Source organism: Spirosoma daeguense, assembly GCF_054776875.1.
On record NZ_BAAHBF010000004.1, the window covers coordinates 1 to 57,671 of the forward strand.

Genomic DNA, 57,671 nt, shown 5'->3' on the forward strand with positions numbered 1-57,671 from the left:
CTTGCATGTATTAGGCCTGCCGCTAGCGTTCATCCTGAGCCAGGATCAAACTCTCCATCGTAAATATTTGCGTGAAAGAAATCTTCCACTATGTTGTTCAACCGGTGAGCGAACTCAGCTGGTTGTGTGTTTTCTTGTGCTTCCCGTTTGTCAAAGAACTTATTGCCGGGCCCGTTGGCCGTTGGCAAGGTGAGTGATCAAGAAGTGAAGTGGTTAACTTCGTATTCTGTTTCTCTCAAAGCGGATGCAAAACTACATCTTCTTTTTTTATTTGTCAAGTAAAATCAAAAATATTTTTTTCATTTCACTTGCCCCTCTCATTACTCTAATCTACTCACAATCAGCGGTTTAGTGCTTGTTTGTGGGTTGTTGTTAGTGATTTGGGACTGCAAAGGTAGGGGCATCTTTTGGGTTTGTCAAGGGGTGGCTGAAAAATAATTGGGGAGCCACCAAAGAATATTTGGTAAGCCCCCCGATCTCAGCGACTTAGCACCAAAAAAAAGTTTACACTTTTTTCAATAAGTGATTTTTCTTGCCTTTCGAAACCAAAATATATCGATCCTGAAGCCACTCCAATGCCAATGGAGCTGCCGGATCAGACACCTTAATTTTATTAATGCTAACCGCATTTTGAGTAATAGCCCGACGTGCTTCGCCTTTGGAAGCATATACTTCTCCCCGACTGGCTACCGAAAGTAAATCTGTTACGTCTTTACTATTGTCCAGCTCCTCGGCCGAAATTTCGGTTTGGGGCACTCCATCGAAAATGGTATCGAACTCGTCAATCTGTATTGAACGTAACGTATCAAGCGTTGCTTTTCCGAACAATACTTCCGACGCCTTAACAGCCAAATCGTATCCCGCTTGGGAATGAACACGTATCGTTACGTCTTTGGCAATTGCTTTTTGCAGAATTCGTAAATGAGGTGCTTCCTGATGCTGGCGTTCCAGTTCTTCGATTTCTTCGCGGCTTAATAATGTAAACACACGAATAAAACGTCCACAATCTTCATCAGCCGCATTCAGCCAAAATTGGTAGAACTGGTATGGCGACGTCATGCCAGGATCTAGCCAGACGTTTCCTCCAGCCGATTTACCGAACTTTGTTCCATCCGCCTTTGTGATGAGTGGCGTTGTTAAGGCATAAGCGTGGTACTCTTCCCTTCCTTCTTTACGCCGAATAAGCTCTGTGCCTGTTGTGATGTTTCCCCACTGGTCGGAGCCGCCCATCTGCAACCTGACACTTTTGTTTTTGTAGAGCCAGTAAAAATCGTATCCCTGAAGAAGCTGGTACGAAAATTCCATGAATGACAATCCCGTTTCCAGTCGTTTCTTTACCGAATCTTTTGCTACCATATAATTAACGGTAAGATGCTGGCCGGCTTCACGGAGAAAATCAAGAAAAGTCATTTCCTTGAACCAGTCGTAGTTATTGACCATCTCAGCCGCATTAGCTCCTGAATCAAAATTTAGGAAGCGCGTTAGCTGGGCACGGATTCCTTCCTGATTCCGACGTAGTATTTCTTCCGACAAATAATCACGTTCGGTAGAGCGTCCTGATGGGTCGCCAATCATGCCCGTTGCCCCACCAACCAGCGCAAACGGTTTGTGACCCGCCCTTTGCAAATGCACCAGAAGCATGATGGTTGCCAGATTACCAATATGAAGCGACGGAGCCGTAGGATCGAACCCAATATAGCCCGCCGTCATTTCTTTCTGAAGCTGTTCTTCAGTGCCGGGGGTCATGTCGTTCAACATACCGCGCCAGCGGAGTTCTTCGATAAAATTCATAAAAAGCAAAAGAGTGCAAGAACGAAAGCGCGGTTTGAGAAGGCGCTATTTTTCGCTCTTGCGCTCTTTCGCTCTTTAAATATTTGGTAAAAGTAGGGATGAATCGCCGTAACTCAGAAAACGATAGTCATTTTCTAATGCCTCATCATAAACCTGCTTCCAGTCATTGCCAATCAGCGCGGCAATAAGCAGGATAAGGGTTGAGCCCGGTTGATGAAAATTGGTAACCAGCCCCCGGCAAAGCTTGAACTGATAGCCCGGCGTTACGTAGATGCCTGTATGCGCGACAAGCGTTTCCTGTTCGGAAGTAGTTACGTAGTGGAGCACAGCCTGTAGGGCATCCTTAGTAGTGGGATGTTCTTCAACCGGAATCTGGTATGCGTAATATTGATCGAGTCGAAACGGCGTTGATTCACTACGTAGCAATCGGACACCCATCCAATACAAACTTTCCAGCGCCCGCATCGACGTAGTACCAACGGCAATAATTGAATCGAGGTGATCAAGCAGGTTCTGAATATTTTCTTTGGTATACACAACCTGCTCCGTGTGCATATGGTGTTGCCGAACATCGTCGGTTTTAATAGGCTGAAACGTTCCGGCACCAACATGCAACGTCAGATAATCGAACGTAATACCTTTTATACGTAATGCATCAAATACATCTGACGTAAAATGTAGCCCAGCAGTTGGGGCCGCTACTGCTCCTTCTTCCTTTGAATAAACGGTTTGATACGTAGCACGGTCGGCATCCGTAACGTCACGTTTCAGATAAGGCGGCAGCGGAATTTCTCCTGCCCATTGTACAATCTGTGCAAACGTCAGTTTAGCTGGTTCCCAACTCAACCGAATGACCGACTGGTCGTAATCATACCAGGTAGCCGTAAGTACTACGTCTTCTCCCGAATGTAAATTACCACGTAGCGTTAACGTTTCATTTTGTTTCCAGCGTTTCCGATTTCCAATCATTCCCTGCCAGACTGCTGAACCGGTAGCTTCCATAGCCTGACTTATGGGTAAATCAGCGGGGAAAGGGTTTAGTAAAAACAATTCGATGAGGGCACCAGTTGGTTTTGTAAAATGTAGCCGTGCCGGAATGACCTTCGTGTTGTTAAATACCAGAAAACTATCAGTCGGAAGCAGTTCAGCTAATTCGGTAAACCGATGATGGCTAATCTGACCGCCCCGATAAACAAGCAGTTTCGACGCATCGCGTTGGGCCAGCGGGAATCGGGCAATGCGTTCGTCGGGAAGTTGGTATTGAAACTGACTAAGCAGCAGCTCATTTGAATCAGTCATCTTGGCTAGGCTTCATCAATAACTGAACCGGTAGCACCACAATTACCGCTACCAGAATAAGCGTACTTAATGGTAGCAACCAGGCATAATCGTATGACTGCATACTTCGATCCGAGCGGTTAAGCAGCGATAAAACCAGCAATCCGAGGGCAAGCACGGTATTAATGGCTGCCATCAGGTAAGAAAACCAGTTCCGGAATATATCATTCAATTGAGAACGATGTTGAGCCCATAATTCCTGATTCGGAATTGGCAGTTGAGCCGTAGGAACACGCAGGAAAAGTTTAGCCACTACGCTTATAAGCGTGTTGTTCAGCAAAAAAATAGCGATAGACAGGTAGAATATTACCTCGCGATCGATATACTGAATGGGCTGTTTGAGGTCGTCGAAGCGAACCGCTACCTCATCTGGATACGAAATGTAACTGGAAAATAAGGCTATTAGTAAACCGAGAATGGACAGAAAACGCCATGTTCGGGCAAAAAAAGTACTTGTTTTCATTGACAAGGAGAAAATGAGCGCGAGATCCAGCGAGCGAATCGTTTTTGAATCCTGAAGTCATTCGTTAAAAATCAGGGCGCAAAGGTACGGCCCGAATGGCGAAAATCGGTTAATCCGGTTCATTAACTATGCTGAATGAATACTTATTTATACGAGGTCTACAGACAAAAACCCGGATCAAACCTTTCAGAAATTTGCTTTTTCATTATTTAACTACCTTATGAAAATTTACACAAAAACAGGCGATAAAGGCCAGACTGCTTTAATTGGAGGACGACGTGTTAGTAAATCCGATGCACGTATTGATGCCTATGGCACGGTCGATGAATTAAACGCCTGGATTGGTTTGTTACGTGATCAACCTGTTAACATAGGCCGAAAAGAGGTATTAGTCGATATTCAGGACCGCCTGTTTACGATTGGTGCCGAGCTGGCTACTGATCCCGAAAAAACTACTACGTCCACTGGTTCTCGTCGGCCAACCCCCATGTTGGAGTCTGCTGATATTACAGCATTAGAAGTTGCTATCGATACGATGGAAGCTCAACTACAGCCATTACGTGCTTTTATCCTGCCCGGCGGACACGAATCCGTTTCTTACTGCCACGTGGCGCGTACTGTTTGCCGACGTACTGAACGATTGGTTACGTCATTACATGAACACACTCCTATTGATGAGCAAATTCTTCAATACCTCAATCGTCTTTCCGATTATCTGTTCGTATTAGGTCGACTTATGGCACAGGAATTGAACGCCGATGAGATTGTTTGGCGTCCGAGAATGTAGGATTTTCCTCCATTGTTAGCGGACAAAAAGTTAATCATCAAAAAAAAGTTGTCTTGACAACTAAATTTGCTCAATCTAATTTTTTAGCTTTGCCGTAGCCTACGTGTTCGCGGGCTAACTTATTAACCACAAGCTGTTATGACGACGGACGTATTGCAAATTGAATTGCGGAAAGCGGAACGCTCCCGCCTTCAGGAGGTGGATTTTAATCACCTTCCATTCGGAAAACATTTCTCGGATCACATGTTCGTGGCCGATTTTGTAGATGGTCAGTGGGTCAATCAAATGATTGTGCCATTCGACAACTTCACGCTAAGTCCTGCTCTGTCGTCACTACACTATGGTCAGTCGATTTTTGAGGGTATGAAAGCGTTCAAAAATGAAGAAGGCCAGGTACTGTTGTTTCGTCCGGAAGCCAATTTCGAACGGATGAACGAGTCGGCTCGCCGGATGTGTATGGCTACGTTGACCGAAGAAGTTTTTATGGGCGGTCTGGAAGCACTGCTACGTATCGATGCGGATTGGGTACCGAATACTCCCGACAGCTCACTGTATATCCGTCCGTACATGTTTGCTACCGATACGTATCTGGGCGTAGCACCATCGAAGACCTATCGTTTCTGCATTTTCACTTGCCCTGTAGGTGCTTACTATACGAATCCGCCCAAGCTGAAAGTCGAAACCGAATACATTCGTTCGGCTCCGGGCGGTGTTGGCTATGCGAAATGTGCTGGTAACTACGCGGGTTCGATGTATCCGACACTGATGGCGCAACAACAGGGTTACGATCAGCTTATCTGGACCGACGCGCGCGAACATAAATACATTGAAGAATCGGGTACGATGAACATTATGTTCTTCATGGACGGAAAACTGGTTACGCCCGCTACGTCTGATTCGATTCTGAAAGGCGTTACGCGCGATACGATCATCCAGATTGCCCGTAGTTGGGACGTACCTGTTGAAGAACGGCTGGTATCTATCGAAGAGATTATCAACGGCATCGAAACGGGTCGTTTGACCGAAGCTTTCGGAGCCGGAACGGCGGTAGTCGTATCGCCATACTCGCTAATCGGCTACAACGGTAAGGATTATATGTTGCCCGAATTTGCGCCTGAAGATTCGTTTGCCGTTCGGGTAAAAGAGTACCTGACAGACCTTCGCACAGGTAAAATCGCTGACGAATTTGGCTGGATAAAAACGGTTTAGCCTGACTAAAACCAGTTGCAAAAACGCTCCAGTCAATTGGCTGGGGCGTTTTTGTTTTATATCACTTCTCTCTTTCCAAGCCGTTTCGACAATCTTACTGCCATGAACTTGTCCCGTAATCTTTTCCGAATTCTCTATCTGACCATCGGCATAGGTTCCATTCTGTTTTTTATCTGGACAGGTCGTTATCTACGTAGTACTTATCCCGACAAACAAACAATGGATATGGGACTGCGGGTTATGCTACGTAGTCGGCACATTTTTATTTTGCTCGTCAGCCTGATCGAAGTGGGCATTGGCGTTTATATCGAGAAAGCGACAACGTCAATTTCCCTGTTCATTCAGTGGTTGGCTACCATTGGGCTATTTATGGCACACGGGCTGTTTATTTACGCTTTTTTCTACGAAGTCGACCCGGTTTATATTCCGCAAACGCCCATTATGCACGTAGCAACCTATCTGATTCTGGGCAGTCTTTCCCTGCATTTTCTATCCCGACTGAATGTATACGTAGCGAAAAGGTAACGTAGCACGAACTGTTTTTAGACCAGAAAAAAAAGCTGGCTATAGGTAGTCAAACCACATTGTTCCTTTTAGAGAATAGGAACCGAACACGGCTGAAGCCTTGACACAAAAAAAATCTGATACGGAACTCTGGGCAGCTTTTCAACAGGGCGATGAAGACGCGTATACCGCTCTTTACCGGGCCCATGTGAGAGCGATGTACCGCTATGGTATGAGTCTGGTGTCGGTATCAGAATCGTTCATCTTCGATTGTATCCATGACGTATTCACCGAAATCTGGGCCAAACGCGAACGCCTGACAACACCCGATAACGTTCGATATTATCTGCTCAAAGCGCTCAAAGTACGTATCCTGCATCTGTTGCAGCGCCAGCAACGCCCGAGCCAGTCCATGTCGCAACTTGATTTCGACGACCTCTGGGCGGAGCCTTCTTCGGAAGAATTATTTACGGAACAGGAAGACAAAGGCAACCGGGAAGCGCTCGTTCAAAAACTTATCAGCCAATTGCCACCTCGTCAGCAGGAAGCTATCCGATTACGTTTTGTCGAAGAACTGGATTATGGCGAAATTGCAGAAGTGCTGGATATTAATCGCCAATCGGCGCAGAATCTGGTGTTTCGGGGTATCGAGAAACTCCGGCAATGGCTGTTGCTCCAACTTTTATTTTCATTTTTTTTCAACTAAGGTGAGTATGGTTTTGCGATGAATGTCATCTACTGACAATTAAATCTCAAAATCGTGCAAGACTCCTACGAATCCTTTACGGCGGCTCAGTTTGTATGCGATGATATGTTTCTACAACATCAACTCACGCCAACGGCTCAGTCTGTCCAATTCTGGAATCAGTGGCTTAACCAACATCCACACCGACAAGCGGAATGGGAATTGGCCGTTAAGTTGCTGAAAGCCGTTCAGACAGGGTTGAGTGAGTATGCCCGAACCTATCTCTCTGAAGAAGCAGAAGCTCGACTTCTGGCCCGAATTCTGGCCACAAACCATGCCGAAGAAGAAACCGTTACGCTACGTCCGCTTTGGCAAAATGCCCGGTTATACTGGTCTGCGGCTGCTTGCATACTCTTACTTTTCGGACTAGGCTACTGGTATTTACAACCAGCGCATAGCCCATCGTCCTTGTATCAGCAACAAAGCGCACATCTGGAACAAGCCAGTACGGAACGTATCAATACGAGCCCAAAACCAGAACTGGTTCGCTTGCCCGATGGCTCATCGGTGGTATTGGCTCCGCAAAGTCGGCTACGTTACCCTGCCGATTATAACCAACAGGAACGTAGCGTTTTCCTGCTGGGCGAAGCTACGTTCGATGTCGCTAAAAATCCGCAGAAACCGTTCTACGTCTATGCCGGTCAGGTCGTTACTAAAGTACTTGGTACCCGATTCGTTGTTCGCTCATTTGACCATGATACACAGATAGTTGTAAAAGTGCAACAAGGGCAAGTCAGCGTTTACAAAGGCCAGCCTATTGACGACATATCCACTTCAGAGAAAACAAGAGAGGGAGTTTTACTGCTTCCGAACCAGCAGGCCATTTTCTCGCGCGAAACCGAAACATTCGCTAAAACTTTAGTGGAAACTCCGCAACGTATCGATACAGAACAGGCAGCTCCAATCAGTTTCGTTTTTGACGAAACACCCGTAATAGATGTATTTGCGACGCTGGAAAAAGCCTACGGAATTGATATTGTCTACGATGCCGACATGCTGGCCCGTTGTCAACTAACGGCTTCACTCACTGAAGAATCACTTTTTCAAAAACTCGACGTGATTGTCCAATCGATTAATGCTTCCTACACCTTGGTCGATGGTCAAGTGGTCATCAATGCGAAAGGCTGTACCCTCTAACCTATTTCACGTTTCCATAAACCTGCATGACAAAACCCTAATCTGAATTCTGCACAAAAAAGCCAGTAGTTGTGCAAGAACTACTGGCTCGTAACTCCCTTATTTCATGCCTGTTAACACAGCCTTTTTGGGCTGAACGGGAGGCATTTGTCCAAATTTTTCCAAACCCGAACAAACGGAGTAAAAGTATGAAAAAAACTCATTTTTACCTGATTCATTACATGAAGCTATCGCTGGTACAAGTACTCATGGCTGTTGTTTTTGCCAGCGTTTCCTGGGCTACCGATGCCGCGGCTCAGGAATTACTTGACCGTCGATTAACCTTACAAGTACGTAACGAAAAAATAAAAAGCGTGCTAACGATGATTGAGCAATCAGTCAACGTCAAGTTCTCGTATAGTCCGCAATTGATTCAATCTGGCCGTCGTATTACGTTTCAGGCACAAGGGGAACCCTTGGGCGACGTACTGAACAAGCTTTTACCTAGCCTTCAGTTGACCTACAACGTAACGGGCACACAGATTATCCTGAAACAACTGCCCAGAAGTTTGTCGACTGAGCCAACATCTCAATTACAAATCCTCGAAACCCCATCGCTAAAACCAGTCGATCAAGCGGTAACGGGGACAGTCACCGACGAGAGGGGGTCGGGTTTGCCGGGAGTTAGTATTGTAGTAAAAAACACAACCAAAGGTACAACTACTGACCCCGACGGAAAGTACCGAATCGACGTAGCAAATGGTCAAGCAACGCTCGTTTTTAGCTTTCTTGGCTACGTATCACAGGAAGCTATTGTTGGTTCCCGCTCGGTCATCGACGTATCGCTGTTAACCGACTCCAAAGCGCTCGACGAAGTAGTTGTTACGGCTTTCGGTATCAAACGCGATCAGAAAGCACTGGGCTACGCGGCTCAGAAAGTAGCGGGTGAACAACTCTCGGCAGTCGGAAACACCAACTTGCAAAATGCATTACAAGGAAAAGCCGCTGGTGTGCAGGTTCGGTTAAACAGCGGTATGCCGGGCCGTCCGGCGCTGGTCAATATTCGCGGCTCGCGTTCCATTACGGGGTCGAATGAGCCGCTCTACGTAATTGACGGATTGCCAGTGGCAGCGGGCAACCGAAGCATTGATTTTAACCCGTCCGATGTAGAGTCGATGGATATTTTGAAAGGCCCGGCTGCGGCTGCGCTTTATGGCGTTCGGGCGTCGAACGGTGTTATTGTGATTACGACCAAGAGCGGAAAAAACGCCAGCCGGAAACCGACCATTACGTTCGATTCACAATTTTCGGTAGATAAAGTAAGTTTTTTACCCAAACTCCAGTACGAATACGCTCAGGGCAACAACGACCTGTTCGACCAGAACGCGCTGTTCGCCTATGGCCCAAAAATCAGCTCTCTTGGCTCCTATACCAACCTACTAGGACAGACCGAACAAGCTGCATCGTACCGAAACATGGACGATTTTTATAAGTCGGGGCTTACGTTCAACAACAATCTGGAAATAGCGCAGGGCGGAAGCTTCGGCAATTATGCCATTGGTATCGGACGTACCGACCAGACCGGTGTGATTAATAATACCGGTCTGCGCCGTACCAATATCAAATTCAACGGCATGATGACACCGTTTACCAAGTTTAAAATTGGGCTTTCGGTCAACTATGCCGACATCAACGTAGATGATTACTCCGATGAAGCGGGAAACGTTGCTTTTTTTCGCACGGTATACGAAACCCCTCCCTCCTACAACCTGAAAGGCAAACCGTATGCAACCGCAACTGATCCTTATCAGCAAATTCTGTTTCGGGCTGCCCAGAACAATCCGTACTGGATTCTCGCAAATAATTCCCGCAACAGCCGCACCAATCGAACCTATGGAAACCTCTTTCTGGAGTATCAATTGGCTAAAGGTTTAAAGGCAACGTATCGGGCTGGTCTCGACAACTTTACCACAAAACTGGAACGTTATGACGAATTAGGCACGGGCCCAACAGGACGTACTACGCCACCCAGCGGAGGGCAGTTTATTGTTCAGAATATGGGCGAAACCCAGTTGAACTCAAACGTTTTTCTGAGTTACGATACCAACATTACACCCAATCTGGTACTGAACGCTATCGTGGGGAATGAGTTATTCGACATTCGCCGGAGTAATCTCTTCACCACCAGTTCAAATTTTGTAACGGGCAATTGGGCCAACATTGCCAACGGCACCACCATCGTCTCAACCAACAGCAGCAATGCGCAGCGAGTCGTCGGATTTTATGCCAATGCGAATCTTGGCTTCCGTGAAATGCTATATCTCAATCTGTCGGCCCGGCAGGATTATGCGTCCAATCTTCCATCCGGGAAACGCTCGTTTCTATATCCATCGGCCGGATTGAGTTTTGTATTAACAGAAGCCGTTCCAGAGCTTCAGAAAACGTTTACGTTTGCCAAACTCCGCGCCAATTATGCCGAAGTGGGACAGCTAGGCCAGTTATTTGTGAATGGCGTAGGCTATTCGGCGGCCAATCCAGGGTTTCAGTTTCCGATCAACGGGGTCAGTGGTTTTTTGCCAAGCAGCACCAGCATCAGCTCTACGCTACGTCCCGAAAACACACGTAGCGTGGAAGTTGGAACGGAGCTTCGCTTCCTCAGGAATCGTATTAGCATAGATTATACGTATTTCCGCAGCTTATCGGATGGGCAGATTTTTGGCATTCCGCTGGCACCATCCACAGGGTTCGGAAGTCAGGTAACCAACGCCGGGAAAATGCTGTCGCGGGGCCATGAAGTGATGCTACGTATCACCGCGCTCAAAACCGCAAATTTCAACTGGGATTTCAACGCGAATTTCTCCAGATACAAAACTACGGTTGAAGAATTGCCCGGAGGTCTGGCGCGTATTACGTTGTCGGATGCCAGTGGGCAGGTTCAGTTAGTTGCCGAAAAAGGGCAGCAGTACACCTCATTCTATGGTCGCTCGTACCAGCGCGATCCAGCGTCTGGGCAGATTGTCGTTAATTCTACGACGGGTATTCCGCTACAAAGCTCAACGCTACAAATTCTGGGAACGCCGAACCCTGACTTCGAAATCAATTTCATTAACTCGCTACGTTACAAGGCGTTTAATATGAGTTTTCAGGTCGACTGGCGGAAAGGTGGTTTGTTTTACTCGATGTTACAGGCCGAATCGTTAACCCGTGGGCTTTCCGTCGAAACGCTTGATCGGGACGTTCAACAGGTTATTCCCGGCAAGAAAGGACGGCTGGTAAACGGCCAACTGGTTGTAGAAGGCGACAACGATATTGCCATCCGCAAAACGAATCCGTATTGGGCCGCTTTGTTCAACATCCCCGAATCGCAACTGGAAGATGCGTCTTTTGTGCGGCTCCGGGAGGTAAATCTGACGTATGATTTCCCGGCTGCAATCACAAAGAAAATAGGAATGTCTGGAGCTAGCTTATTTCTGACAGGCCGGAATCTGTTTCTGATTACCAAAACATTCGTAGATCCCGAACTCAACACGAACAGTACGTTATCTGGCTCTAGCACAGGTAATTCGGTCGGTATCGAATGGTATCAGCAACCCCAAACCCGCAGCATCGGCGGAGGCATACGTATCAAGTTCTAGGCACAACCCTCTCACCTTATTGACTCATGAAAAAGACCTTATTCATACTCATGCTGGCGTCACTGGCTACGGCCTGTTCGGATGCTACGTTAAATGAAATCGATACCAATCCGAACATAATCGGCAATGCTCCGCTCAATACGTTGCTTCCGGCCACTCAAATGACCGTATTTCAGCAGGTTGTACCCGCCGTCTCGATCTTAAGTGGCTATATTTCAGAACAAACCAATTTCACGGGCGTCAACACCGCTACCAAATTTCAACTTGGCGCGGGCGGCAGTTGGAGCGCGGGTTTTCGGACGATGCGTTATATCAGCGACATTCGGACCAAAGCTGAAGCACAGCAACGGGTGGGCTATGCGGCTATTGCCGATATTCTGTCGGCTTACACGTTGTCTTTATTAGTTGACAGTTTTGGCGATATTCCGTACACAGAAGCCAGTAACGAAACAGTTATTCAGCCCAAGTTCGATAAGGCGCAGGATTTGTATACCGAGATACAGAAATTGCTGGACGCGGGCATTCAGAAATGCGATCAGGCAACGAGCGCTGCCAGTCGGCCGGGTAACGATGATCTGGTTTTTAAAGGTAACATGACGCTCTGGAAAAAAACGGCCTGGGGCTTGAAAGCGCGTTTACTAAACCGGCTCAGTAATACAAACGCATCCGAATCAGCGCAGCAAGCCATCACCGCCATCGGAAATTCGTTTGCATCGGGCGAAGGATTCACAATTACAGGCTATCAAAGCAATCCAGAAAACGCGAACCCGATAGCAAACAACTTCATGAATGCATCCACCATTGTGATTGCCGACGGGATCGTTACGGCCATGAAGTCGTTTCTGGAAGCTGGCGAAGACGTATTGGCCGATCCACGCGCTACGATCTGGTTCACCAAAATTGGTGGTAAAGTGATTACGCCCCCAACCAGCCGCGCCACCACCGACGTAACGCTCAATGGTACGTTGTATTCGAAGCCGCTCTATTTGCAGAATCGTACGTCGCCGTTGCCGCTGTTAACATTTACCGAACTAAAGTTCATTGAGGCCGAAGCCTATTTACGGCTAGGCGACCGTATAAAAGCGTATGCGGCTTATGATGCGGCTGTTCGGTCAGTGCTAATTCAGGCAGCTATTTTCAACGCATCGGCAGCACTGACAACGGCACAGATCAATACGTATCTGGCGCGACCAAAGGTATTGCCGGGGGCCGATAAGCTAACGCTGAAAGATATTATCACACAGAAATACATCTATCTGTTTGTTTTTCAGAGTCAGGAAGCCTTCAACGACGTGCGCCGTACCGGGCTGATTACGCTGAATGACCCCGATGGTACGGCCAAACGTGTGCCTTATCCCGTCGACGAAATTTCCCGGAACATTAACGCCCCACAGGCGTCGGATCAGAACACTGTATACACTGAAGCCGCCCGACTCTTCTGGGCCAAACTATAAACATCTTATGCAGCTACGTATCATTCTGGCTACCTGCCTGTTAGCAGTAGCCACGCTCACGCACGGGCAACAGATAAACTACGACATTGTAATTTACGGCGCTACGCCCTCCGGTATTTTTGCCGCGATAAATGCCGCCCGCCAAGGTAGTTCGGTGGCGCTGGTCGAAGAATACAAACACATTGGTGGCCTGATGACGGGTGGACTTTCGTTCACCGATTTCCGTTCGCTCGAAGCCCTCGGCGGTACGTTCAACGAATATCGACTGCGAGCACTGGACTATTACAAAACCAAATACGGTCCAAACTCGAAACAGGTAGCGGATAGTTATTCGGGCGTGAATATCGAACCTCAGATTACGTTATTGCTTTTTCAGCAAATGCTAGCTGAGTATCCGAAGATTCAGGTGCTTACCCAACATCGGCTCAGTCGGGCATTAACGCAGAAAAGTTCGTCGGGAAACACCACCATTACATCTGCTACGTTCCAGAATCTGGCAACAGCCAAACCTGTTACGTTAAACGGCGAAGTTTATATCGATGCTACGTATGAAGGCGATTTAGCCGCTGCTGCTGGTGCCGAATACCGAATTGGGCGGGAGAGTCGGAGCGAGTATTGTGAACAATTTGCCGGACACATCTTTACGAAAAGCGGGCAAATTCTACCCGGCAGCACAGGCCAGGGCGATAAACGCTTGCAAGCCTATAACTTCCGCATTATCATGACCGATTCGGCTGCGAACCGACGGATGATCGAAAAACCGGCCAACTACAACCGAAATGAATTTCTGCCGATTGCCAGCGTATTTAAAAGCGGCAAAGTGAAGCAGGTTTTTACGGTAAGCCCGGAAGGAATTTTACGGGTTCAGCCTCTCGTCAATCGCAAGGCCGATATCAATGACATCAAAAATGCCCCCGTTCGGATGTCGTCCCTTGGAAAGAATTATGCCTATCCTGATGGAAGTCCCGAAGTTCGCGCCCGAATTATTCAGGAGCATCGCGAGCACATTCTGGGCATGATTTATTTTCTGCAAAACGACGAAAGTATTCCGCTTTCCGTCCGGCAGGAAGCCCAGCAGTGGGGTTTGGCGAAAGACGAATTTACCGATAACGATAACTTTCCAACGCGCCTGTATATCCGCGAAGCCCGACGCATTATGGGCAACGTAGTATTTACCGAACGTGATACGTATCAGGCACCTAATTCGATACGTAGTGTGCTCGCTCCCAACACGGTAGCCATCTGCGATTACTCGCTTAATTGTCACGGTGTTTCGCCACCGGGGCCCATTTACGCCGAAATGACCGAAGGCGATTTTAACGGTTTACCCCAGCCTTTCCAGATTCCTTACGGCGTACTATTGCCGAAAAAAATACAGAATCTGCTGGTATCGGTAGCTATTTCATCAAGTCATGTCGGCTTTTGCGGTATTCGGCTGGAGCCAACGTGGGCGTCGCTGGGGCAGGCGGCTGGTATTGCCGCTCATTTGAGCCTGAAATCGGGTGCCGATGTAACGAAAGTTAACGTAGCAACGCTGCAATCGCTGCTGATACGTAGTAAAGCCAAGCTCATTTACGTCAGCGATATCGAAGCCGATTCGCCTTATTTTGAAGCCGTTCAGCATTTCGGGATCAAAGGTTTTTTCCACGATCTATATCCACTCGATCAGGTAAATCTGGTGCCGATTCCAGTCGTAAAACTCCAGTATCGGGCAGCCGCACATTATCATAATCTGGAGCCAGAAAAACCGTTGGATAACGACTTAGCTAATCGCTGGATAAGCAAGCTCCCAAACGGATCACAGGCCAAAGCACGAACGCTCTACCAATCGAAATCGTGGCAACGGGGCGAATTTCTGCAATCCTTATTCGCATCGGTCAAGCCGTAAACGTATCAATCTCATGCTCAAACGTAGGGACTTTCTCAAAGCCAGTGCAGTGTCGGCGCTTCCCTCGTTGCCACTATTGCCTGATGAAACCACAGTTAAGCCTAAAGCCGGAACGGTTACGGAGCCGGAACGTAGCATTCTGTTGGTAAAAGAAACCGATGTGATTGTCTGTGGAGGTGGGCCAGCCGGATTTGCAGCCGCGTTAAGCGCAGCCCGAACTGGGGCAAAAACTACGCTTATCGAAGTTCACGGCTGTTTGGGTGGCGTCTGGACAGCCAGTCTGCTTAGTAATATTATCGATTCCGACGGTAAACCGGGCATCATGAAAGAACTCATCGACCGACTTAATGCAACGGACGCGCAATACACTGCCACCAAATACGATGCCGAATTGATGAAGTGGACGTTGGAAGAAATGTGTCGCGAAGCCGGTGTTGAGGTACGATTGCACACACGGGTAACAGCGGCTTATAAAGACAAAACCAACCGTATCGACCATATTATGACCGAAAGTTTTTCGGGCCGCGAAGCCTGGAAAGCGAAAACGTTTATCGACACAACGGGTAATGGCGAATTAGCCGCCCGTGCTGGTTGTCAGTTCGATGTGGGTGAACCCGGCACGGGCAAAACTCAACCCATGTCGCTCATGGTGATTCTCAGCGGCCTTAACGAAGATGATCTGGTATCGGCGGGATATATAAAAGGGCCCGGTAAACTGGGATCTCCTTCGGAAAGTGGCAAGAGAAAATTACACGCCGACATTCTAAAAGCGGGTATCGACGCCAGTTACAGCATGCCTAGTTTCTTTTCCATTCGTCGCGACATGGTTGCTCTCATGGTCAATCACCAGTACAGCGTGTCGGCTACCGATGCAAACGACGTAACCCGCGCTACGTTAGATGCTCGTCACGAAGTCAATCGAATTGTGGATGCCCTCCGAAAAACAGGTGGTATGTGGGCCAATCTACGTATCGTGACAACAGCCGCTCAGATTGGCATACGTGAAGGTCGGCGCATTCACGGCTTATACACCCTGACGAAAGAAGATCTGATTCGAGGTGCCCAATTTGAAGATGGCGTATGTCTGGTAAAATTCACCGTCGATGTGCATTCGCTGGTTAAAAGTGATGGTGGTGGCTACGGCACAAGCGGTGTAAAAATGAAGCCCTATCAGATTCCGCTACGTTCGCTGATCGCCAAAGATGTCAACAATCTGATGATGGCGGGTCGGTGCATCAGTGGCGATTTTTACGCCCATGCCAGCTATCGGGTTACGGGTAATGCCGTACCAATGGGCGAAGCTGCCGGAAAAATTGCGGCCAAAGCGGCTCTTTCAAATCGGCTGCCCAAAGATGTAAAATGGAGTGAAGCCTAAAAACTTAGAAACCAGTCCGAGCTATACGGAAAGTTAGTTTCGGGCTGGTTTCAGCTTTAGCCGTTGAACCTACGTCTTCGCCATGTATCAAAAAATGCTTTACGGGCTTATACTCGTAGCTGCAATCTGTTTTCAATCTTTAGGACAACGCGCCGACTCTCTTCAGATTAAATCCCCTGATGGAAAGTTGTCCTTTATCTTTTCGCTACGTAACGAAGGGGTCGACAATGCCTGTCCGTTTTACGAGGTTTCGTATCAACAGAAACCCGTTGTAAGCGTATCCCGATTAGGTCTGAAAACCAATCCGATAAGCTATGGCGGTTCCGACTGGTATAAAAATCTGCGGGTGCTACGTACCGAAAAACGGAGTCAGAAAACAAGCTGGACACCCGTAGCTGGCGAACGTAGCAGTATTCCCGATGTATTTAATGAGTTAGTCGTTACATTACAGTCGACCAATCCGAATCGAAAAGGTACGTTTCAGATTGTAGCGCGCGCTTATGATGAAGGAGTGGCTTTTCGGTATCAGTTTCCCGAAGATATCAGCACCCAGATTCTGGAATTTGCCGATGAGTTGACCTCATTCAACTTACCACCCGATGCCCAAGCCTGGCACACGCCTTTTGCCCAGCAGGAATATCAGAAAATTGCCCTAGCCGACTGGAAATCAGATCGTCGCTCGGCCGAATTACCCCTCACGGTTGAGCTTCCATCGGGATTATTTATCAGCATTGCCGAAGCGAACGTAGTGAATTATCCGCGCAGTAGACTCGTAACTACCGACGTAGCAGGTCGGTTGAAAAGTCAGCTTTTTGGCGAGGTTGTTGAAACATCTCCTTATCAGCTTCCGTGGCGCGTTATTCTGGTAGCCGAACAACCGGGGCAATTGCTGGAACATAACTACCTGATTCCGAATCTCAATCCGCCATCGGTTTTCGCCGAAACAAGCTGGATAAAATCCGGTCAGGTCATGCGCGAAATAACTTTATCGACCAGTGGAGCCAAGGCGTTAGTCGATTTCGCGGTGGAGCAGCAGATTCCTTATATTCATTTCGATGCGGGTTGGTATGGTTATGAATATTCGGTCAGCGAAGACGCCACTACCGTTACCGTCGATCCCCGCCGAAACCCCAAAGGCGATCTGGATTTGCCCGAAGCCATTCATTACGCGAAATCGAAGGGGAAAGGCGTATTTCTGTACGTAAATCATCGCGCGCTCGAACGCCAGCTCGATACGTTATTTGCCTTATATGAACGCTGGGGCGTAGTGGGCGTAAAATTTGGGTTTGTTCATACTGGCTCACACCGCTGGATTACCTGGCTTCATGAAGCGGTGCGAAAAGCAGGTCAGCATCACCTTATGGTCGACATCCACGACGAATACCGTCCAACGGGCCTGAGTCGTACCTTTCCCAATTTATTAACGCAGGAAGGTGTACTTGGAAATGAAGGCTTTCCAGACGCGACACACAACACCATTCTTCCCTTTACACGCTACGTTGCCGGAGCTGCCGATTATACGTACTGCTTCAATATAGAGTTAATACGTCCCGGGAAAGGCCGGACAACGTCAGCTCATCAGCTTGCTTTACCTGTACTGTATTTCAGTCCGTTGCAATACGTATTCTGGTACGCCCGGCCCGATCAATTGCTCAACAAAGACGAATTTTCGTTCTGGAAAGGATTGCCGACAACCTGGGATGAAACAAAAGTTATTGCTGGAAAACCCGGTGAATCGGTAGCGATTGCCCGTCGAAAAAGTGATCGTTGGTATCTGGGCTGTATTACCAATGTCCAAGCTCGTTCGGTTTCTTTATCGCTGAATTTTTTACCAGCGGGTAAAACTTTTCGGGCAACCATTCACGAAGATGATGGACAGGGGAAAGTGAAGCAACGAATTATCAACGTAACCAGCAAAAGCGTATTACAGGCAAATTTGCTGGCATCGGGCGGATTGGCGGCTAGTTTTGACTGATTACTACGTAGCAGTCAGCCTAATTAGTGTCGATCAGCAACCAATACATTACGTAGCGTTTCAACCATTTTTTTACCAGCTCGTTCCGATGCACCCGGTTCGCCAATTTTCGCCTGTACATCTTCGTAACCTGCTAACATGCTGTCCCGATGCGCGTTTCCCGGTAAAATGGCCCGTAATTCCTGAACAATATTGTCGGGCGTAAGCTCATTCTGGATTAACTCCTTCACGACTTCCCGACCAGCAATCAGGTTTACGAGCGAAATAAACGGTACCGCAATCAGGCGTTTGGCAATAGCATACGAAATCGTGGTGGTTTTATAACAAACTACCTGCGGTACGTTCAGCAAAGCGGTTTCGAGCGTAGCAGTGCCCGACGTAACAAGGGCGGCCGTAGCCAAATGCAGTACGTCGTAAGCGGCATCCTCCGCCCGCACTACGTTGGGATAATCAGCCAGAAAGCCGTCATATAACATAGCAGACAGATTGCTCACCGTTCCCAATACAAATTGATAATCGGGAAACTGGCAAGTTGCACTCAGCATCGTGGGCAGAATAGACGTAATTTCCTGTCGGCGGCTTCCGGGAAGCAACGCAATTACAGGTCGTTTATCCAGCTTCAGTTTTTGAGCAAACGTAGCATCAGGCCGGAAGTCAGCAAGGGCATCGAGCAATGGATTACCAACGTATTCAACCGCGTAATCGTATTTAGCAAAAAACTCGGTTTCGAACGGTAAAATGGTAAATAACTTATCGACCGACGCTTTAATACCCAACGCCCGACGTTGGTTCCAGGCCCAGACTTTTGGTGAAATGTAATAAAACACCTGAATGCCGTGTTTTTTCGCAAAACGAGCCATCCGCAAGTTAAAACCGGCATAATCGATAAGAATCAATACGTCGGGGCGGTTGGCCAGCAAATCGGCCTGGCATTCGCGAAGAATTCGACGTATCGTTCCCAGATTTTTTACGACCTCCAGAAAACCCATGAACGCCATTTCACGATAATGCCTCACCAACGTAGCACCAGCGGCTTCCATTTGCTCACCACCATACGCGCGAAACGTTGCCGATGCATCGTGCTGGCGGATAGCCCGAACCAGATTTGCTCCGTGAAGATCACCAGAACGTTCGCCAGCAATGAGATAATAAGTCATTCAATAAGATATATGAAGTAGGATGTAGAATATATGTATGATGCAGGATATATAATGTAGTTTCAGCTTTTACAGAATACATCATACATTCTATAGCATATATCTTACATCCCAATCTTATTCGCCATAATAATCGACAAAGTTTTTTGGGGTTTCGTAGAGACGAAGCTGGTGCAGATGCGCATCGGTAATGGGCTCTAAAGCACGTTCGAGAATCTTCCAGATCTGCATAATAAAGATTTCGCAGCTCGCCATTTTTCCCTGCATAAAATCAACATCGAGATTCAGGTTTTTGTGATCTACTTTTTCAATCACTTCCCGCCGGATAATGTCGCCCAATACTTTCAAATCAATCACAAAACCCGTATCGGGGTCGGGTTCGCCTTTTACCGTCACAATCAGTTCAAAGTTATGTCCATGCCAGTTTGCGTTGGCGCATGGGCCAAAAACTTCTTTGTTACGCTCTTCTGACCAGGCTGGATTATAGAGCCGGTGAGCTGCGTTAAAATGCTCAATTCTGTTAATATAGACCATTTCTCTGGTTTAGATGGGGCGGTTGCCAGAAACGCCACGTTGTAAATGAAACCACAAAGGTACGAACACTTCTGGCGTGATAAAACAACCGAAACCAGTAAAAACGACGACTTAGTCTAAAATGTACATATTAGAATAATGCAAATTAATCCTAAAATACGCTATTCATTTCTACCCTATAAAAGGCGTATCTTTACAGCCAATTTTACTTCATCCGACCTGACACCAAACTAAGTTATCACCACGAACACGTTTACGACCAGTACTTTATGATAATCGTTACGGGAGCCGCCGGTTTTATTGGAAGCTGTTTAATTAGTAAGCTTAATCAGGAAAATTTCAATTTCATCATTGCCGTTGATGATTTTTCTTATCCTGAAAAAGAAGCCAATCTGGCCGGAAAACGCATTCAGGAACGTGTTGATCGGGAAGATTTTTTTGACTGGCTCGACCAGAATTATCAGGAAGTAGAGTTTATTTTTCATATCGGAGCCCGCACCGATACGACTGAGTTTGATCGTCAGATTTTTGAGCATCTTAACGTTGAATACTCCAAACAAATCTGGCATCGCTGTATCGAATATCAGATTCCGCTAGTATACGCGTCGTCGGCTGCTACGTATGGATTAGGAGAATTTGGCTACGATGACAACGAATCCATCATTCCTCAACTGAAACCGCTGAACCCTTACGGCGACTCAAAAAATGAGTTCGATATCTGGGCGCTGGAACAGGATCGCAAGCCATTTTTCTGGGCAGGTTTGAAGTTTTTCAATGTGTATGGCCCCAATGAGTACCACAAAGGTCGTATGGCTTCGGTGATATTCCATGCCTACAATCAGATAAAGCAATCGGGCCAGATGAAGTTATTCCGCTCGCACAATCCTGATTATACAGATGGCGGCCAAATGCGGGACTTCGTTTATGTAAAGGACGTAATAGAGGTTTGTTCCTTTTTAATGCACCACCGGCGAAATTCCGGTATCTACAATCTGGGCAGCGGCAAAGCCCGCACCTTCCTTGATCTAGCCACCAATACGTTCCACGCGCAGGGTCTAGATCCTCAGATCTCATTCATCGATACGCCCATCGACATACGCGACAAATACCAATATTTTACGCAGGCTAACATGGCAAAACTCCGGTCTATTGGATATGATCGGCCGTTCAGTACGCTGGAAGAAGGTGTTACCGACTACGTAACAAACTACCTAACCAAAGGAGCCTATCTGTAGTATATTACCATTTGTTGGCACAAAATAAACTATAGCAAAGAAGACTGTAAGCTCCTTTGCTACGGGAAATTATTCCCAGATAACTTCGATTACTTCTTTTTTGAGGTCGACCGTTGTCTGTTTTTCTTCCGACGAACGACGTAGCGACAATTTGCCATCACTTACTTTAGCCGACTCCTGTTGCAATACGTGCGTTGCATTCTTTTTATGGAAAACTGATACGACCGATTCATTGCCTTCAATCGGCAGTATGAAGGTTTTTCCAGTCGCTTTCACAGTTCGGGACGTAGCAGTTAACGGCTGATTACGTAGCAACGATAAAGCACGCGATGCTTGTGGTACGCCATACCCAACGTAGTTGTTTCCGTAAGGATATAGATGCGAAGATTTTTCAATAATCTCGATCACTTCTTTATTGGTCAGCTTCGGATTGGCTTGCATAATGCAGGCAGCATAGCCTGTAATGACAGGTGCCGAAAGCGACGTACCGTACAAAGAAAAACACGCTACGTTCGGTTTCAAATAAGGCAGACTCTCAGGGCCGATACTACTATAACCGATTCGATTCCAGAGCCGGGCATTTGTTGCGCCAATGGCCAATACACCCTGCGCATCGGCTGGCGTACTAATAATCCGCCAGGAACGATCATCGCCCTCATTACCAGCCGAAACCACAATCAGAATCCCCTTTTTGTCAGCCGCAATCTGGGCCGCCCGACTAATCAGGCTCGTATGACCATCCATTTGCTGAGGCTCGTAATTTTCTTTCGGATTACTCATTCCTTTGGCATATCCCAACGATGTATTAATCAGACGAACGCCAAGACTGTCCATCCATTCCATAGCAGCCACCCAATTATCTTCTTCGCCCCGGTATTCGCGATTTCCCTGATCAGTACGTGCCAGATAGAACGTAGCGTCGGTAGCCAGACCAAATTGAATATTTTCGGTTGGATCGCTACCGGCAATGGCCGCCAGTACTTCAGTACCATGAAAATCGGAATTGGTTTCGAGGGTTCGGAACAGGTTGTGCTGCGTTTTTTTCACATTAACATAGTCGCGAACCTGCTTTACACCATTACGTTCGAAAACATGTTTGAGTGCATTGGCCGAATCGGCTCCAAAAAAGCCAGCATCAATAACACCAATCGTAACAAATCGGCCTGTCAGACCAGCCTGAGCAAAGTTAGGGGCCTGAATCTGTGTCATTACAGGAGCAAGTTGGCGAGGTCCCGGCAAATCGATAGACGTAATAACAATGGCAGGATCGATTGCGCGAATATCCTGCACAAAAGGCATTGCCTTCACGCGGGCATACTGCTCATTAGTTAACCGCGCCGAGGCTGCATTGAGCCATCTTGACTGACAAACAACCTGAATACCCGCTTGATTTAATTGACGTAGATATGCTGCTGAAAGCGGATTATCCGTTTCATCAACCGAAATATGGCGAAGCTGACGTTGTTGCAATGCTTGTGGCGATAAAGCAGGAGCAGATGATGCATCTTTATCGCGAAGGAGAATCCAGTATTTCGGCTGAGCCTGCCCAATAAAGCCTAGCAGGCATAGGAAAATCGTTAATCGTAGCGTCATAGTTAGTTTAGGTCGGCAATTCCGATTTAGCTTTATGCCGAATCGATACTTGCTAAAACAAGAAAACTAGCAAAAACTCTTATCGCTTTTGCTAATATTTGCAAAATTAATCAGAATCACGAGTCTTCTTCATCTCCGGTATGCGTTACTTACCAATTGACAACCAGCTTTTTGTTCAGAATCGCCAGCGATTGACCGCTCTGTTGAAACCAAAGTCGTTAGTGGTCGTTAATGCCAACGATATTATGCCCACCAATGCCGATGGTACCATGACGTTTCGGCAGAACAATGATTTGTTTTACTTGACAGGCGTTGATCAGGAAGAAACACGGCTGGTTTTATTTCCTGAACACCCGGACCCTAAATTTCGCGAAGTGCTTTTTCTGCGTGAAACCAGCGAGCTGATAGAAATATGGGAAGGTCATAAACTAACCAAAGCCGAAGCTGAACAGGTAACTGGTATACCTCAAAAGCAAATCTATTGGACACACCAGTTCGAGCAGATTTTCATCCAGATGGTTTTTGAGGCTGAACACGTCTATCTGAATACCAACGAGCATACCCGCGCGGGCGTAGAAGTACAGAGTCAGGATGCCCGCTACATTGATGCTTTTCGCCAAAAATATCCGCTTCATCATCTGGAGCGGTTGGCTCCGTTAATGCATCAGCTACGTGCCATCAAACAACCGCAGGAGATTCCGCTCATTCAGACAGCTATCGACATTACCGATAAGATGTTCAGACGACTGCTTGGCTTTGTAAAACCGGGCGTCTGGGAATACGAGATCGAAGCGGAAATGATGCACGAATTTCTGCGAAATCGATCAAGAGGGGCCGCCTATACACCTATTATTGCCTCAGGAGCCAACGCTTGTGTATTGCACTACATTGAAAACAGCCAGCAATGTAAGGATGGCGACGTAATCCTTCTCGACATTGGAGCAGAATATGCAAATTACAATGCAGACATGACCCGATCGATACCGGTTAACGGTCGTTTTACAACGCGTCAACGAGCGGTTTATGATGCGGTGCTACGTGTCATGAATGAAGCAAAACAGATGCTACGTCCCGGTAATCTGTGGGACGAATATCATCGTGAAGTAGGCAAAATTATGGAATCGGAATTGATTGGCCTTGGCCTTATTGATCGCGATGACGTAGCGAAGCAAGATGCAGACGCTCCGCTTTATAAAAAATATTTCATGCATGGTACGTCCCATTTTCTAGGACTCGATGTACATGACGTTGGTAATAAGTATCGGAGAATGGAAGCAGGAATGGTATTTACCGTTGAGCCGGGCATTTATATTCGTGAAGAATCGCTCGGTATTCGTCTGGAAAATAACGTACTGTTGACAGAATCTGGAAATATAGACCTGATGGCTACTATTCCAGTTGAAGCAGAAGAGATTGAAACATTGATGAACCAACAGGTTCGGCCAGAGTAGAGGTTACCCGACAATGCTTATATATTTTTAGAATCTGTTGATCAAAGCGTTCAGAAACAAACGTATCAACAGATTCTAAAATGTAATTGGGTCTTAAACGGTTGTTTCTTCTTTTTTCGATTTTTCCCGTTCGAGGGCAATATTAAGGCTCGAATAAATCCGACGAATAGCAGTTTCAAGGCGTTCCCAACCTTCTTCAGATTTCAGATTGATATCGCCAATATGGTCGCGTTGCGCGCTTGTCAGTACAATATGCGTAACGGCAGCTACCATCAGGCTGGTAATTGCAATAGGGTCGAAATCAGAATAAGGGGCCAGTTTAGACACCAGACTTTTGTATGAGTTGTCACGGAATTCGGCAAGGCGACGGGCTAGTTCAGTTTCGCCGTGAGCCATTTCCCAACGTATCAATTCCTGCGAAGATTTACGGGAGCGAAACTCCCGCATAAACTGAATGGTGTATTCAGACCATACTTTACTACGGTTTTCGGCAGGCAAATTAGCAGGTACGGTATCCAGAAATTTGTCGTTAAACATCGACAAAAAGAAGCCACGTTGTACGTAAGCTTCCAGCAGACCGTTCCAGCCACCAAAATAACGGTAAATGAGTACTTTATTTACGTCGGCCCGCTCAGCAACTGCATTGATACCAGCTTTTTCAGTACCACGTTCAGCCATTACGTCACCCATTGCTCGTAGAATGCGCTCCATTGTCATCTGGCGGTTTCTACGCTTAATTACTTTCATAAGAATGTAGGTTTGGTTAAAAAAGAGGAATACTATCGGTATGAGATTTGGTATACCACCATATCAACAAATTATTTCGATATAGCAACAAATATGGCTATTAGAGCAATTTAATCAAAAGACTTTGTTCAAAATAGCGATATAAATGCTAAGTAATTGTCGACAATACGGACATAGTTTCTGGTATAAGTCTACAAGTCAATACAAGCTTTTAAAAACAAGCCTTTAACATATAGACTTACAAATTTGATGTAGTCACATCTAAATTACCAAATTACCGCTCAGGATACGTAGCTAATTGGCCCGATAAGTCCTGAATTGCATTCTGCAACTGGTTTCGATCTAACAAAATTGTCATTTCAACCGGGCAATCCGGATAAAGATGCCAGTCGGGTTTAAGCGAATTACCAAGTTGAATCTGTACCTGATAATTGTCATCAGTCAGCGCTTTAGCTTCTACGCTTAGCCCAGGCTCAGAAAATGTAAATGAAATTCGACGGGAAGCCCGATTCCAGAGAGAACGAAATCCGGCGAGCAATCGCTTTACCTCCCAGGTTTGTAAAGGAACCGATTGCGTATCTGATTTTTGCTGCCACAATGTAGAAAAGCGACACTGTAACCGGTTGCGGTCTCGCCAGGAAGTTGCCGCTTTTCCATAACCCAAAATAGCTAATTCGAAGGAATCACTGGAAGTTGAAGAAGATATGAATTTCATAACGAGCGTATTACGTAATATTTTGTCTATCTAACAAATATACTAATAGTTTGTTTACATTTACGAAGCCTGTTACTATTTTTTCATAACAGTAAGTTTACCAAGGTAAGCCAAACAATAGGCGTATTGACTTAGCTACTTTCTTTATCTTTACGGCCATAAAACGCAAACCATTACTTATAAATAGATGGCGAATGTGCTCATTATTGGAGCGGGTGGCGTTGGCAGTGTTGTAGCGCACAAATGCGCAATGAACAGCGATGTGTTCACAACAATCATGCTGGCTAGCCGTACCAAAGCAAAATGCGACCGTATTGCAACTGAGATTCAGGAAATGCACGGCGTAACAATCCAAACGGCGCAGGTCGATGCCGACGTAGTGGCCGAAACGGTGGCTCTCATTCAATCGTTTAAGCCCGAACTGGTTATCAACGTAGCGCTTCCGTATCAGGACTTACCAATTATGGACGCTTGTCTGGAAGCAGGTGTTCATTACATGGATACGGCAAATTACGAACCGAAAGACGTAGCAAAATTTGAATATAGCTGGCAGTGGGCTTACAAAGAACGGTTCGAAAAAGCCGGGCTTATGGCCTTGTTAGGTTGCGGTTTCGACCCTGGTGCGACGCAGGTATTTACCGCCTACGCCAACAAACATTACTTCGACCGGATGGATTATCTGGATATTGTTGACTGTAATGCTGGTAATCACGGAAAGGCATTTGCGACCAACTTCAACCCAGAAATCAACATTCGGGAAATCACCCAACCCGGCCGTTATTGGGAAAATGGCGAATGGGTCGAAATTCCGGCGATGAGCATTCATAAGCCTATCGAATACCCAGGCATCGGCCCACGTGAATCCTACGTACTGTATCACGAAGAACTGGAGTCGCTGGTGAAAAACTTCCCAACGCTCAAACGGGCACGTTTCTGGATGACGTTCGGCCAGGCTTATCTGACTCACCTCGAAGTGCTTCAGAACGTAGGCATGACACGTATCGACTCGGTTAAATTTCAGGGAATGGACATCATCCCGCTTGAATTCCTGAAAGCAGTACTTCCGGCTCCCGATTCGCTAGGCGAAAATTATACGGGCCAAACCAGCATTGGTTGCCAGATTAAAGGGGTTAAAGATGGCGAAGAACGGACGTATTTCATCTGGAACAACTGCGACCATGCCGAAACGTATCGAGAAGTACGCGGACAGGCTGTAAGTTATACAACGGGTGTGCCAGCTATGATTGGTGCCATGCTGCTGCTCAAGGGTATCTGGCTAAAACCCGGTGTCTGGAACTGCGAAGAACTGGACCCAGATCCGTTTATCGAACAAATGAATAAACAAGGCTTACCAGTGCAGGAGCGAATAAACATACCACTCCCCCACGAATACCCAGCCTGATAGCAAAATAAAAATCCCGCTGCATTACGTAGCGGGATTTTTCGTTACTTCAAAAAAAACGTTGCGCACATGAAGACGTCTATAAAACTACCGTTGTTGTTCACGCTTGTAATATCGCTAAATGCTCTTGGGCAAAACTCTGATTCAAGACCCCAATCAACGCAACCTTCGAGCACAACCACACAACGTACGAGCGAAGAATCGCTCCCCTCAACGAATCAGATTATTGGTTCGGGCGTTTATACCATGGTGAACACAATTGATCAGCGGTATGAAGGGTTGCGCGGCACACCTTATTTTCTGCCAGAGTGGAACACTGGTCAGATTGAAGTGGTGTCGGGGCAGCATTACCGGAACGTACCAATAAAGTACAATGCATATAAGCAGCAGCTTCTATTATTACGCAAACAGGTAAACAACGATTCAATTATTGTTAATGCCAATCAGGTAAAATCGTTTCAACTTACGGATAACTTCGGACAGCTTTACGTTTTCAGACGATATCCTGATGCCAAAACGAGTGAAACACTGGCGAAGGAAGGCTATTTTCTGGTGCTGTATCAGGGCAAATCGTCGTTGCTGAAGCGCGTTTCAAAAGCATTTAAACAGGCTGATTATAAGAGCCCGTACTCCAATGATATTCGCTATGACGAATTTCAGAATACACTCTCCTACTACGTTCTCAAACCCGATCAAAGCCTGATCAAAATCAAGCTTTCCGATAAAGCTCTAATCGACGCCATTGGTGATCATAAAGACGAATTGAAGGAGTTTATCAAAAAAACGTCTCTCAGCCCGAAAACCGAAGAAGGAGCTGTTTCATTACTAAAATACCACGATACGTTATAGCCACCTTCCTGTGGAATTGCGTGCGAACAGGCATCTGTGTGATATACACTAAATCACAAAAGCCATGTTCCCGAACAATACGTCCTCGCTTTCTTACGACGAAATTATTTTTAAGGCGCGCAACCGTGCCTATGGTGCTTTTGCGTTACGTCAACAATATCGATCAACACTCAGCCGAGCGTTGGCTTTAGGAATCGGCACCTTTTTACTGGCTCTACTTATACCAACTCTTCATGCGCGTTTCTTCGCTTCTAACCAGCAAATCGCTTCTGAAGTCATGATCGAAGCTGATATTATGAAGCTCGATCAGCCTATTGAACCACCTGTTACGTTGCCCCCCGTTGAGCAACTGCCCGCAGTGAATACCGTACGTAATTTGCCGCTGGTCGTTTTGCCCGAAGCAGACGTAGTAGACGAAACTTTACCGCCAACCACCGACCAACTGGAAAACGCTACGTCGGGCACCGAAACTACCGAAGGAACTGGCGAAGTGGAAGCAATTACTGCCCCGGAAGCCTCAGCTCCTACCGTTCAGGAAAAAGCGGTTGAAATCGAAAGTAAGCCCGATGCACCTTTCATAACGGCTGAGCAACAACCCGAATTTCCGGGCGGAATGGACGCACTACGTTCCTTTTTGGGTAAAAATCTAAAATATCCTCGTTCGGCAGTATCAGCCGGAATCGCTGGCCGGGTTTATATCAGTTTTGTTGTCAATACTGACGGTAGTCTGACCGACGTGCGGGTATTGAAAGGAATTGGTTTTGGCTGCGATGAAGAAGCCCTTCGGGTTATTCAGAAAATGCCCAACTGGCGACCCGGCAAACAATCAGGGCGAGCGGTTCGGGTTAAATACAGTTTACCGATTGCGTTTACGCTGGATCAGGAATGAAACATCAGCAAATTGTTACGTTTAAACGTAAAGGCTATTAGTTTCATACCTTTGCGGCATGAATATGACCTTGCAACAAAATCTCGGCGCTATTCCATCGCCCTGTTTCGTGCTGGAAGAAGCTAAACTACGGCGCAACCTCCGGTTAATCGATTCGGTTCAACAAGCCGCCGGTGTCACCATCATTCTGGCCCTGAAAGGCTTCTCGATGTACAGTGCATTTCCCATTGTTCGCGAATATTTGCGTGGCGCAACGGCCAGTTCACTCAACGAAATCAAACTGGTAAATGATTACATGGGCGTGAAAGCACATACGTACTTACCGGCTTACCGCGACGACGAGTTCGATGAAATTGTGGAACGTAGCAGCCATTTGACCTTTAATTCGTGGAATCAGTGGGAGCGATTTAAAGACCGGGCTGTTAGCAAAGTTTCCTGTGGTATTCGGGTTAATCCGCAGTATTCTGAGGTCGCAACCGATATGTACAACCCCTGCGTTCCGGGTTCACGTCTGGGTGCCACGCGCGACAAGCTTCCTGATACGTTGCCAGAAGGACTGGAAGGTATTCATTTTCATACGCTCTGTGAAAACGACTCATTCACGCTCGAACGAACCCTGTCTGCGCTTGAAACCCGATTCGCCAGTCTGCTTCATCAGGCAAAATGGGTGAACTTTGGCGGAGGCCATCTCATGACCCGTGAAGGTTATGATACCGACCACCTGATTCAGCTTTTAACTACGTTCCGGGAGAAATATAACGTTGATGTGATACTGGAACCGGGTTCAGCTATTGCCTGGCAAACGGGCGTACTGGTGTCGTCGGTGTTGGATGTGCTCGACAGCCAGGGAATTCAGGTTGCGATTCTCGATACATCGTTTGCGGCACATATGCCCGATACGTTAGAAATGCCGTATAAGCCCCGTATTCTGGGTTCGTACCACGAGCCTGTAGCCGACAAACCAACGTATCGACTAGGTGGTATGACCTGTCTGGCTGGCGACTTTATGGGTGATTATTCGTTTGATAAGCCGCTGAAGGTGGGTGATAAAATCGTGTTCGACGATATGATTCATTACACAATGGTAAAAACCACTACGTTCAACGGTGTCAATCTGCCAGCAATTGGTATCTGGCAAGAAAACGAAAGCTTCCGTCTGGTGCGAGCCTATGATTATGAGAGCTTTAAAGATAGGCTTAGTTAGCGAAAAGTAACTGCTGAAGACAAAAAAACCTGCGCGCTAAGTGGCTCGCAGGTTTTTGTTAGACAGCTAAAGGTGTACTGCAATAAAGCAGTTACTGAAGTAAAATTATAATTATTTTTTTATAAAGACAATAAATCACTTCGTGTCATTTTTGCCAAACTCACGGTGGTAAGCAGCCCGGTGTAATTCTTCTGGTGGCAGACTTTTGAAATATTCATACGTAATCCGTAAGCCTTCTTCTCTGGACACTTTCGGCTCCCAGCCCAAAATGGCTTTGGCTTTCGTAATATCTGGCTGGCGTTGTTTCGGATCGTCTTTAGGCAGTTCTTTAAACACCAGTTTCTGATTCGTACCGGTCAGTTTTATAATTTCTTCGCCAAATTCTTTAATCGTAATCTCCGACGGATTTCCAATATTGACCGGTTGTGCGTGATCGCTAAGAAGCAGGCGATAAATTCCTTCGACCAGATCATCAACGTAGCAGAATGAGCGGGTCTGGCTACCATCACCAAAAACCGTCAGATCTTCACCACGTAGCGCCTGACCAATAAACGCTGGCAATACCCGACCGTCGTTCAGGCGCATCCGGGGACCATACGTGTTAAAAATCCGAACAATACGTGTTTCAAGGCCGTGATACGTATGATAAGCCATGGTCATAGCTTCCTGAAAACGCTTGGCTTCGTCATACACGCCACGGGGTCCCACAGGGTTAACGTTACCCCAATATTCTTCAGGCTGCGGGTGAACAGTTGGATCGCCGTACACTTCCGATGTCGAAGCAATCAGCACACGAGCCCCTTTCACACGAGCCAATCCCAGGCAATTGTGAATACCTAACGAACCCACTTTCAGTGTTTGAATCGGGATTTTCAGATAATCGATCGGGCTGGCAGGCGAAGCAAAATGGAGAATATAATCCAGTTGGCCGGGTACGTGTATAAACTTGGAAACGTCGTGGTGATAAAACTCGAAATTGGGCAGGTGGAACAGATGTTCAATATTACGGATATCGCCCGTAATCAGATTATCCATGGCGATAACATGGTATCCTTCTTTGATAAATCTATCGCTAAGATGCGATCCCAGAAAGCCGGCTCCACCGGTTATTAAAACTCGTTTCATCGGACGGAATAGATACGAAATAGTGTACAATAAACCTCAGCTACTGATGATTCATTGTACACCATTCATTCTTCGTTATATATTTATTTAACTGTTTGTTCAACGGGTGCCAGAACGGGTTCCCGGCCGATGCTGTAATACGTATAGTTCACTTCGCGCATCTGATCGAGTTCGTAAACGTTCCGACCGTCAAAGATAAGCTTATTCTTCAGCAACAGGTTCATTTTCTCGAAATCTGGTGTGCGGAACAGTGGCCATTCGGTAACAATAACTAGTGCATCGGCATCGTCCAGCGCAGCATATTGAGTATGTGCATATGTCACCGCATTACCAATCTGCTCCCGAACCTTTTCCATCGCTTCAGGATCATAAACCGTCACTTTAGCTCCCGCATCAAGCAACGCCTTGATATTGTCAAGTGCTGGTGCTTCCCGAATATCATCGGTATATGGTTTAAAAGCTAACCCCCATACGGCAATGGTTTTACCTTGTAAATTACCGCCAAAATGATCCAGAATGAGAGGCAACAATTTGGTCTTTTGCTTAGCATTCACGTCCATTACCGATTTCAATACTTTAAAATCGTAATTGAAATCCTTGGCAGTTTTGGCAAGAGCCTGCACATCTTTAGGGAAACAGCTTCCTCCATAACCGATTCCGGCAAAAAGGAAACGCTTCCCAATCCGGCTATCTGTACCAATGCCCCGACGAATATCATCGACGTTGGCGCCAGCCCGTTCGCACAGGTTAGCGATTTCATTCATGAACGTAATTTTCGTGGCAAGAAACGCATTGGCGGCATATTTCGTCATTTCAGCCGAACGTTCATCCATGAAAATAATTGGATTACCCTGACGTACTAAAGGCGCATACAGTTTATTCATGACACTTTTAGCCCGCTCCGATTTTGTTCCAATTACCACACGGTCGGGTTTCATGAAGTCTTCAACGGCTACACCTTCGCGCAGAAACTCCGGGTTCGATACTACGTCGAAATCAACCGTGGCATTATCAGCAATGTGCGCATGTACTTTTTCAGCCGTTCCAACAGGAACCGTACTCTTATCGACAATAACGGCGTACTGGCTCAGGATAGGCCCCAGATCGCTGGCTACTTTCAATATATACTTCAAATCAGCCGAGCCGTCTTCGCCCGGAGGAGTTGGCAAAGCCAGAAAAATTACCTCAGCACCACGAATACCTTCTTCGAGGCTTGTTGTAAATGACAACCGACCTTCTTCTACGTTCCGATGAAACAATGTCTCAAGGCCAGGTTCATAAATAGGAACTACTCCGTTATTTAGTTTCTCAACTTTCCGCTCATCAATATCAACGCACGTAACCTGGTTACCTGTTTCAGCAAAACAAGTGCCTGTCACAAGACCAACGTATCCGGTTCCAACAACGGCTAATTTCATATGTGATGTTAACTATTTTTCAGGTGATGAATTATGTAGACTGGTTACTACGTCTACTGTCACAAAAATAGGAGTTTTTCAATAGGCGAGCATAGAGTCTGTCAATTACTGATTGATCGGCTACCCACTCCCTTTAAACAATATATGTCATACAGACGTATATATTAATTAGCGGTCACAATACCGTTTTTAAATAATTGTAAATCAAGAGTGTTTAATGTTGCCTATCTGCGCATTTAATCAGGCATTTATTCACCTAATTACAATTGAGCGTATTGATAAATCAGACCCTAAAACAGAGTTGTTATTCGTTTATAATTTTCCGATATTATTCATAAATCATTCGCGAAAAAGACAGCCAACTTTATCACTTTATGACAAACGAAATTGTAGAAAATCAAGAATTAATAGCCCATTCGGTACGCGACTTAAGTGAACGTCTTATCCGTCCATACTGCCGCCAATGGGACGAAACACAGCATTTTCCCCATGATTTATTCCGCCAGCTGGGCGAGCAGGGATTAATGGGTATGTTAGTGCCTGTAGAGTATAACGGTGCAGGTCTGGGATATGCCGAATACGTAACAGCGATTGTAGAGCTTTCGCGTGTTGATGGCGCTGTTGGCCTGTCGATGGCAGCCCATAATTCCTTGTGTACAAACCACATACTACTTTTTGGTAACGAACATCAGAAACAAACGTATTTACCACGTTTGGCTACTGGCGAGTGGCTTGGAGCTTGGGGATTAACGGAACCCAATACAGGTTCGGACGCGGGTAATATGCGCACAACGGCTGTTCGGGACGGCAATGATTGGGTATTGAACGGGGCAAAGAATTTTATTACACATGGCAAAAGCAGTGATGTTGCCGTTGTGATTGCCCGTACTGGCGAGCCTAATACACCACACAATGCTACCGCGTTTATAGTTGAACGTAGCACTCCAGGATTTTCGGGAGGACGTAAAGAAGATAAACTCGGTATGCGTGCATCAGAAACGGCGGAAATGTTGTTTCAGGATTGTCGTATTCCTGATAGTCAGCGATTAGGCGAGGTAGGTGATGGATTTATTCAATCTCTGAAAGTGCTCGATGGCGGCCGAATTTCGATTGCTGCCCTAAGTCTTGGCATTGCTTATGGTGCTTACGATGCAGCTCTGGCGTATGCCAAAGAACGTGAGCAGTTTGGCAAACCGATTGCTACGTTCCAGGGTATCAGCTTCAAACTAGCCGATATGGCTACGGATATTGAAGCGGCTCGGTTATTAACGTATCAGGCGGCAGACTATAAAGACTTGGGAAAACCTGTTACCAAACAGGCGGCTATGGCTAAATTATTTGCCTCAGAAACGGCGGTTCGGGTAGCTAATGAAGCGGTGCAGATTTTCGGTGGTTACGGCTATACGAAAGATTTTCCGGTCGAAAAATTTTATCGCGACGCCAAACTTTGTACAATCGGTGAGGGAACCAGCGAAATCCAGAAACTAGTGATTTCGAGGCAGATATTGAAATAAAACCAACCGCACTAGCGGTTCGACAGGCTGGCTTAAAACAAATTTTGCCCGTTTAACTTTCATCGAAAGTTAAACGGGCAAAATTTGTTTTAAGCCTTATTCCCTTAAATCCCGATTCAGAATATTAAGATTATGCAGCTCTGCTACGTCCCTTTATGAGCGCAGCAATACCAAGAATAATAACAGCCCCTACAAAAGCCGTCAGAATTTGATCGATTACACCACCATCACGGCCGAAAATCCAGCCGCCTACAAAACCACCAGCGATACCCAGTAGAATTTCGGCGAAAAGTGAGAATGAAAACCGTTTAAATACTAAGTCAGCCAGCCAACCGGCTACGGCACCTACCAGAATTGATACTAAGATTCCCATGATTATTTTTCGTTGAGTTAACAATTTTTAAAAACAGATATATAACGACCTGCCAACTATTTTGTTTATTATTTAAGGCCAATTACAGTCAGCATACGTCCAGTCTGGCCATTTTCGACACGGTACGAAAAATAGTCCTGATTATGAAGAACAGTTGAGAATGGTGATAGGCTAATCTGTGATTCAGGAATCCCGAATTGCATCAATAGAAACGCATTGGCTCTTTTCAGATCAATACAGCTCTTACCAGTTTGCTCATCGTCCCGCCTGAACGTAGCGTCAAACTGTTCAGCCACTTCTGAGCCTACTTCAAAAGAACACTCATCGATACAGGTGCCCACATAAGCGTAACAATCTTTAGCCTTTGTTTCGAATTGTTCTTGCATAAATAGCAAGGTTTTCGATACGATACGTCCAGCCGTTCCACGCCAGCCGGCATGAATAGCCGCAACAGCCTGATTAGCGCGGTCATAAATCAGAATGGGTGTACAATCAGCAACGGTTACGCCTAGAAGTAGATTCGGGCGATTCGTAATTAGTGCATCATATCCTTCATATCGACCTGATTCTGTAGCATATAGAATTTCCGTACCGTGTATCTGATACGAAGATGCAAAGTTATTCGTGCCAGCACCAATAGCCGCAAAAAAACGCCGACGGTTCTCATTCACGTTATCAGGCTCATCATCAGTATTGATGCCCAGATTAAGCGAATTGAATGGAGCCCCACTAACTCCTCCATGACGGGTGCTCTCAGCAGCAATCAAATTCGGGAATTGCGTAAATAAAGCAGGGGTTGTATATAAAGTAGTAGGTGTTGATTCAGCAGTCATAAGTCAATTTCACTATGTAGATATCAGCGTCAGAGCTGTATTCTGTATTGATGCGTTCATCAATGCTTTTGAGGTCTAATTTAAACTATTTTACATCGGAGTATTTCAGCTTTTTCATTTTGCCAGTGCTTTGTCTGTCATCCTTAGCCGCTTAAAATGCCTCATATTGATTATCTCACTAGTGTAAACATACGCTTATTCTAGTGTTTGATAGCTTAAAACTTATCATATCCATCCTCTTCAAACCGTTCATCATTTCTATAAACCGCTCCAGTAGTTTGCATTACATAGTACCATCCAACGCCTATATCTTTGTTTCACCAATCGGGATAAACCCGACCTGCTTAGACGAACAACCAAACAACATACTACTATGAAATCGCTTATTAAAACCCTCGCTCTTGCTCTGACTTTAGGCTTTGTTACATCTGCTGCTACGTTCGCTGAAAGCGACCCCGGTAAACGTTCAGATAAAGCCGTTACGTTTAAGACCGGTATATACACAACCACCGCTGGTAAATTGTCAATTGCTCTTGATAAAGAAAAAGGTGGTTATGTCGACATTATGCTGAAAAACGCTGATGGTAAGATACTTTATAGTGAACGTATGAATAAAAACGAACAAATTTTCCGTAGCCGTCTGGATTTGAAGGAATTGCCCGATGGTGTTTATCAATTAGAGATTACAAACGGTGTCGATACTACTAATCAGACCATTACACTTTCTACCCAGAAACCCGAACGAACTATTGAAGCCGTAGCGATAAAAAACTAATCCGACCAATCACTTCTCTTAGCCAGATCGACTTCGTTGATCTGGCTTTTTTTATGTAATAAATACCACATTCTATTTATACTCACGTAGTGCTGGATATAGCGAAAGGCGCGGTTTGTACGTATATTTTATTTTATATCGAAGAATTTTTTATCTTAAAATAAGTGCATTATTGCGCTCGTATTCCAACTGAGCTATAGCAACGTAGTAATAGCTACGTTTATATAGAAAACTATTATATGTCAGAATCAATGCTCTTAAATGATTCTGAGCCGGTATACTACCAGTTGAAGATCAGGAATCAAAAAATCATCTTTACGCATAGGCAAGGAATTTTTCTAACTTTCCGGCCCCGAGAAAGTTCATCAATAGAACGCTATCCGTTCAAACTTATGGCAAAACGCAAAACTACAACAACACCAACTCCTATATCTCCAGCCGAAACAGAGCAATCAGTGGCTGCTACGCCCACAAAACCTGATGAGGCACTATCACCGTCTGTTTCTGAAGAATCACCCGTTGAGGAAAATCCCTATACCCGTTTTACTGACTTCGATGTGCACCTATTTCGGTCGGGGCAACATTACCGTCTCTACGAAAAATTCGGCGCACACACGGTTGAATATAATGGTGTGGTCGGTACTTATTTTGCTGTATGGGCACCTTCTACCCGCTACGTAGCTGTAATCGGTAACTTCAATGGCTGGGATCGGGGCGCTCACTCAATGAGCGTTCGCTGGGATTCGTCGGGTATTTGGGAAGTGTTTATTCCAAATATCGGTCGGGGTGAAGTATATAAATATTTCATTGTTCACGAAGGTGGACGCGAACTTGAAAAAGGCGATCCTTACGCTCATTTCTGGGAAGTTCCCCCCAAAACAGCATCGGTGGTCTGGGATACGTATTACGAATGGCAGGATCAGGATTGGATGGCCAATCGACATACGAAAAACGCCTTGAATGCCCCCGTTTCAGTATATGAAGTTCACCTATCGTCGTGGCGACGCGACCCTGGCAATCCAGAACGTGAACTGAGTTACGGTGAAATTGCTGATGCACTGGTTCCATACGTAGCGGATATGGGCTTTACGCATGTAGAGTTTATGCCTGTGATGCAGTATCCGTATGCGCCTTCGTGGGGGTATCAGATTACGGGATATTATGCGCCAAGCAGCCGATTCGGTACTCCGCAGGATTTTATGCAGCTTGTCGAACGCTTGCATCAGGCAGGTATCGGCGTTATTCTCGACTGGGTTCCCTCCCACTTTCCGGGCGACGCACACGGTTTGTTTGAGTTCGACGGGTCAAATCTGTACGAACACCCCGATATGCGGAAGGGTTACCATCCCGATTGGAAAAGCTATGTGTTCAACTATTCTCGTCCTGAAGTTCGCTCGTTTTTGCTAAGTAATGCGTTATTCTGGCTAGATCGTTGCCATGCCGACGGATTGCGGGTCGATGCTGTAGCATCAATGCTATATCTCGATTATTCACGGAACGCCGGCGAATGGGAGCCTAATATGTTTGGCGGTCGCGAAAATCTGGACGCCATATCTCTTTTCAAGGAACTGAACGAAATCATTTACAGAGAATTCCCTGATACGCAAACCATTGCTGAAGAGTCTACCGCATTTCCGGGTGTATCGCGGCCAGTCTATACGGGTGGTTTAGGTTTTGGCCAAAAATGGATGATGGGCTGGATGAATGATACGTTACGTTATTTCGAGCGTGATCCTGCATTCCGGAAATATCACCAGGATGAATTGACATTTAGCACCATCTATGCCTTTACCGAAAACTTCATGCTGCCCCTCTCACACGATGAGGTAGTGTATGGTAAGCATTCGCTGGTTTCGAAAATGCCGGGCGATGAATGGCAGCGTTTCGCGAATCTTCGCTTGTTGTTTTCCTATATGTTTACCCACTCTGGCACCAAATTGCTATTTATGGGCGGTGAATTTGGGCAAACATCCGAGTGGAAATTCGATGCCAGTCTCGATTGGCACCTGCTAGAATTTGGTCCTCATAAAGGAATGGCCGCCTGCGTGAGAGCACTGAACACACTTTATAAAACCGAACCGGCTTTGTACGAACGTAACTTCTCGGCCGATGGTTTTGAGTGGATTGATACAACCGACCGGGAAAACAGCATCGTTACGTACATCCGTAAAGGCAATGAACCCAACGATACGTTGTTGATTGTTCTGAATATGACGCCACTTCCACGACATAACTATCGTATTGGTATTCCGGCAACCGGTTCTTATGCAGAAGTCTTTAATAGCGATGCTACTGAATTTCACGGAAGCGGTTTCATTAATGCTCAATCAATCCAGAGTGAGGAAGAGTTCTGGCATGGACGCCCGCAATCGCTTCAGATAAACGTACCACCTCTTGGTGCTGTGGTGCTGAAGTTAGCGAAATAACGTAGTAACGGAAGAGAAATGGGCCGTAGGCTACCTTTTGGGCATCATTTCTCTTCCTTTGCTCCCTTTTTGTATCTTTGCGCGCTCGCAAGTCTGAATCGATTGCATGAAGAAAATCCTTGTTACGTTATTAACGCTCGTTTCTGTCAGTAGTTTCGCCCAATCGCCTGTAGCGGCTCGTTTAAGTAGTGGTTATGATGTTGGAATGGCGTATTCAGCTCAGCACTACAACCCCTCAATCGCCTATTATCAGCTTTTACATGTTGGCAACCGTAAATTGTTCGCCCTTGGCTGGAACTTTCGCGTTGGTGCCTTTTATGGGGATAATCTAAATTATTATACAGCACCCGCTCGTCTAACCCGCGAAAAAACAGGTTTTGCAGCTCTTGGTGCCCCTTTGGTTGAAAAGAATATCGATACCATTCGTTACGACTACGTCAGTATGACTTCGGTGAGCTTCGGTATTCGCGGACAAATCAATTTGGGAATTGTGCAATTAGGCGCTAGTGCCGATCTCCTTGGTTTGACCTTAGGCAAATCGCGTATTGGCCGATATAAATCATCGACTGGACAGTTTGCAATAAAAAGTGCTTCGGGAAATGATTCGACTACAACTTATTTTCAGGGTACTAATACGTTTCAAAAAACCTCACCCAGTACATTAAATGTACGATTACTGGGCGACAATGACATTGGAACCCTCGCCACTGAAGTGTATGCCCGCGTTTATATCAGCCAGCGAATTGCTGTTAAAGCAGGATATCAATGGCTAACGACCGAGACGAATGCCGTCAACCGCGACGTAGTAGCCGATAATAATCGTTTTCGTCATCGTGCTGGTATGGGCTATCTGGCTCTAACTTTCCCGTTATTTTATTAAAGAAACCTTAAAATATAAAAAGCGTGAATGGTCTATTACTGAACCATTCACGCTTTTTATATTTTAAGAACTTAACGATTTATACCTCAATCGGTTTTAAGTCGAAATAGGTTTCAAAGATAGCTTCGCCAACTTCGTTTGTCCTTGTCTGAAAATTATCCAGATACTGGTGTAAGCCTACTTTAAAAATGTCGGCGGTTTCGGAAAACTCGATGTCAGTACGTAGTTTAGACAACGTACGTTCGGCAGAATTCCCAAACCCGTTCGTGATATTGTTTCCTGAAATTTCGTAAAGTGATAATTCTGCCTGCCGGATACAATGCGAAACCGCCCTTGGAAACATCCGATTTAAAATCAAAAAGTCGACGATGCTGGAAGGAGTTAACGCCCGAAACTGCTGACGATGCATGTTATACGCACTCACCGAACGTAACACCGCCGACCAGATCATTAAATCGATGGTGGTGCCTACAGCACTCACATCGGGCAGCAGTGTAAAATATTTTACATCCAGAAACCGGGACGTTTTATCAGCTCGTTCCAAAAAGCGACCTAATCGACCAAAGTGCCAGGCTTCATTGCGGGTGATGGTAGCGTCAATAATTCCGTAAAATAATTGGGTACCTTTTCTAATCTCCATAAAAAACTCCTGTGTCTGGCTCTGACTCCAGTCTTCCGATGGCGACGTATCGCGTACCATCATATAAAACTGATTCAGGTGCTCCCACATTTGCTTCGAGATAACCTCCCGGATTGTACGCGCATTTTCGCGGGCATAACTCAAACAAGACACAATTGAGTTAGGGTTACGCTTGTCGAATGTCATAAATTGAATCACATTCTCACGGGTTGGCTGTTTATACAGCTTATTAAAGCGCTGGTTATCAGCTGTAGCTGTCAGTAGAGGTTCCCATTGTTGATTTACATTGGGTGGCAAATCGAGAGCCAGATTAAAATTTACACTCATAAAACGGGCATAATTATCGGCCCGTTCAATGTAACGATGCATCCAGTAAACAGAATTGGCTACACGACTCAGCATATCGTATAAAGTTAAAAAAACGATGGGTGACCAACAAAAATAGGGAATGAAGACATTTTTACAATAAAAAAGATTTAATAAGTAGCTTTTAACAAAATAATCACTTGAAAACCTATCAACAATTTATTAAATCTTTTTTGTTAAAAGTAAACATAATCAGTTGGTAACGAAGCTTCCATTGGTCTTTCTGATTCTGTGGTACTGCTACAGGTTATATATAAATTAACGACAAAGAAAGTTTGGCGTAGGTTAGAAAAATGTCCAGTTTCTCTTATATCACGAATAGTATTAATCACCTACGTAATCACATGTCAAGCAAGTTGTATACCCTGCTCACCTTCGGATTGTTATGTAGCGCTTTCGCTCTGGCCGCATCTGACCCGGCAAAAAAAACGTCATCCGGTTCATCAACAGAAAAGCCCGATTCAAAACTTTACGAAGTACGTATTTACTACCCAACACCCGGCAATTATGCCGCTATTGTCGACCGGTTTCGAAAGTATACGACCAAGATCTTCGAAAAGCACGGTATGGAAAATATTGGCTACTGGACGCCTACCGATACATCACATAAAGAATTGATTTACATTCTGGCCTATCCAAACCGGGAAGCACGTGACGCGTCGTGGAAAGCTTTTGGTAGCGATCCTGAGTGGAAAGCCGTAGTAGCAAAAACGGAAGCCAATGGTAAAATTGTTGATCACGTGGATCAGATTTTTATGACCGAATCAGAAATTTCTCCAAAAATCAGTTTGAAAAAGGAATCGCCCGAACGCACGTTTGAACTACGTACTTACACGCCTGCACCGGGTAAACTCCCCAATTTGCTCAATCGGTTCCGCGATCATACAATCAAGTTATTCAGCAAACATGGAATGACGCATATTGGCTATTGGGTTACGCAGGAGAAAGACCCATCGGCTCAGCCAAAGCTGGTGTATATTCTGGCGCACCCGAGCGAAGCCGATGGTAAAGCTCATTTCGATGCTTTCCGAAAAGACCCCGACTGGGTAACCGCTAAAGCCGCATCGGAGAAAGATGGCTCACTCACAACCAAAGTAGAATCGGTTTACATGAAGCCCACCGATTATTCGCCGATTAAATAGCTTTTTGTACGGCGGATTACTCACTCAAGTAAACGTAGTGTTGCCACTATCATAGTTTTCAAAGCTCCGGTAAACAACCGGTTTTATCAATCGGTTTCAGACGTAAACTCAACTACGTTATGAAACCGATTGATCATTTTATGGGGCTCTTGTCAAAAACATCCGCGCCCTTTACCGTATCGCGTCACGATTTTTTACAACTGGCGGGGCGTGGTTTAGCAACAGGTGCCATGGCAACGGCGCTTACGGCATGCGAGAAAAAACCAGCCACCGATAATACCACTCCTATCTCAAGTAGTTCATCCGGCGGCCCGGCTCCGAAACTGCCTACTACGTCTCCACCAGCCAACGTCCCTTCCGATGTTGACAAACCGATTGAACTGGAGCAAATCAAGGCCACAACCGAACAGCAGGAAGGACCAACCCCTACTCCACTACCTGATGACCAGCGCATAGGTTATGCATTGGTCGGACTTGGTCATCTGACGTTAAACCAGATATTGCCAGCTTTTGGTGCCTGCAAAAAATCGAAGGTTGTAGCACTAGTTAGCGGAAGCCCCGAAAAAATGCAGAAAGTAGCGGCTCAATACGGCATTAAACAGGAAAGTTGTTACAGCTACGATAACTACGATAAACTCCGTGATAATAAGGAGGTTCAGGCAATATATATTGTACTTCCCAATGGAATGCATGCGGAATATACCATTCGTGGTGCAAAAGCGGGTAAACATATTCTTTGTGAGAAGCCTATGGCAAATTCCGTGCTGGAATGTCAGACCATGATCGACGCCTGCAAACAGGCTAATAAGAAACTGATGGTTGCCTACCGGATTCAATACGAACCGCATCATCGGATAGTACGCGATATGATGCAGCAGGAGAAATTTGGTAAGGTAAAATCGATTATGGCTAACAACGGCCAGAACTCCGACAACCCACAACACTGGCGTTTTAAAAAGACGTTATCGGGTGGAGGATCGTTACCTGACGTAGGTATCTATTGCCTGAATACCATCCGCTATCTCCTCGGCGAAGAACCGACCGAAGTTATGGGCTATATTCATAATACCCCCGGCGATCAGCGTTTTCTGGAAGTTGAAGAGCAGGTGAACTGGCTTATGAAATTTCCGAGTGGTGTGCAGGCTTCCTGCGCAACCAGTTACGGTCATCACGACGATAAGAACTATAAGGTACTGGCCGATAAAGGCTGGATTAAAATGGACCCTGCTTTCCCATATACGGGTTTAGCGTTAGAAACCAGTCAGGCCGAAGGCAAGGAAAATCAGGTCATTCAGCACAAAATTGCCGAACAGGATCAGTTTGCGCTCGAAATGGATCATTTTTCCGAGTGTATTCTAAATGATAAAGTTCCGTATACGCCCGGCGAAGAAGGATTGCAGGATCAGAAAATAATCGAGGCAATTTATCAGTCGGCACGCAACAACAGGCCGGTAAAACTCGAAGCCGTTACTAAAAAAGACGCGTTTCGAGGCCCTGAGCATCCCAAAGCATAATTCCTTAGAGAAACGTTACGTTAGATTTATGGCGTTGTAATCAGGCCCAGCTTCAAACCCGCACGCTGGTTGGCTACTACGTTGGTCGTAAATCGAAAACGATCAGCTTTTGCTACGTTGGCTCCCAGTTCCTCTTTAAAGAGACTGACGAGACGATCTAATTGTGCTTGATCTGCTCCTGAAAATTCTAACGTAACAACTCTTTTCGGATTAGCCGTCAGATACGTTTGCAACGTAGGCAGCAACGATACGTTATGTTTAAGTCCGTGTAACCAGCCAGTTCGTAGTTGACTAAGTAGTGATACGTCGGCAGTAGATAATCCTGTCGTATCGGTTGATGTTATGTTTTGTAAAGGACATCCCCCAAGTTCTTTAAGACCAGCCTCAGTCGAGCAATAATCGTCGATATCCTGAACGCCATCCCTATCTGAATCTGGACAACCCTGGAATAGTTTAGAACCAGCTACGTCCGGGCATAAATCATCACGATCTGGTATTCCGTCGTTGTCACTATCGGTATTTTTCTTAGACTTTTTTTCGCCAAGTGGAGCAGCTACGCCAGCAAAGATGTGAGCTGCCAATCCGTTATAGGAAAAGAAACCAAGTAGATTATCGCTACCGATTGTTAAGAAACCGTATCGAATATGGCCACCAATCGATAACTTACCCGGCTGCTGCCAATAATTGATCATGGCGGAGTATTCGAGCTTAGCCGATTCGTAACGTGGCCCAATGGTTATCAACCCAGATTTGTGCTGCGCTTCGGCAATTGGCTCGGCTGGTTTCCACCACGTACCACCCAAAAACCAGCCTTCGCCTATGTTTGCATCGAGCTGTACAGAGAGTGTTTGTGGAAGTTTTTTTTCCAGATCCCCAACTTCGCCTTCTGGTAGCACACCCAACGTACGGGCAACAGCATCGCGCATCTGGGTTGGTGTTTTGGGGGGCTGAATGTTTGCCTGAAGCAACGAACTCGCCGTAGGCATAACACGTAATACACTGGATTCTTTGTATGTAATACTGCCCATATCGAGTAATGACACGCCGATACGAAACCGGTATTTATTTTTTGGATTGCGGACTCCTACATTGTCTTTTACGACGTTACGCTGCGGCCTGAATTCATAGGTAAATCCCAGATCAACCCCAGTACCAACACCCGGAATTTCTCCTAATAATGCATCCCCAAACGACAATCGAGAGAGGCTAACCAGATCGGAATACGAAACTTCCATCTGCCTGACTGTATAATTCATCTGGTCAGACATGGCCACAAAATCTCCTTCTGCCGAAAGCGAAGCGGTTTGGAGGCCACGAATATATTTGAAAGAACCGCCAACTTTAAGAAAATGGCCGCTACGATTCACAACTGGCACAGCATATGACAATGCAATTTCGCCGAAGGCATCTGCGCTTACCCGAAGTGAACGGGTCATATTAGGCAAAGGTGTTTTATCACCCTGAAACCACCTGACCAGATCATAATCGCCAGTCATATTCAAATCAGACCGGTAGCGAGTCGTTACTGCGAACGTATGCTTATTGCGAAGCTGTAACAGAAAAGCCGGACCATGTATATCGGCCTGCTTAAAGGCAAGCGACTCGCCACCCAGCCGAGGAGTTGCCTTAACAAAGGGTACGGTTGCCAATGGCAAACGCGGCTGCGCCATAGCCTGAAAAGATGCAGTGACCACATTCGCGTACATTTTCCAGGGCGAATCGGCAATAGACGAGGGGTTCAGGTACACACTATTTGTACCCGCATAGTTGCTGAGTTGATAACCTGTCAGGCGTTGTGCAAACGCCAAAGCCGGTAAAAAACAAAGAGTCCCGATAAGGAGACGTTTCGTCATACAGGTGCGAATGAGGAATTTTCGCAAAAATGCTAAGATATAGCTCCTCTTCCAACAAAACGCTCCAACGACTTACCCGGCGGCAGATTTTATCAAAAAAATCATCCGCAAACACTAATAAATCCTGCTTTTAATGGTGGGCTGTTGTCGATACTGGCGGGTTAATCATGATATGTGCCCGGTGGGTTCCGGGGTCCATAATCCAGGGCATACCGGGGGCTTCTGGTTTCAGTGGCAAGCCAGTACTTTCTGCTGTTGCATACGGAATATACACTACGTAGCGCAGATAACCATCCTTTACTTCACCAGTCTCCGGATTATAGTTTTCATCTTTAGCCGAATAAGAAAATAACGTAGTAGGCTGTGTTGGCATCTTTAATTTCTTACTCTTGGCTTCCTGCTCGCGTATTTCCAGAATTTCGGCGGGCTTTTTTCCTTCCTTTTTCAGAATACGACCTCGTTCCATAAACGGATCTAAATCGCGATGGTAACACGATACGTTCAATCCTTTCTGTGCCGGATCATCGGCCAGACAAACCAGCTCGTTGGTTCCTTTACGTAGCACGGTGAATTCGTTTTTCGCCGAATAACCATATACCGTAGCCCCATCTCGTTTATCCGCCGGAGCTGCTAATACGGCGGTTTTAATCTGTATACCAGCCGATGGAATCGTAGGCGTTTGTGCGATAACGATACTGGATAATCCCAGAAAGGATATGAACGTAAAAATCGTTTTCATAGGTCTAGTTTGTTTTACCTATAAGGCAAGTTCGCTCAATTGCTACTAAGAACGTAGTAGCAATTGAGCGAACAAACTTTCTTATTGATACCCCCGTGCCTGTAAATTAAACAGTTCAGCGTAACGACCTTCTTTTTCCAGCAACTCGTCATGCGATCCGATTTCGAGCAACGTACCGCCCGACGGCCCGGCGTTTTCCAAAACCAGAATCCGGTCGGCCATACGCACGGTGCTGAATCGGTGCGAAATAATTACCGATGATTTACCTTCGGTGAGTTTCCCAAACCGCTGGAACACTTCATATTCGGCGCGGGCATCTAGTGCAGCAGTAGGTTCGTCCAGAATGATAAGTTGGGCATTTCGCATATAAGCTCGGGCAAGGGCAACTTTTTGCCATTCGCCACCCGACAGTTCAACGCCTTTATTGAATGAACGGCCTAATTGCTGATCGTAGCCGCCCGACAGTTTGGCAATGACCGTATCGGCCAGACTCTGTTTAGCCGACGTCTCGATACGTGGCTGGTTGGTACGTTCGTCGATATCGCCCACGGCAATATTCACGCCCGCCGACATTTTGAAGCGCGTATAATCCTGAAAAATGACGCCGATGTTACGTCGTAGTTCCATCAGATCATATTCACGGAGGTCATAACCATCGAGCAGAATGCGTCCCTCAGCCGGATCATATAGTCGGGCCAGCAACTTTACCAGTGTAGTTTTACCGGCTCCATTCTCCCCTACCAGTGCCAGTTTTTCGCCAGCCTGCAACGTAAAGGAAAGGTTTCGCAATGCCCACCGCTCTGAATTGGTATATTTAAATCCAACATTCTCAAATACAAATCCTTGACGGATCACATCAGGGAATGGGCGGGACGTAGCAGGCGAATGAATAAGCGGTTTGATCGCAAAATAATCGAACAGATCCTGCAAATAAATTGCCTCTTGTGTCAGGCTACTAAACTGCAACAGAATCCCCTCGAGCGAACCGCGCACCTGCCGGAACGAACCCGCCAGAAAAGTAAGATCGCCCAGCGAAATTTGCCCGGTAACCGCCCGCATCACAATCCAGACATACGCGCCATAATAACCCGCCGTACCCAGCGCCGACAACAATGTTCCCCAACTGGCCCGACTAATAGCCAGCGAACGGTTCTTCCGAAAATATTCCCACGACAATGATCGAAATCGGTCGATAAGAAAGTCGGATAACCCAAAGATTTTAACCTCTTTGGCCGTTTCATCGCTGGCGCCAACGTAGCGCAGGTAGTCGAGTTCACGTCGTTCGGGAGTCCAGGAGCGGGAAAGTGAATAACTGCGCTGGTTAAAATAATTATCGCCAATAAACGAAGGAGTCACCGCCAGCAGAATAAGTACTAGCAACCACGGGTTATAGATGGCCAGCCCAGCCGCCAGAAAACCAACCGAAATCAATTCCTGCACCTGCCCAAAAACACCCGAGAACAACACCGTTCGGCCCGTTGTTTGCCGACGGGCGCGTTCAAGTTTATCGTAGAACGTAGCATCTTCAAACTGTTCCAGATCGAGTGAGGCCGCATGTTCCATCAGTCGAACGGATGTCCGGTTGGCAAACAGATCGCCCAGCAAACTATCCATTAATGATACTGCCCGGCCCAGCGCCATCGAAAGAATTGCCAAACCAAATTCAGCGCCAACGAGCCACCACAAATACTTCGTGTCTCCCTGACCGTTGGTTTTCGACAGCAGTACAACCTGATCGATAATCAATTTACCTATATAAAGTGTAGCGGCCGGAATAGCCGCCCGAATCAGACGTAGCGCGGCATTACCAAGAAACAGGCCGGGAGAAACCTCCCAAACCAGTCGAAAAAACGCAGGCAGATTACCTAGCGCAGCAAACCGTTCGCGCCAGCTTATCTGCTCTTTAGCCTCCGAAGGAACTACGCCGTTGGGCGGTACTGATTTGTGTGCAGATGATTTTGCCATACACAAAAAAGACAAGCACAGTGAAAGATTAGTTCACCGTGCCTGTCGTGCCTTCAGCGCAATCAACGTAGCGTTTTCTCTGCTCTTTCGCTGGGTATAATGAGGTTAGTACGTTTTAATATTAGCCTGCGCATTTCCGTCGAACGTATTGGCTGTTTCTACGTCGGCATTGAGCACCGCATCGGAACTAACCAGAATTCCGTAGCCTCCACTGCCGCTGATTCGGGTCTTTGTAACAGTCATATGGCTGTCGGTTCCGTAAATGGCCAGATTTGCCCGATTCCCGGCAACAATGCCTGTGCTGCCCGCATTCAGTATCTCCCCATTTTCAATTCGATTCTGTAGGCTGGCCGAATAACACAGAATACCTTTCCAGTAGGCTTTCGTATTTTCTGCCCCAACGAAGCGAACTTTCTGGGTTGCTGTTCCAACGGCATTCAAATAACCCGATTCATCAATATTGATCGCCACATCGCGTGCCATCTCAACACTAACACCCGGATTCAGTTTCCATCCAGAACGCACGGCTACACTTTTCATTAATCGATAAGGAGTTTTATCAGCAAAACCAGGCCATACGGTTTCGGTGTTTTTCTGCTCTTTACTGCCAATATAATCGCCGATGATTTCTACTACGTTACGTCCGTTTCCTTTTGTAAATACGGAAGCGGCATCCAGTTTTACTACGTTCTCCGTCGATAGAAGTATGCCCGCCTGCGTATTATCACTAAACGTATTGGCCACAAAACCACGTAGCGTTGCATCCTCAGCCACAAGCAGACCGTAGCCCTGATTCTCTGCAAAACGAGTGTTGGTCAGCGAAATCTGACTCTCTTTAAACATAGCCATTCCTGTAATTTTACCATCAAGTAGAGCCTGACTACCAGCGTGAAGCACCTCAACATGCTCCATTACGTTCGCGTTGCTAGACGAGTAAAGCATGATGCCTGTCCAATACCCTTTTGTACGGGCAACCCCCAAAAAGCGGATCTTTTTATCGGCGGTACCTTTTGCGATCAGAAGGCCGCCCCGGTCGTTAATATCGAAGCGAACATCGCGTTCGAAAGCAATCACAACGCCGGGGTTAATGGTTAGCTCATGCTTCACAGCAATGCTTTTCGGAATAATATAATCCGGTAAATCAGGGTTGAGAATGCGATCTTCAAGAACGGTTTTCACTGTAATATCTTTGTCGATGGTCAGAGGTTGGGCCACCGACGCCAGAATTAGCACGTTGTCTGATTGGGTAATCACGCCGTTCGAAACGGTTAACGCCAGTTCATATTCACCAACTTCATCGGGCGTGAACGTTAATTTAGCCGTGTTCGACGTAGTAAGTGCTACGTTACTTTTGGTTGGTTTCCGAACAATCAGCCATTGATACGTTAGCGGTTTACTCTGACCATCTTTCGAAGCCGATCCATCGACCGTAACAACCTGACCAACCTGAACCGCCTGATCGGGCCCGGCGTTGGCAATTAACGTATCGACAGGTGGCTCAACTTCTGGCTTTTTACAGCCTGTAACTACCAGCATTACGAAGAAAAAAGCAGTAACGTAGCTGGTAACACGTTGGCTCAACGAGCGGACAAACCAATTTGAATTTGTCGTGCCATTCGGCGTTTTTGTGATTTTTGTCTGTGTGTTCATTGTTGTATTTGGTATAGAAAATTGATTGGAGTACTGTTGTATTCAGGATATGGCCTGTTATCTGGTCAGATGGAAGCTACCACTGATAGGCACTAATTTGGTGGGGCAGTCTTCCTCACCATCGTCGGTCATCAGCGAGCCGGAAAATTTGCCTATAGCCAGTTTATTTTTGATGAACTCGTCAATAACAACGGAGCCCTGCGTTAGCTGAAGTCCATTCTGAAAGTCACCTACACAGGCATAACTGGTGCGGTAAGCATATTTTCCGAAATTATAGTGACCAGCGCTGATGCCGGAACTGGTTTTCAGAGGATTACCAAACGGAAATGTGCCTGTCGATTCCCCAAAAATTGTGAACGTCAAATAGTTTGTTTCGCTTTTACCAGCGTTAATTTCCCAGAGTCGATTTCCATCTACGGTAGTGACCTGAGCCAGTGAAACATCCGTATAAAGCTGGGTTTGCCCTTTAAAAGTTACTTCAACATAGTTATTGCTAACGTAAATGGTCTTAACAAGAATCAGTTTCTTGGGGCTGTTCTGAAATGTTAGTTCGGCATTAACTGTAACTGTTATACGTTTATCGCCTTTTGCTGGAGCAACGTAACGTATTCCCTTCTTCGACTGAACCGTTTCCAGCTTACCCTGACCGATAATCGACCATTTTACGTCTTTCACTTCCCCAACATTTTCGCTGGCTAAACGCTGAATAGATTCATCTTCGGCTACAATGGTCTCGAAAATATGAATTGACATGGTTTCCCCGTAAGCGATTGATTCCGCCGACGTTTCCTGCCCGGAAGTCAATATAAAGCTGTCGAAGTAAGCTATTTCGTAGGCGCTCCAGTCACTAAAATGCGCCATCGGTACGCTAATTCGTTTCTGTTGTGTATCTACCCGAGCACCCGTTACGTTATACCAGACTTTATTAGCCCCCTGATAAGCCACTTTCAGCATATCCGCATCATTAGCCGATACTTGCTCATTGGTATATTGAAATGTTAACGTAGCAGGCTTACTGAATTGCAGGCCATCGGGCGAGAAGCGATATGCCTGCCCGATTCCGTTGGGTGTGTGACTCGTAATGGGCAGAATCGTAATGGTCGTAGCCTGACTAATCGCGCCCGCAGGCAGCGTTAGGCGCACCGTTCCGTCTGGTGTGGAGAGGCTGCCGCCTTCAGGCCCAATTATCTGACTAACAGGTGTTCCCTGAAGCTGACCTATCTCTGTGACTGTGCCACCAATAGCTGGTGAAACGGGTCTAACTGGTGAAACGTCTGGTTTTGTCTCGCAGGCTGCCAATACGCTGAATAGTCCTATTGTGGCGATTAGATATTGTTTAAATTTCATGAGGTGAAAGCCATTCCGGCCAGTGTTGTTTAGTGTTCGTGTTCTATAAAATCAGTTGCTAATCTTTTATTCCATCTGTGCAGGCAAACCTGCTTGCCTAGCAAATCAGACAAAACTGGCCAGCAATGGACGCTCCGTTAGCGGAAAAAGGTGTATTGTTACGCGGCATTAGGAACCCTTTAAATGAGCCTTTCACTCCGGTTTTGGTCTTATAATGATCAAGCAGAACTGTACCTTCCGTCAATAGATGGTCATCGTTGTGATAGGATGAGTAGATGGATTTGCCGAGGCTGTAGGTAAGTAGGCTGATCGCTGGTTGTACGGATTGATTCGTACCGAAGGCAAAGGCACGTTCATTAGAAGCTCCGCACACGGCTATCGATAGATAATTCTGGTTCCCTGCACCAGCTCGAACGTACCAACAGTCTGTAGCGCCAACTCGCGAAAAAGTACAGGTACCTATGTCGGTATAAATTCGGGAGGTTCCGGCAAAGTCGATTTTAACGTAACTCTTCTGATCGTGATTCAGCCAATCAGCGGATTCCGCTTTTTTATGGTCTATTGCGTTGGAAACACCCAAACCAACAATCAGGAAATGGCGCAGTCGTATCATCGTGATAAACAATTGTTATTGAAGCGACTGCAAATATTGATACAGCGATACCAGTTCTTTTTGGCTATACTCGGCCGTCATTTTCCAGGGCATATCCTCATTTTTCAACTGATGCCCACCTGGTGTTTTGCCCGTACGTAACGTAGTGATAAACTGCTCCTGCGACCATTTTCCCAACGCTCCCCTTCGGGTTATATCCGGAACAGGTGGCTGGCCGGGTACAATGGCATCCCCTCCTTTCAGGTTGGGCCGATGGCATCCACTACAGGCAACGGCTAGGTATTTCCCCTGCGCGATACCGGTCGACGTATCGGCTTTGGCTATCAGCGGCCGGTTGTGATCAATCATTTCGACCGGTAGCAACGGAACCTTATCCAGATACGTCATCACGTTGAGAATAGGACCTGGCTTAGTTTTAGGTACTACGTTGGCAACGGGTGGCAGTTGCTGGCAATAGGCAATGATGGCGGCCATATCCTGTCCCGATAGTAAAGCCGTTTCGTGCGAAGGCATGATCAGAAGCGGGCGGCCATTTCGATCTATACCGTGCCGAAGCGCTTTTACCCAATCGGCAGTGCTGTAATTAGCCGGTAAACCGCCTTTTCCTTTCGTCAGATTACTCGCAGCGAGCAAACCAACCTCTGGCGATTCTTCCATGATTTTACCAGCCATGTTAGCTCCGTGGCACTCGGTGCAGCCTTTTATGGCAACCAGATGCTTACCCCGGTTCAACGCACTGCTATCTGTAGAAACAGGCAATTCCTGTGCAGTGAAACTGTATGTTTTTTCAGCCCGCTGGCTTATGGTATGCGCTATGTAGAAATAGCCTGTCAGGACTATGCCAACCAGAGTGAGCACGATAATTCCCATCCATTTGAGTAATTTACGTATCATGGTTTCTTCATTAAGTAGTTGTTGTTGGGTGCGAACGTAGTGGCGTTTCGCTTTACAAAATTCAGGATTGAGCGTTGTTCGGCACCTACGCAAAAAGGATAAGAAGCTACTCAAAACGGATTTTAGCAGATGGGACGTACTTCGGTTCATCGGCCAGAATTGTCTGTTGGCGGATGTATTTTTTCAGTTGATACGTAGCAGAACTCTTTCGCCAAAGGCAGAGAGATAGATTTGTATAAGTGCTACGTAAGCGATGCCACCATCTGACTCGTATCAACAAAATCATTCCAGCCAAACAAGACTCAGCATCCGATGACCAGCGTTTTCAACACCGTCGATATTTTTGAATTTGATGTACAGTCCTGTTCGCCGAAAAGTATGTTCGGTTCTGCTGGCGCCCCTTATTTGTATCATCCGAGCGCGGGTGCTATCAGCCTGAAAGCTTTTAATTTCTCCCATTTTCAGGTGGTTGATATGGAGTGGGAAACTACTAATGATATCGAACTTCGTGATGTTGTTCCTTCCGATGCGATTTCAATCAATTTTATGCTCGAAGGCACAATCGATTCGCGATTTAGAGGGCTGGAATATGACCTGAACATGCGTGCCAGAACGCATAATCTGATTCATGCACCCGAAGCAGGGCATATTAATTACATGAAAGGTGGTCAGCGGATGACGAATCTGCTGTTAGGTATTGATAAGGCGTTTTTCGCGTCGGCTATAGGTGCGGACGATTCGTGGAGCGAGCGGATTTTGTCAGACTTGGAACATGGACGACCCTTTTCAGGTATGCGCGGAACACCAACCATTACTCCCCAAATGCTTTATCTGATCGATGATATCCGGCACTCCAAAGCTACGGGGCCTATGAGGAATTTGCTGATTCAGTCGCGGGTCCTGGAATTGATAGCTTTGCAAATTGAGCAATTCAGAAATCCCACTGGCATTTCTGAGCAAATTCCGCCTAATGAAATTGAGAAACTATTGCAGTTAAGAGCGTATCTGGATGCTAATTTTCTGACTGAACATTCATTAGCTCAGCTAAGTCGCTATTGCCTGTTGAATGAATTTAAGGTCAAAAAAGGCTTCAAGCTTTTGTTCGATACAACCGTTTTCAACTACCTGCGCAAATTACGTATGGATCATGCGGGTCAACTACTACGTAACAGTGCCTTATCTGTCGATGAAGTTGCCGATCGGTTAGGGTATGAACACGCGCAACACTTTTCGATCGCGTTCAAAAAATATACGGGTCTAACTCCTTCACATTATCAACAGGGCAAATCATTAGCTGCCTGATTTCAACCTATTTACCCCACCCTAAATTCCCTCCCCGTAAGGAGGGAATTTAAAACGAGCGAAGGCAAGTCCCTCCCTACGGGCTACGGGAGAGGAATTTAGGGTGGGGTGATATCAGGAATCTGTAATTCTATCACCTACCTAATCTTCTACGTAGCGGCACAACGGTTTAAGTTTCTACATTTGGCTTATGAAAAGCCTTTTCCTGTTTGCTACGTTCATAAGCTTTTTCTGGCCTACCGATTATCCATTCGAAGAACCTGCTGGCATCCGTTTTTTTACAGGATCATGGCAGGAAGTTTTGCAGGAAGCGAAACGCCAGAATAAACCGATTTATGTCGATTTCCATACGAGCTGGTGCCCACCCTGCAAACGGATGTCGCGCGAAGCGTTCCCAAATCCGGAAGTTGGTACCAAGTTTAATGAAAATTTCATCAGTTATCAGCTTGACGCCGAAGTCGGCGAGGGCGCTGCGTTAGCTCGTTTATTCGCCGTAGCCAGTTATCCAACTGCTTTGTATTTTATTCCAACAGGCGAAATCGTACACAGAGGAGTGGGATATGGTGGAGTAAATGCCATGTTAAAACAAGCCGACCTGGTATTGTCGATGCCGAAGGTGCGCCGAACCAGACGCAAAAAAGGAGTCAATCATGAGGTTACCGCACCTGTTTTCACAAGTCCGTCCCAAACCGATTCGACCGGTAAAGACGTAGTACGCTATTGAAATTTCGGGAAGCGTTACGTTTCTTCATTAAATGAATTTAATATCACAAACGCTACGTAATTCTGTTATTAGAGAAATTTCTCAATTCCTACCTGATCTATGAATACGAATAAATCTGCCGGTTTTTTTGAACGATTAGCCTCAAAAGCTACAGAAGTTACGGGGTCTTCCATGGCTTTCCTATTAGCCCTGCTTACCGTTATTATTTGGGTTGCCACAGGGCCTTTATTTGGCTACTCCGATACGTGGCAACTGGTGATAAATACAGGAACAACAATTATTACGTTCCTAATGGTTTTTCTGATTCAGAAATCGCAGAACAAGGATTCACTGGCCATGCAGATTAAGTTAAACGAACTTATTGCCGTTAATCGGAAAGCCAGTAATCGACTCCTCAACGTAGAAGACCTGACCGAAGAAGAACTCCGGTCGTTGCACCGATTTTTTGGCGAACTGGCGGAGCGAGCTAAAAGTGAAGCTAGCTTATCTCTCTCTCATTCGATTGAAGAAGCGGAAGACATTCATGAAGACAAAGTGAGGGAACTCAATCAACGTGAATCGGTACGCGAAAAAGACAAAACTCCGCGAAAGAAGCCAGCCAAGCCCTAACTGATCAGAATCCCATTTTCACCTCATGCCGCTCGCCCGAAACTGTCTGCTCTTCCAGATTGAAAATATCGGCCAACGTCATCGGCTCTTTTGTACGAAAATCAGCACCCAACTGAGTCAGCAAATCATTAGCTTTAACAGGCGTCAATTTACCAAAAGCATAATCAACCATCAGGCGTCCTTTTCGCAGTAAAGCTTTGTCTAACAAGTGTTTGCTTGCGTTGAACGTAGCAATTACCTGAATATGCATACAGTCGGCCAATAATCCATCTGTGAGGTTCAGGATATTCGATACGCTGTTGGTATCACCACCAGCTTCCCGCGATTGTAAAATGCGTTCAGCATCCTCAATGATCAGCACCGAATCTTTATTATCGAGCAGAAACGGTATAATCTCTGGCGATGTCAGATAGTTGGTCATGTATGGCGGCAGAATCAACATATCTTTCTTAATCAGCGAGCTGAGATATTTGATATAGGTTGTTTTTCCTGTGCCCGGCTCGCCATGCAGCAGAATTAAGCCTTTACTTTTAGGCTCTGCCAATAGATTGACCAAACGCTCATGAACAGGTAGAAAATCTTCGTTATAATGCAGTTCTAGGTTAATATCAGGCGGTGTAATATCGACCCGTTCTGTATGCAAACCACCTAATCCACTTTGAATCAGATAAATATGCGTTTGATTATCTTCATGAACGTATTTGTGTTCGTGGAATCCGGTCAAGAGGGTTTTAGCGGATGCTTCATCCCGATAAAATCCGTATAATCGAAAAAAACGGTCACCTACAAACTCAGCTTTCAGCAAAATACCGTCACTATGTTGATAAATTCGCTCGATAATGTGCCACCCCTCGTCGGTGACCCGCGCGGAATGGTTTATTAATGTAAAACCACGTTCGTCGAGTAATTCACGCGCCGATAGTTTAAAATCATCGTTAAAATGTAAGTAATTAGGATAACTACCAAACGTCTGAACAAAGTGAGGAGCCAACGGAAACTCGCGGTCGAGATCGCTGGGTATGTACAAGTTCTGTATGGTAGATTGAGCGGGCATACGACTTTCGGCCGTGAGGTAGCGAAGCATATCAGCCCCAGAAATCTCGTCGTAAGGTTTCAAACGGGCGTTCAATTATTAGTTAAATAAAGCGTGATAATATGTGCAGCTTACTACATGGTTGGCTGACATTTAATAGGTAAATTTCAACACATTTGGGGCAAAACGTAGCATGATTTCGTGCGTACTTTGCTGGAAATACAATGCGGCATTTGGGTTCTCTGGTGTTTTTGAATAAAATATATAGCCTAACCGAATTGCTTTTGTCAACTGGTATTCAGCCGAAGCCTGTAAATAGTTCGTCTGTATCAAACCAGGACTATTCTGGCGATAAGACAACCCAAGTCCAAACTGCTCATTGAACCAAGCCTTTACGTTCAGATCGACTCCCAGTGGCCTGTCGGCAATTTTCGATACCAATACAGATGGTATTAAAACGGAATTTTCACCAATACTAAGATTCGTACCAGCCTGTACCATAATTGGCCTAACACTTTTGTAGAGATAGCGACCTGATAAGTCAAGCGCTTCTCCCGTCATTTCGGGTGCCGAAATACCACCAAAGAATCGGTCAGACTGATAGTAAATACCAATGCCAAAACTCGCAATGGCTCGGTTAAGACTCGATGCGCTGGCAAAATCATAGATTGGCAATACGTTTACGCCACCCTGAACCCCTATCGACAATTTTGCCAATGCAGGCAGGTTAAACCGATACGCAATACTTCCATAAGCACCCGTAGCTGCATAAAGTCCCATTCGGTCGTTTTGCGCCTGAAAGCCCAGTCCTATTTTCCCAATGGCACCATCTACCGATACCGTTTGCGTAACTGGTGCGAACCGAACGCCAATCCATTTCCGCCGAAGCGAAGCTGTTAAATGCAAAGACTCACGGCTACCTGCATACGCTGGATTAATGCTAAGAGGTGTGATCAGGTATTGCGAATACAGAACTTCTTTCTGAGCCTGAGCACGCTCAGAAATACAGGTTAACAAGCTAAGCAGTAACCCACATGCAACAAAGTAAGGAGATGCAATGCGCATAAAACTATTGGATGAGGGTTCAATTTGCGAGGATTTCTGCTTAAAACCTACTACGTTATTTGTGTTTATGACTATCAATTTGAAGCCACTTGGTGCAAGTATTGGTAATAGAAATGATAATCAGTCTATTCCAATACTTGAGCACTGGCTAGGCTTTCTACACAAAGTTGTTAGAGTTGCCGTATGATTGACAAAATCTCTTTAAATCATAGTTATCATACCAATTTCGGTAGTAATTAAACTGATTTATCCCATTTTCAGAATTTTGATCTCTGTTCGGCGGTTTTGTTGATACTCTTCTTCTGAGCATTTAACCCCGTCTTTACACTTGTTCAACGGTAGACTTTCACCATACCCTTTTGCTACCATCCGTTTTGGAGCTACTCCTTTCGATTTTAAATAGGTTACAGCAGCCCGTGCCCGATTGCCAGATAACGTAGTGTTGTATTTAGCTGACGACCTACTATCGGTATGCGAGCGCATTTCAATCGTCATGGCCGGATACTTTTTCAAGAGTGCCACAACTTTATCCAGTTCAACAGCAGCATCAGGTCGAATGGCTGCTTTATTCAAATCGTAATAGATATTGTCGATTTGAATAACATCGCCTTTTTTAAACATGGCTAAATCGGTTGTGCCAACACCTTCTTTCGAAACCCGGCTACCAGACGTACCCATATTATCTTTCATGGCTTCAAGTGAGTAATCACAGCCCGCTTTCACAACAAATACGTAGCTGCCATCTTCTCCGGTTAACGTATCCTGCGACGTACCATCGCATTCGCTAACAATCACCACTTTCACTCCAGCTATTG

Annotated in this window: 48 protein-coding genes (1 of these 48 running past the window's edge); 25 read left to right on the forward strand and 23 right to left on the reverse strand. The window is 46.0% G+C overall.

Translation table 11 applies throughout. From position 1 onward, the window contains the following. Positions 1-504: 504 nt before the first annotated feature. The 3 genes from tyrS to ACYVD4_RS13015 form a co-directional block, all read right to left on the reverse strand. Complete coding sequence (tyrS, locus tag ACYVD4_RS13005; RefSeq protein WP_460946230.1) at positions 505-1,791, reverse strand: tyrosine--tRNA ligase; 1,287 nt, start codon at positions 1,789-1,791, stop codon at positions 505-507. 75 nt (positions 1,792-1,866) lie between these two features. Then, positions 1,867-3,090, reverse strand: a complete 1,224-nt coding sequence (locus tag ACYVD4_RS13010) for an S-adenosylmethionine:tRNA ribosyltransferase-isomerase (protein ID WP_460946232.1) — start codon at positions 3,088-3,090, stop codon at positions 1,867-1,869. Then, a complete protein-coding gene (locus ACYVD4_RS13015; RefSeq protein ID WP_460946234.1) occupies positions 3,083-3,592 on the reverse strand; it encodes a hypothetical protein in 510 nt (169 codons plus the stop codon). The genes ACYVD4_RS13010 and ACYVD4_RS13015 overlap by 8 nt, the downstream gene beginning before the upstream one ends. A gap of 220 nt (positions 3,593-3,812) precedes the next feature. Between ACYVD4_RS13015 and ACYVD4_RS13020 the strand changes: the two genes are divergently transcribed. The 10 genes from ACYVD4_RS13020 to ACYVD4_RS13065 all read left to right on the forward strand — a co-directional run bounded on the left by ACYVD4_RS13020 (position 3,813) and on the right by ACYVD4_RS13065 (position 18,280). Further along, a complete protein-coding gene (locus tag ACYVD4_RS13020) occupies positions 3,813-4,379 on the forward strand; it encodes a cob(I)yrinic acid a,c-diamide adenosyltransferase (RefSeq protein ID WP_460946236.1) in 567 nt (188 codons plus the stop codon). Positions 4,380-4,517: 138 nt separating this feature from the next. Continuing rightward, positions 4,518-5,588, forward strand: a complete 1,071-nt coding sequence (locus ACYVD4_RS13025; protein WP_460946238.1) for a branched-chain amino acid aminotransferase — start codon at positions 4,518-4,520, stop codon at positions 5,586-5,588. A 102-nt stretch (positions 5,589-5,690) separates the two neighbouring features. Beyond that, positions 5,691-6,113: a hypothetical protein gene (locus ACYVD4_RS13030; RefSeq protein WP_460946240.1), complete on the forward strand. Its 423-nt coding sequence runs from the start codon at positions 5,691-5,693 to the stop codon at positions 6,111-6,113. A gap of 100 nt (positions 6,114-6,213) precedes the next feature. Next, the gene (locus ACYVD4_RS13035; protein WP_460946242.1) at positions 6,214-6,798 is read left to right on the forward strand and encodes an RNA polymerase sigma factor; all 585 of its coding nucleotides are present in this window, start codon (positions 6,214-6,216) and stop codon (positions 6,796-6,798) included. Positions 6,799-6,852: 54 nt separating this feature from the next. Then, positions 6,853-7,974 (forward strand): FecR family protein, encoded by a 1,122-nt coding sequence (locus tag ACYVD4_RS13040; protein WP_460946244.1) that lies wholly within the window; start codon positions 6,853-6,855, stop codon positions 7,972-7,974. Positions 7,975-8,162: 188 nt separating this feature from the next. Continuing rightward, positions 8,163-11,588, forward strand: coding sequence for a SusC/RagA family TonB-linked outer membrane protein (locus tag ACYVD4_RS13045; protein ID WP_460946246.1), 3,426 nt, complete (start codon positions 8,163-8,165; stop codon positions 11,586-11,588). Between the two features lie 26 nt (positions 11,589-11,614). Beyond that, on the forward strand, positions 11,615-13,042 hold the full coding sequence (locus ACYVD4_RS13050; RefSeq protein WP_460946248.1) for a SusD/RagB family nutrient-binding outer membrane lipoprotein: 1,428 nt from the start codon (positions 11,615-11,617) through the stop codon (positions 13,040-13,042). A gap of 7 nt (positions 13,043-13,049) precedes the next feature. After that, positions 13,050-14,930: an FAD-dependent oxidoreductase gene (locus tag ACYVD4_RS13055; protein ID WP_460946250.1), complete on the forward strand. Its 1,881-nt coding sequence runs from the start codon at positions 13,050-13,052 to the stop codon at positions 14,928-14,930. A 13-nt stretch (positions 14,931-14,943) separates the two neighbouring features. Further along, a complete protein-coding gene (locus tag ACYVD4_RS13060; RefSeq protein WP_460946252.1) occupies positions 14,944-16,305 on the forward strand; it encodes an FAD-dependent oxidoreductase in 1,362 nt (453 codons plus the stop codon). Between the two features lie 94 nt (positions 16,306-16,399). Further along, the gene (locus tag ACYVD4_RS13065; protein WP_460947537.1) at positions 16,400-18,280 is read left to right on the forward strand and encodes a glycoside hydrolase family 97 protein; all 1,881 of its coding nucleotides are present in this window, start codon (positions 16,400-16,402) and stop codon (positions 18,278-18,280) included. 23 nt (positions 18,281-18,303) lie between these two features. On the opposite strand, the gene lpxB is transcribed toward ACYVD4_RS13065, so the two are convergent. Together lpxB and ACYVD4_RS13075 are read right to left on the reverse strand one after the other, a co-directional pair. Beyond that, complete coding sequence (gene lpxB / locus ACYVD4_RS13070) at positions 18,304-19,437, reverse strand: lipid-A-disaccharide synthase (protein WP_460946254.1); 1,134 nt, start codon at positions 19,435-19,437, stop codon at positions 18,304-18,306. A gap of 117 nt (positions 19,438-19,554) precedes the next feature. Further along, a complete protein-coding gene (locus ACYVD4_RS13075) occupies positions 19,555-19,971 on the reverse strand; it encodes a 6-pyruvoyl trahydropterin synthase family protein (protein ID WP_460946256.1) in 417 nt (138 codons plus the stop codon). A 269-nt stretch (positions 19,972-20,240) separates the two neighbouring features. Between ACYVD4_RS13075 and rfaD the strand changes: the two genes are divergently transcribed. Continuing rightward, on the forward strand, positions 20,241-21,206 hold the full coding sequence (gene rfaD, locus ACYVD4_RS13080; RefSeq protein ID WP_460946258.1) for an ADP-glyceromanno-heptose 6-epimerase: 966 nt from the start codon (positions 20,241-20,243) through the stop codon (positions 21,204-21,206). A gap of 69 nt (positions 21,207-21,275) precedes the next feature. On the opposite strand, the gene ACYVD4_RS13085 is transcribed toward rfaD, so the two are convergent. Then, positions 21,276-22,799 (reverse strand): S8 family serine peptidase, encoded by a 1,524-nt coding sequence (locus ACYVD4_RS13085; RefSeq protein ID WP_460946260.1) that lies wholly within the window; start codon positions 22,797-22,799, stop codon positions 21,276-21,278. Between the two features lie 140 nt (positions 22,800-22,939). Between ACYVD4_RS13085 and ACYVD4_RS13090 the strand changes: the two genes are divergently transcribed. Then, positions 22,940-24,250 (forward strand): aminopeptidase P N-terminal domain-containing protein, encoded by a 1,311-nt coding sequence (locus ACYVD4_RS13090; RefSeq protein ID WP_460946262.1) that lies wholly within the window; start codon positions 22,940-22,942, stop codon positions 24,248-24,250. Between the two features lie 93 nt (positions 24,251-24,343). On the opposite strand, the gene ACYVD4_RS13095 is transcribed toward ACYVD4_RS13090, so the two are convergent. Both ACYVD4_RS13095 and ACYVD4_RS13100 read right to left on the reverse strand, forming a co-directional pair. Then, complete coding sequence (locus ACYVD4_RS13095) at positions 24,344-24,997, reverse strand: TetR/AcrR family transcriptional regulator (RefSeq protein WP_460946264.1); 654 nt, start codon at positions 24,995-24,997, stop codon at positions 24,344-24,346. Positions 24,998-25,271: 274 nt separating this feature from the next. Then, positions 25,272-25,712 (reverse strand): WapI family immunity protein, encoded by a 441-nt coding sequence (locus ACYVD4_RS13100; protein WP_460946266.1) that lies wholly within the window; start codon positions 25,710-25,712, stop codon positions 25,272-25,274. 187 nt (positions 25,713-25,899) lie between these two features. Here ACYVD4_RS13100 and ACYVD4_RS13105 point away from each other — a divergent pair, with 187 nt between their 5' ends. From ACYVD4_RS13105 to nspC, 4 genes are all read left to right on the forward strand, one after another. Next, positions 25,900-27,114: a saccharopine dehydrogenase family protein gene (locus ACYVD4_RS13105; protein WP_460946268.1), complete on the forward strand. Its 1,215-nt coding sequence runs from the start codon at positions 25,900-25,902 to the stop codon at positions 27,112-27,114. A gap of 69 nt (positions 27,115-27,183) precedes the next feature. Beyond that, a complete protein-coding gene (locus ACYVD4_RS13110) occupies positions 27,184-27,963 on the forward strand; it encodes a hypothetical protein (RefSeq protein WP_460946270.1) in 780 nt (259 codons plus the stop codon). A gap of 64 nt (positions 27,964-28,027) precedes the next feature. Continuing rightward, entirely contained in the window at positions 28,028-28,852 is an 825-nt protein-coding gene (locus ACYVD4_RS13115) for an energy transducer TonB (protein WP_460946272.1), read from the forward strand. Positions 28,853-28,910: 58 nt separating this feature from the next. Next, the gene (gene nspC / locus ACYVD4_RS13120; RefSeq protein WP_460946274.1) at positions 28,911-30,056 is read left to right on the forward strand and encodes a carboxynorspermidine decarboxylase; all 1,146 of its coding nucleotides are present in this window, start codon (positions 28,911-28,913) and stop codon (positions 30,054-30,056) included. A gap of 135 nt (positions 30,057-30,191) precedes the next feature. Here nspC and ACYVD4_RS13125 read toward each other — a convergent pair whose 3' ends face one another. Both ACYVD4_RS13125 and ACYVD4_RS13130 read right to left on the reverse strand, forming a co-directional pair. Continuing rightward, positions 30,192-31,181, reverse strand: a complete 990-nt coding sequence (locus ACYVD4_RS13125) for a UDP-glucuronic acid decarboxylase family protein (RefSeq protein WP_460946276.1) — start codon at positions 31,179-31,181, stop codon at positions 30,192-30,194. An 83-nt stretch (positions 31,182-31,264) separates the two neighbouring features. Continuing rightward, positions 31,265-32,599 (reverse strand): UDP-glucose dehydrogenase family protein, encoded by a 1,335-nt coding sequence (locus tag ACYVD4_RS13130; RefSeq protein WP_460946278.1) that lies wholly within the window; start codon positions 32,597-32,599, stop codon positions 31,265-31,267. Positions 32,600-32,973: 374 nt separating this feature from the next. Here ACYVD4_RS13130 and ACYVD4_RS13135 point away from each other — a divergent pair, with 374 nt between their 5' ends. Next, the gene (locus ACYVD4_RS13135; protein ID WP_460946280.1) at positions 32,974-34,113 is read left to right on the forward strand and encodes an acyl-CoA dehydrogenase; all 1,140 of its coding nucleotides are present in this window, start codon (positions 32,974-32,976) and stop codon (positions 34,111-34,113) included. Between the two features lie 130 nt (positions 34,114-34,243). On the opposite strand, the gene ACYVD4_RS13140 is transcribed toward ACYVD4_RS13135, so the two are convergent. Then, the gene (locus ACYVD4_RS13140; RefSeq protein WP_460946282.1) at positions 34,244-34,486 is read right to left on the reverse strand and encodes a GlsB/YeaQ/YmgE family stress response membrane protein; all 243 of its coding nucleotides are present in this window, start codon (positions 34,484-34,486) and stop codon (positions 34,244-34,246) included. A 68-nt stretch (positions 34,487-34,554) separates the two neighbouring features. After that, entirely contained in the window at positions 34,555-35,319 is a 765-nt protein-coding gene (gene pgeF, locus ACYVD4_RS13145) for a peptidoglycan editing factor PgeF (protein ID WP_460946284.1), read from the reverse strand. A 373-nt stretch (positions 35,320-35,692) separates the two neighbouring features. Here pgeF and ACYVD4_RS13150 point away from each other — a divergent pair, with 373 nt between their 5' ends. The 3 genes from ACYVD4_RS13150 (at position 35,693) to ACYVD4_RS13160 (ending at position 39,400) form a co-directional block, all read left to right on the forward strand. Beyond that, complete coding sequence (locus ACYVD4_RS13150; protein WP_460946286.1) at positions 35,693-36,094, forward strand: hypothetical protein; 402 nt, start codon at positions 35,693-35,695, stop codon at positions 36,092-36,094. A 392-nt stretch (positions 36,095-36,486) separates the two neighbouring features. Beyond that, a complete protein-coding gene (gene glgB, locus ACYVD4_RS13155) occupies positions 36,487-38,520 on the forward strand; it encodes a 1,4-alpha-glucan branching protein GlgB (RefSeq protein WP_460946288.1) in 2,034 nt (677 codons plus the stop codon). Between the two features lie 106 nt (positions 38,521-38,626). Beyond that, positions 38,627-39,400: a hypothetical protein gene (locus tag ACYVD4_RS13160; protein ID WP_460946290.1), complete on the forward strand. Its 774-nt coding sequence runs from the start codon at positions 38,627-38,629 to the stop codon at positions 39,398-39,400. Positions 39,401-39,479: 79 nt separating this feature from the next. On the opposite strand, the gene ACYVD4_RS13165 is transcribed toward ACYVD4_RS13160, so the two are convergent. Further along, on the reverse strand, positions 39,480-40,442 hold the full coding sequence (locus tag ACYVD4_RS13165) for an alpha-E domain-containing protein (protein WP_460946292.1): 963 nt from the start codon (positions 40,440-40,442) through the stop codon (positions 39,480-39,482). A gap of 308 nt (positions 40,443-40,750) precedes the next feature. On the opposite strand from ACYVD4_RS13165, the gene ACYVD4_RS13170 reads away from it, so the two are divergent. Continuing rightward, positions 40,751-41,548, forward strand: coding sequence for an NIPSNAP family protein (locus tag ACYVD4_RS13170; protein ID WP_460946294.1), 798 nt, complete (start codon positions 40,751-40,753; stop codon positions 41,546-41,548). 119 nt (positions 41,549-41,667) lie between these two features. Next, positions 41,668-43,062, forward strand: a complete 1,395-nt coding sequence (locus ACYVD4_RS13175; protein WP_460946296.1) for a Gfo/Idh/MocA family protein — start codon at positions 41,668-41,670, stop codon at positions 43,060-43,062. Positions 43,063-43,088: 26 nt separating this feature from the next. Here the strand turns inward: ACYVD4_RS13175 and ACYVD4_RS13180 are convergent, their stop codons facing one another. The 7 genes from ACYVD4_RS13180 to ACYVD4_RS13210 all read right to left on the reverse strand — a co-directional run bounded on the left by ACYVD4_RS13180 (position 43,089) and on the right by ACYVD4_RS13210 (position 52,123). Beyond that, positions 43,089-44,915: a DUF5723 family protein gene (locus tag ACYVD4_RS13180; RefSeq protein ID WP_460946298.1), complete on the reverse strand. Its 1,827-nt coding sequence runs from the start codon at positions 44,913-44,915 to the stop codon at positions 43,089-43,091. 130 nt (positions 44,916-45,045) lie between these two features. Next, entirely contained in the window at positions 45,046-45,654 is a 609-nt protein-coding gene (locus ACYVD4_RS13185; RefSeq protein WP_460946299.1) for a hypothetical protein, read from the reverse strand. Positions 45,655-45,735: 81 nt separating this feature from the next. After that, complete coding sequence (locus ACYVD4_RS13190) at positions 45,736-47,619, reverse strand: ABC transporter ATP-binding protein (protein ID WP_460946301.1); 1,884 nt, start codon at positions 47,617-47,619, stop codon at positions 45,736-45,738. A 105-nt stretch (positions 47,620-47,724) separates the two neighbouring features. Continuing rightward, positions 47,725-49,269, reverse strand: coding sequence for a PKD domain-containing protein (locus ACYVD4_RS13195; RefSeq protein ID WP_460946303.1), 1,545 nt, complete (start codon positions 49,267-49,269; stop codon positions 47,725-47,727). Positions 49,270-49,326: 57 nt separating this feature from the next. Then, positions 49,327-50,616, reverse strand: a complete 1,290-nt coding sequence (locus ACYVD4_RS13200; protein WP_460946305.1) for a hypothetical protein — start codon at positions 50,614-50,616, stop codon at positions 49,327-49,329. A 97-nt stretch (positions 50,617-50,713) separates the two neighbouring features. After that, positions 50,714-51,229: a hypothetical protein gene (locus tag ACYVD4_RS13205; protein ID WP_460946307.1), complete on the reverse strand. Its 516-nt coding sequence runs from the start codon at positions 51,227-51,229 to the stop codon at positions 50,714-50,716. Positions 51,230-51,244: 15 nt separating this feature from the next. Next, positions 51,245-52,123 carry a c-type cytochrome gene (locus ACYVD4_RS13210; RefSeq protein ID WP_460946309.1) on the reverse strand — a complete coding sequence of 293 codons (879 nt, stop codon included), beginning with the start codon at positions 52,121-52,123 and terminating at the stop codon, positions 51,245-51,247. A 312-nt stretch (positions 52,124-52,435) separates the two neighbouring features. On the opposite strand from ACYVD4_RS13210, the gene ACYVD4_RS13215 reads away from it, so the two are divergent. From ACYVD4_RS13215 to ACYVD4_RS13225, 3 genes are all read left to right on the forward strand, one after another. Next, positions 52,436-53,425 carry a helix-turn-helix transcriptional regulator gene (locus ACYVD4_RS13215; protein ID WP_460946311.1) on the forward strand — a complete coding sequence of 330 codons (990 nt, stop codon included), beginning with the start codon at positions 52,436-52,438 and terminating at the stop codon, positions 53,423-53,425. A gap of 190 nt (positions 53,426-53,615) precedes the next feature. Then, a complete protein-coding gene (locus tag ACYVD4_RS13220) occupies positions 53,616-54,149 on the forward strand; it encodes a thioredoxin family protein (protein ID WP_460946313.1) in 534 nt (177 codons plus the stop codon). Positions 54,150-54,248: 99 nt separating this feature from the next. After that, a complete protein-coding gene (locus ACYVD4_RS13225; protein WP_460946315.1) occupies positions 54,249-54,758 on the forward strand; it encodes a low affinity iron permease family protein in 510 nt (169 codons plus the stop codon). Between the two features lie 4 nt (positions 54,759-54,762). Here ACYVD4_RS13225 and ACYVD4_RS13230 read toward each other — a convergent pair whose 3' ends face one another. The 3 genes from ACYVD4_RS13230 to ACYVD4_RS13240 all read right to left on the reverse strand — a co-directional run. Next, positions 54,763-55,875 (reverse strand): AAA family ATPase, encoded by a 1,113-nt coding sequence (locus tag ACYVD4_RS13230; protein WP_460946317.1) that lies wholly within the window; start codon positions 55,873-55,875, stop codon positions 54,763-54,765. Positions 55,876-55,944: 69 nt separating this feature from the next. Continuing rightward, complete coding sequence (locus ACYVD4_RS13235) at positions 55,945-56,856, reverse strand: PorP/SprF family type IX secretion system membrane protein (RefSeq protein ID WP_460946319.1); 912 nt, start codon at positions 56,854-56,856, stop codon at positions 55,945-55,947. A gap of 246 nt (positions 56,857-57,102) precedes the next feature. Next, positions 57,103-57,671, reverse strand: partial view of a carboxypeptidase regulatory-like domain-containing protein gene (locus ACYVD4_RS13240; protein ID WP_460946321.1) — the end only. It continues 1,804 nt past the right edge of the window; the window shows 569 of its 2,373 coding nt (coding positions 1,805-2,373); its start codon lies off the right edge, out of view; the stop codon is at positions 57,103-57,105.

Bases quoted from the DNA above. Each gene is read 5' to 3' on its own strand.
- tyrS (WP_460946230.1), bottom strand. From the start codon at position 1,791: ATGAATTTTATCGAAGAACTCCGCTGGCGCGGTATGTTGAACGACATG.
- ACYVD4_RS13010 (WP_460946232.1), bottom strand. From the start codon at position 3,090: ATGACTGATTCAAATGAGCTGCTGCTTAGTCAGTTTCAATACCAACTT.
- ACYVD4_RS13015 (WP_460946234.1), bottom strand. From the start codon at position 3,592: ATGAAAACAAGTACTTTTTTTGCCCGAACATGGCGTTTTCTGTCCATT.
- ACYVD4_RS13020 (WP_460946236.1), top strand. From the start codon at position 3,813: ATGAAAATTTACACAAAAACAGGCGATAAAGGCCAGACTGCTTTAATT.
- ACYVD4_RS13025 (WP_460946238.1), top strand. From the start codon at position 4,518: ATGACGACGGACGTATTGCAAATTGAATTGCGGAAAGCGGAACGCTCC.
- ACYVD4_RS13030 (WP_460946240.1), top strand. From the start codon at position 5,691: ATGAACTTGTCCCGTAATCTTTTCCGAATTCTCTATCTGACCATCGGC.
- ACYVD4_RS13045 (WP_460946246.1), top strand. From the start codon at position 8,163: ATGAAAAAAACTCATTTTTACCTGATTCATTACATGAAGCTATCGCTG.
- ACYVD4_RS13050 (WP_460946248.1), top strand. From the start codon at position 11,615: ATGAAAAAGACCTTATTCATACTCATGCTGGCGTCACTGGCTACGGCC.
- ACYVD4_RS13055 (WP_460946250.1), top strand. From the start codon at position 13,050: ATGCAGCTACGTATCATTCTGGCTACCTGCCTGTTAGCAGTAGCCACG.
- ACYVD4_RS13060 (WP_460946252.1), top strand. From the start codon at position 14,944: ATGCTCAAACGTAGGGACTTTCTCAAAGCCAGTGCAGTGTCGGCGCTT.
- ACYVD4_RS13065 (WP_460947537.1), top strand. From the start codon at position 16,400: ATGCTTTACGGGCTTATACTCGTAGCTGCAATCTGTTTTCAATCTTTA.
- lpxB (WP_460946254.1), bottom strand. From the start codon at position 19,437: ATGACTTATTATCTCATTGCTGGCGAACGTTCTGGTGATCTTCACGGA.
- ACYVD4_RS13075 (WP_460946256.1), bottom strand. From the start codon at position 19,971: ATGGTCTATATTAACAGAATTGAGCATTTTAACGCAGCTCACCGGCTC.
- rfaD (WP_460946258.1), top strand. From the start codon at position 20,241: ATGATAATCGTTACGGGAGCCGCCGGTTTTATTGGAAGCTGTTTAATT.
- ACYVD4_RS13085 (WP_460946260.1), bottom strand. From the start codon at position 22,799: ATGACGCTACGATTAACGATTTTCCTATGCCTGCTAGGCTTTATTGGG.
- ACYVD4_RS13090 (WP_460946262.1), top strand. From the start codon at position 22,940: ATGCGTTACTTACCAATTGACAACCAGCTTTTTGTTCAGAATCGCCAG.
- ACYVD4_RS13095 (WP_460946264.1), bottom strand. From the start codon at position 24,997: ATGAAAGTAATTAAGCGTAGAAACCGCCAGATGACAATGGAGCGCATT.
- ACYVD4_RS13100 (WP_460946266.1), bottom strand. From the start codon at position 25,712: ATGAAATTCATATCTTCTTCAACTTCCAGTGATTCCTTCGAATTAGCT.
- ACYVD4_RS13105 (WP_460946268.1), top strand. From the start codon at position 25,900: ATGGCGAATGTGCTCATTATTGGAGCGGGTGGCGTTGGCAGTGTTGTA.
- ACYVD4_RS13110 (WP_460946270.1), top strand. From the start codon at position 27,184: ATGAAGACGTCTATAAAACTACCGTTGTTGTTCACGCTTGTAATATCG.
- ACYVD4_RS13115 (WP_460946272.1), top strand. From the start codon at position 28,028: ATGTTCCCGAACAATACGTCCTCGCTTTCTTACGACGAAATTATTTTT.
- nspC (WP_460946274.1), top strand. From the start codon at position 28,911: ATGAATATGACCTTGCAACAAAATCTCGGCGCTATTCCATCGCCCTGT.
- ACYVD4_RS13125 (WP_460946276.1), bottom strand. From the start codon at position 31,181: ATGAAACGAGTTTTAATAACCGGTGGAGCCGGCTTTCTGGGATCGCAT.
- ACYVD4_RS13130 (WP_460946278.1), bottom strand. From the start codon at position 32,599: ATGAAATTAGCCGTTGTTGGAACCGGATACGTTGGTCTTGTGACAGGC.
- ACYVD4_RS13135 (WP_460946280.1), top strand. From the start codon at position 32,974: ATGACAAACGAAATTGTAGAAAATCAAGAATTAATAGCCCATTCGGTA.
- ACYVD4_RS13140 (WP_460946282.1), bottom strand. From the start codon at position 34,486: ATGGGAATCTTAGTATCAATTCTGGTAGGTGCCGTAGCCGGTTGGCTG.
- pgeF (WP_460946284.1), bottom strand. From the start codon at position 35,319: ATGACTGCTGAATCAACACCTACTACTTTATATACAACCCCTGCTTTA.
- ACYVD4_RS13150 (WP_460946286.1), top strand. From the start codon at position 35,693: ATGAAATCGCTTATTAAAACCCTCGCTCTTGCTCTGACTTTAGGCTTT.
- glgB (WP_460946288.1), top strand. From the start codon at position 36,487: ATGGCAAAACGCAAAACTACAACAACACCAACTCCTATATCTCCAGCC.
- ACYVD4_RS13160 (WP_460946290.1), top strand. From the start codon at position 38,627: ATGAAGAAAATCCTTGTTACGTTATTAACGCTCGTTTCTGTCAGTAGT.
- ACYVD4_RS13165 (WP_460946292.1), bottom strand. From the start codon at position 40,442: ATGCTGAGTCGTGTAGCCAATTCTGTTTACTGGATGCATCGTTACATT.
- ACYVD4_RS13170 (WP_460946294.1), top strand. From the start codon at position 40,751: ATGTCAAGCAAGTTGTATACCCTGCTCACCTTCGGATTGTTATGTAGC.
- ACYVD4_RS13175 (WP_460946296.1), top strand. From the start codon at position 41,668: ATGAAACCGATTGATCATTTTATGGGGCTCTTGTCAAAAACATCCGCG.
- ACYVD4_RS13180 (WP_460946298.1), bottom strand. From the start codon at position 44,915: ATGACGAAACGTCTCCTTATCGGGACTCTTTGTTTTTTACCGGCTTTG.
- ACYVD4_RS13185 (WP_460946299.1), bottom strand. From the start codon at position 45,654: ATGAAAACGATTTTTACGTTCATATCCTTTCTGGGATTATCCAGTATC.
- ACYVD4_RS13190 (WP_460946301.1), bottom strand. From the start codon at position 47,619: ATGGCAAAATCATCTGCACACAAATCAGTACCGCCCAACGGCGTAGTT.
- ACYVD4_RS13195 (WP_460946303.1), bottom strand. From the start codon at position 49,269: ATGAACACACAGACAAAAATCACAAAAACGCCGAATGGCACGACAAAT.
- ACYVD4_RS13200 (WP_460946305.1), bottom strand. From the start codon at position 50,616: ATGAAATTTAAACAATATCTAATCGCCACAATAGGACTATTCAGCGTA.
- ACYVD4_RS13205 (WP_460946307.1), bottom strand. From the start codon at position 51,229: ATGATACGACTGCGCCATTTCCTGATTGTTGGTTTGGGTGTTTCCAAC.
- ACYVD4_RS13210 (WP_460946309.1), bottom strand. From the start codon at position 52,123: ATGATACGTAAATTACTCAAATGGATGGGAATTATCGTGCTCACTCTG.
- ACYVD4_RS13215 (WP_460946311.1), top strand. From the start codon at position 52,436: ATGACCAGCGTTTTCAACACCGTCGATATTTTTGAATTTGATGTACAG.
- ACYVD4_RS13220 (WP_460946313.1), top strand. From the start codon at position 53,616: ATGAAAAGCCTTTTCCTGTTTGCTACGTTCATAAGCTTTTTCTGGCCT.
- ACYVD4_RS13225 (WP_460946315.1), top strand. From the start codon at position 54,249: ATGAATACGAATAAATCTGCCGGTTTTTTTGAACGATTAGCCTCAAAA.
- ACYVD4_RS13235 (WP_460946319.1), bottom strand. From the start codon at position 56,856: ATGCGCATTGCATCTCCTTACTTTGTTGCATGTGGGTTACTGCTTAGC.